The sequence below is a fragment of the Streptomyces sp. NPDC025651 genome, assembly GCF_055558735.1.
In genome coordinates this window covers 463,953-509,246 of sequence record NZ_JBVHLZ010000003.1, presented here as the reverse complement: position 1 = coordinate 509,246, position 45,294 = coordinate 463,953, and the positions used below count along the sequence as shown (strand labels likewise).

The window sequence follows — 45,294 nt, the reverse complement described above, 5'->3', positions numbered from 1 at the left end:
CTGACCTGATCGTTCATGGCACTGATGGGAAGGTCTCTGTGCGGTTGAACAGGGGGTCGTACTTTGATGGTGGTACGGAGTGGAGTGCGGGGTGGTCCAACTACCTTGGCCAGCCGGGGAAGGGGCGTTTGTACTTCGCGGACATCAACGCCGACAACAAGGCCGACCTGATCGTCCATGGCTTCGACGGGAAGATCGCGGCGCGAATCAACACCGGCACGTACTTCGCCATCGCTCCGGGCGACGACTGGATCTGACCGTGTGTCTCTGATCAGGCCATGAGGGATACCGAGGCGGTCGCGGAACCGGCCTATTCCGTTCAGGGCGGTACGGAACCGTCCCCGACGGCCTCGCCGAGACGTTCGCCGCGTCACGTCGTGCTATGGACGACATGCCGATGGATTTCCGTGGGCGGTACGCACGGCGCAGCGCGAGGGCGTGACCGGTGCCCTGCTCCGGTCGCGGCCTCGCGCGTGTTGAGGGTGGTGATGGCCGGTCAGCAACCGCCGGAGGGCGCGGGAGTGCCCACGCCGGTCCGGAGGGGGGCGGGGGCACCGCAGCAGCCGCCGTCCGCCGCCTCGGTCTGGGGCTCGTCGAAGAGGCCGGTGCCGCCGCACACTCCGGTCTCGGGCAGGGTCAACTCGACGCGTTCGGCGGCGTCCTGGTCGCCGGCGAGGGCGGCGGTGATGGAGCGGACCTGCTCGTAGCCGGTCATGGCCAGGAAGGTGGGAGCGCGGCCGTAGGACTTCATGCCGACCAGGTAGACGTCCTCTTCCGGGTGGGAAAGCTCGTTGACGCCGTGGGGGTGGACGGTGCCGCAGGAGTGGACGTTGGGGTCGATCAGCGGAGCCAGTGCGACGGGGGCCTGGAGGCGCTCGTCGACGCCCAGGCGGAGTTCGTCGACGAAGGACAGGTCGGGGCGGAAGCCGGTCAGGCCGATGACCTCGTCGACCGGGTCCAGTCGGCGCCCGTCCTCGCCGACCAGGACGATCCGGTCACCGCTGCGTTCGACGGCGGCGGTGCGGAAGCCGGTGACCGCGTCCGCGTATCCGTCGTCGACGGCGGCCTTGGCGGCAAGTCCCAGGGCGCCGCGGGCGGGGAGCTGGTCGGCGCTGCCGCCGCCGAAGGTGGAGCCGGAGATGCCGCGCCGCAGGATCCACACCGCGTGCGTACCGGGGACCTCCTTGGCCAGGCCGGCGAGGGAGGCGAGCGCGGTGAAGGCGGAGGCGCCGGAGCCGACGACTGCGGTGCGCTTGCCTGCGTGACGGGCGCGTACGACGGGGTCCTTGAGGTCGGGGAGGCGGTAGGAGACGCGGTCGGCGGCCGAGCGTTCGCCGAGGGCGGGCAGGCCGTCGCCGCCGAGCGGGCCGGGGGTGGACCAGGTGCCGGAGGCGTCGATGACGGCGCGGGCCAGGAGGCGTTCCTCGCTGCCGTCGGTGCTCGTGACGTACACGGTGAAGGGCTGCTGCTCGCGGTCGGCGTCGACCACGCGGTCGCGGCCGACGCGGGAGACGCCGGTGACGCGGGCGCCGTAGCGGATCTTGTCGCCGAGGACGTCGGCGAGCGGCTGCAGGTACCGCTCGGCCCAGTCGCCGCCGGTGGGGTGGGTGGCGCCGTCGGGCCTGACCCAGCCGGTGGGGGCCAGGAGCTTCTCGGCGGCCGGGTCGACGACCTCGGCCCAGGTGGAGAACAGCCGGACGTGCGACCAGTCGCGTACTGCGCTGCCTGCGGCGTCGCCGGCCTCCAGGACCAGCGGTTCGATGCCGCGCTCGACCAGGTGGGCGGCGGCGGCCAGACCGATCGGGCCCGCGCCGATGACCACGGTCGGCAGGGTGGCGGCGGGGGTGTTCTCGTTCATCGGGTGCTCCCTCGGCAGGTGCCGTCGATCTTCTGATTCGACGTTTGTCGATATGGGGGATGCTCCAGAGCTTGCCCCGCCGCTTCGACGGATGTCAATATTGACGCATGTCGAATTCTCGTGTGGTGGAGCTGCCGGTGCTGAACCAGCCGGATGACGCGGTGGAGCCGTGCTGCCCGCCGCTGAACCAGCGCCCGCTGACGGCCGAGGAGGCCGAGCGGACCGCGAAGATGTTCAAGGCCCTCGGCGATCCGATCCGTCTGCGCTTGTTCTCCGCGGTCGCCTCGCACGAGGGCGGCGAGGCGTGCGTGTGCGACATCTCCGACGTCGGTGTCTCCCAGCCGACGGTCTCCCACCACCTGAAGAAGCTGAAGGACGCCGGTCTGCTCAGCTCCGAACGGCGCGGGACTTGGGTCTACTACCGTGTCGAGCCCGGCGTGCTGGCCGCGATGGGTCAACTGCTGGTAGGCGCAGGGGCTGTGGCCTGACCACACTCGGACGCCTGCGGCACCGCCGAGGGGCGCCGTACCACTGGGCGGGCACCCAAGTGGTGGAGGCCGAGGCGAGCGGTTGCCATCCTGAGGGGGCGGGGGAAGAGGAAGCAGAAGACCGGTTGGGCTGATCCGTAAGGCCGCCCAGTGTGCACTACGCGGGGGTACGTCGGACAAGACGGCCTCGGCCCTGCCCAGTTGGACAAGCGGTGTGGGTGGCGCGACCGTCCGCGCCGGCGGCAGGAAGTCCATGCGCCGGCGGTGGCGCGGCGGCTTCGGCGCCTATCCGAGCAGGTCGGCAACCTCGCGGGCGGCGTCCCGGGCGGTACGGCCGACGCCGACGAGGGTGGCTCAGGCGGGGCCGGTCCAATCGCCTACCCGGGCAGATGCGGCCGAGGCTCGTCCAGAGCCCGGGTTCCTTCGGTGGGGATGTGGCCGCGCGTACCGCGCAGGTGCGCCGGATCGGCGTCCGGGACCACGAAGTCCAGGCCGCGTCGGCGCAGGTGGTGGTCGGCGGCGAGTCCTGCCTGGCCGCCGCCGACCACCACCACGTCAGTGCGCCGCGTCATGGGGCCGTCGTGACCGCGTCGGCGGCGAACTTCCGTCGCCAGGCGAGCGCGACGTAGACCAGGCCGATCAGCACCGGCACTTCGATGAGCGGGCCGACGACACCGGACAGGGCCTGGCCGGAGGTGACGCCGAAGGTGGCGACGGCGACCGCGATGGCCAGCTCGAAGTTGTTGCCCGCCGCGGTGAAGGCGAGGGTCGCGGTGCGGTCGTAGGCCAGGCCCAGTCCCTTGCCGAGCAAGAACGTGCCGAAGAACATGAGGGCGAAGTACACCAGCAGCGGCAGCGCGATCCGGGCCACGTCCAGCGGCTGCGAGGTGATGGTCTTTCCCTGCAGGGCGAAGAGGATGACGATCGTGAACAGCAGCCCGTACAGCGCCCACGGCCCGATCTTCGGCAGGAACTTCGCCTCGTAGTCGGCACGGCCCAGTTTCTGCTCGCCGACGCGGCGGGTGAGGAACCCGGCCAGCAGTGGGATGCCGAGGAAGATGATGACGTTGAGCGCGATGTGCCACACGGACACGTCCAGGCCCCGGCCGTCGCCGAGGTTCATCCATCGGGGCAGCAGGTCGAGGTAGAACCAGCCGAGCAGGCCGAACGCGACGACCTGGAAGACGGAGTTGAGGGCGACAAGGACGGCGGCGGCCTCGCGGTCGCCGCAGGCCAGGTCGTTCCAGATGATGACCATGGCGATGCAGCGGGCAAGGCCGACGATGATCAATCCGGTGTGGTACTCGGGCAGGTCCGGTAGGAAGATCCACGCCAGGGCGAACATCACCGCAGGTCCCACGACCCAGTTGACGACCAGCGAGGAGACCATCAGCTTCTTGTCGCCGGTGACGCGGTCGAGCCGGTCGTAGCGGACCTTGGCCAGCACCGGGTACATCATGACGAGCAGGCCGAGCGCGATCGGCAGGGAGATCCCGCCGATCTCGATCTTGGCGAGGGCGTCGTTCATGCCCGGGATCAGACGGCCCAGGCCCAGACCGACGGCCATGGCGAGCAGGATCCACACCGCGAGGTAGCGGTCGAGGGTGGAGAGCTTCTTGACGATCGCTTCGTCCCCGGCCGCCTCGGCGCTCGGGGCGCTCTGGGCGCGGGCGGTGGTGGGCTCGGTGGAGGTCACGGGCAGGCCCTCTTGTTCTCGGCGGCGGTGCGGGCCGAGGTGGCGAGCTCGGCGAACTGCTCGGACAGGCCGGCCAGGACCTCGGGCTTGAGCTTGTAGTAGGTGAAGCGGCCGCACGGCTCGGTCTCCACCAGCCCGGCCTCGCGCAACACCTTCATGTGGTTGGACAGGTTGGTCTGCTTGGCTCCGGTCTCCTGGACCAGATGCGTCGTGCACAGCGTCTCGCGCGCCAGCAGGGTCACGATCTTCAGGCGGAGCGGATCGCCCAGCACCCGGATCACATCAGGATCGACTGAAGTCAGCATGCGCTGATAATGTCACATCACCGCTCGCTGATACCAGCGGGGGCTGAAGTCATTGGCGGTCGGGTCCGCCATGCGACGAGAGGGAACGATCACCATGGCCGACAAGCCGTCCGTCCTGTTCGTCTGCGTCCACAACGCCGGCCGCTCCCAGATGGCCGCCGCCTGGCTGACCCGCCTGGCCGGAGACCGTGTCGAGGTCCGCTCGGCCGGCTCCGACCCGGGCGAGCGGGTCAACCCGGCGGCCGTCGAGGCCATGGCCGAGGTCGGCATCGACATCTCCCAGGAGGCGCCGAAGATCCTCACCGTCGACGCGGTGAAGGAGTCGGACGTGTGCATCACCATGGGCTGCGGCGACACCTGCCCGGTCTTCCCCGGCAAGCGCTACCTCGACTGGAAGCTGGAGGACCCGGCCGGACAGGGCGTGGAGGCCGTGCGCCCGATCCGCGACGAGATCAAGACCCTGGTCGAGGGCCTGATCGCCGAGATCGCCCCGGCCGGGCCGGAGGCGACGGTGTGAGCGAGGTGCGCGACGTCGTCGCCATTGGCGTCGGCCCCGCCGGATGCGCCGCCGCCGTCCCCATGGCCCATGCCCGGCTCGGGCCGCTGCCGTGCGGCAGCGGCATGGTCGTCGGCGGATCGCTCACGACCACGACCGAGATGGAGAACTTCCCCTTCTTCTTCAAGGGTCGCGGCATCGTCGTGGTCGGCGGCGACAACGCCTGAGCATGTGAAGGGCCGCGCCCTTGAGGGTGCGGCCCTTCGGTGTACGGGGGCGGTGCGGATCAGCCGCAGCAGGAAGAGCCCTCGCCCTGCGCCGGTCCGGCCGTCTCGGTGACCGGCAGGAGATCGGCGGTGGCGGGCTTGGTCGCGCTGACGATGGCGGTGTGCATGCCGTCGGCGACCTGGTGGGTCGAGGTGAGGGTGACGTCGGAGAACCCGGCTGCCTCCAGGCCCTGCCGGTACTCGCTGAACGAGAGGGCGCCCGCGATGCAGCCGACGTAGTTCCCGCGCTCGGCCCGCTGGTCGGCGCTGAGGTGGTCCTCGGCGACGACGTCCGAGATGCCGATCCGCCCGCCCGGGGCCAGGACCCGGAACATCTCGGCGAAGACGGCGGGCTTGTCGACGGACAGGTTGATCACGCAGTTGGAGATCACCACGTCGATGGTGTGCGCGGGCAGCGGGATCGCCTCGATGGTGCCCTTGAGGAACTCGACGTTCCTCGCCCCGGCCTTCCTCGCGTTGGCCAGGGCGAGCGCGAGCATCTCCTCGGTCATGTCCAGCCCGTACGCCTTGCCGCTCGCCCCGACCCGGCGCGCGGACAGCAGGACGTCGATGCCGCCGCCCGAGCCGAGGTCCAAGACGCGCTCGCCCTCGCGCAGGTCTGCGACGGCGGTGGGGTTGCCGCACCCCAGCGAGGCGGCAACCGCGTCGGCGGGCAGCGCCTCGCGCTCATCGGACCCGTACGGACCGGACCCGAAGTTCTCGTCGATCTCGACTGCCCCGGAGTCGCAACACGCAGTGCCGCCCTGGGTGACCTTGAGGGCGGCGGCGGCATAGCCGGCGCGGACCGTCTCCCGCAGATCGGACTGGTCGCTCATGGGGAACCCCTCCTGCTGTATCGATGTCCGTGAAAGCAAGGCTGCCCCTTGAATCGATGAACGTCAACATAGAGAAACGTCGAATCAGGCGCCGCCCGGACTGAAGGGCCGGGCTCGGACAGCGCCTCGCGTGGAGCGGCTGCCGGGTGTGCGCGGTCAGTTGGTTGACGACGCGCACCAGGTGCTCGACGCCGGTGCGCAGCCGTCCCCGAGGTTCGGACCTCGGATCGCCGGAGCCGATCGCCGCGCAGATCGAGCGCTTCAAGCCACAGAGCTCGTGAAGTCACAGGGGCTGGAGTGCCAGGCCCATCACGCGGACTGGCCCGGCCTCCCGTGCTGGGGAGCGCTGGAGTCGGCGGTCCTGGTGGCCAAGGGGACGAAGCTCGACGGCGCCCCCGAAACCGTGCTCCACGACGAGACGGACGGAATCGAGCGGCGGAGGTTCACGATGTTCCAGACCCGCCTGGCGGGCCAGAGGGCGCCGCCCCGTACTGCAAGCGCGGCTGGGCCCGTCGCTGCCGGGGCATGCAGGTCGGTTCGGGCAAGAAGTTCGACTACATCCTGAGCAGGGGCGCGGTGCGTTCCCGTGCGTGCATGCTGCATACGGTGAACAGCGACCACCGCGTGGTGGTCAGCGACATGACCGCAGGCCCTGCCTCGCGCAGCCCCTGCCGCCTGGTCTGACCAGATCTCCCGGGCGCCCGGCGGCGTTCACGGCCGCCGGGCGCCGACGTGATGCGGGGGGCGGTGTCAACCGGGCCACGTGCCGGTCAGGTTGCGGGTGGCGGTGGCGCCCGCGCGGTCGACGGTGGCCTTGACCGCGGCGAAGATCGCGCCCTGCAACGTGGCGGCGAGCAGCACCTCGGGCCAGCCGCGCTCCTCGTCGGTGGCGTCCGGGGCGTCTTCGTCGTGACCGAGCACCTTCCACGCCTTCTGGAACATCGCCGCGGCGATCATGCCGCTGACGGCTCCCAGCGCGAAGCCGACCGGCTTGTAGGCGAGGGTCGATGCCTTCATGCGCGCCCTCCCCTTCCGCGGCGGGAGACCAGCCACAGCACGAGTGCTCCGGTGGTCGCCGCGACCAGGACGGCGGTGCGGTTGTCCCGGGCGGTCCGCGCGCCCCGGGCGGCCTGGTGCCGTACGGGCTCGGGCAACGTGTCCTGCACCTGGTGCGCCACGTCGACGGCCTTGGCCCTGACGAGGTCCGCCTTGGCCGCGGCCTGGTCCTTCGCCTCCGCGGCCTTGGCCTCCGTCTGCTGCTTGACCTGGGCGGCCTTGTCCTTCACCCGGGCCTTCACGTCGGCTTTGGCCGCGAGCGCCTCGACGGTCTCCCCGAGCTCGGCGCGGGTCTGTTCCACCTGCTCGCGCAGTTCCTCGGGGCCGGCGGCGGTGGGTTCGTCATGCGGCGGCTGGGTCATCGCCTGGCACTCTCCTTGATCGTGGCCACATCGGCCTTGACGCTGTCGATGGCCTGTTCAGGGGCGGGTGGGGCGGCCCGGCCGACCTGCTTCTTGCCGGTCGCGGCCAGCACCGCCGCGATCACGCCGAGCACGGCGGTGACGATCAGCGCCGCGGTCCACACCGGAAGCGGCACGGCAAGCGCCGCGATGGCGGTCGCCACCAGCGCCTGCAGCATCAGGAATCCGACGACACCGGCGCCGCCGAACAGGCCGCCGCCCTTGCCGTAGCGTTTGCCCTTCTCCCTCATCTCCGCCTGCGCCAAACGCAGTTCACCGCGCACCAGCTCGGTCAGCTGCTGCGAGGCGCGCTGCACCAGTTCGCTCACCGGCTCCTGACCGGGGCTCCGATCCTGCGCGGTGTCCCGACCCTGTGCGGTGTCCGGACTCTGTGCGGTGACATGCGACTGCGTGCCTGACACGGCGATCACCTCCCGTCCCGCTCGTCGTATCGGCCAGGAGCACATCGCGGGTGTCCCGGCCCTCACGGACGCGCGGGTACCCCGGACAGGGCGGCTCGGAACCAAGGCGGTGTGCGGTGGTTCATCCTCGTACGGAAGCCTCGCGCCGGGCCTGCGGCAGCTCGGCGACCGCGGCGGGGTCGCCGTGGAACATCGAGGCCAACTGCCGGTCCTGCATACGCGCGCCGCGCGCCTCGAGCCGCCGTCGGCCTCCGGGCAGGACCCCGAGAACCCTGTACCGGACGGTGTTGCTCGCCAGGGAGAGGAGCAGCGCCCAGGGGATGCGGCGGCGCAGCCCCAGGTCACGCATGCTGTCCTTCCCCATGAAGGCGGTGAGGAGGCTCGCCTGACGGGCCCTCTCGTAGCGCTGGTGGAGCCGTTCCACGACGGGGCTGCGGTGGCCGAAGCGGCGTTCGGCCTGGGCGTCCAGGGTCTGTCGCGCCAGGTCCCGGCCGGCCTGGGTCTGCCCGGCGGCGGCCAGCAGGATGTGGTGGTTCCAGCGATGCCGGACGCTCTCGTCGTCGGTCAGCCACTCCGGCGAGACGCCCATCAGCAGGCCGACGTAGCGCCACAGGTGCATGAGGTCGTCGCGCTGCGCGCGGGTGAGCCGCACGCCGAGTCCGAGGCAGCCGACGATCACGGTGCTGTCGAAGAGCCCGAGCGTGCCCGCCTGGTCGGCCTGGTTGATCGGGTAGCCCCAACGCCCGGTGTCCCAGCGGGGTTCGAAGCGCGCGTTCACCAGGGCGTGCATGGCGCGCACGTGGACCGTCAGACGCCAGCCCTCGGCGCCGGGGCGCAGGCCGCCGACCCGGGTGACGGCATGGGACCACTTGGTCGTCTCGCCCAGGCGTCGCAGCGTCGTGTCACCGGTCAGCCCTCCGGTGAGGACGAGCAGGTCGGACGGGCCGCCGAAGCGGTAACCGCCGATGAGGGACAGGAGAGTGAGCACGTCACCGGAGTTGCGCCCGAGACAACGGTAGGCCGCGGCGCCCCGCTCGACACGGTCCCAGTCCACCCAGTCGGGCACGGTCGTCGCGTGGTCGAGGAAGGCCCGCAGCGCGGGCGGCAGATCCCGGGGCACGTCGGGGGCCGCGGACAGCGCATCGCGGATCTGCGCGTGTGTGACGCGCTCCGGGTCCCCGGCGGGCAGGCGCATCGCCTCGGCGAGGGCGGCGCCCAACTCGTCGCGTTCGAGGAGCGCGTTCCCCAGGCGCTCCATCAGCGACTCGTCCACGTCCTTGTCGATGTCGGCGAAGAGGAAGATCGCGCGGGCGATCCTGCGACCGCGGTCCTCGGCCTCCCGGAAGCGGCTCGGGAAGCGGCCTGTGTCACGGACCTCGCTGATCTGTGTCATGCGACCCGTTCTAACGCGAATATTTACTCGCATACAATTCGCGTTATGCGGAAGGAGCCGCGGCAGGAGCGGTCCCGCCGGATGGTGGAGCGGATCGTCGCCGCAGGGCGGACGGTGCTGGCGCGCGACGGTTACGCGCGCTTCGTGACCACGCGGGTCGCGGACGAGGCGGGTGTCAGCCCGGGCTCCCTCTACCAGTACTTTCGCGACAAGGACGAGTTGCTGACGGTCCTCATGGAGCGGTTCTGGGCGGAGACCGGCGACCGGGTGACGGCGTCGTTGGCCGACCGTTTCACCGACCCGCCGGAGCGGTTGATCCCCAACGCGGTGGAAGCGCTGCTGTCCGCGTTGGAGCACGATTCGCGACTGCTTCGCGTTGTGACCGAGGAGGTCCCGCCGCGCTACAGCGAGGTCCATCTGCACGCGCTGCGCCGCCGCGTCCAGGACCTGGGCTCGGCCTACCTCGCGGGGCGGGCGCCGGGGGAGCGGGGCGGGACCACGCGCTCATGGGTGATCGTGTCCGCGATGGAGGCGCTCAGCGTCCGCTGGGTCCTGGAACGCCCCGCGATCCGGCGTGAGGAACTGGTCGAGGAACTCACGAGGTTGGTGGCCAACTACATGGCAGGGACGAAGCCGGTCTGACGGTCGCGCCCGGCTGCCCTGCTGCTGCCGTGCGGCGATTCGGCCATGGCGCACGGGCGCTCGTTGACCGTTCGACGGGTGCGTGTGACCGTCGACCCGCCAGGAACGGCAGGGGAGTTCACACAGCAAGGGGAGGGACAGGGATGACGGTACGTTCGCTCAGACTCTCGTCGGTGGCACTGCTCGCCGCGGGGGTGATGACCGTGGCCGGCGCCGTGGGGACGGCGCAGGCGACGGAACCCGCCGCCGCTCGCACGACGGGGACCGCGGTGACGGTCCAGAGCGACCCGACGCCGGAGGAGCAGGAGCAGCTCCGTGAGATCGCGGGGTCGATCTGGACCCCGGAGCTGGCGGCGGGCTGGAACATGAACGCCGATGTGGCGAACGTCCTGTCGGAGGTGACCGGCGGGATCCTGAAGTGCTCCGAGGCCTTCGCGCTGGTGCCCAGGCCGCCCGCGTTCATGCCCGGTCTGAGCTATCTGCGCCAGTACTGGAAGCAGATCAGGGACTACTTCCTGGTGGTCAAGGAGAACCGAACGTACCGGGTTTGTGTGGTGTCCGCCGCCGCCCACTACCGCTCGATCATCGAGATGGCCTCGGCGGGCATCTGAGAGACGCAGCCCTTCGGGGCCGCGTCAGCGGTGCGTGGCCTTGGCGTAGAGGGCGGCCGCCTCGGTGCCGAGGATCACGCTGTACGACACGTCGGGGGTGTCTCCGCCCCCGTGGTAGCCGCCGAGGACACCGATCAGGTGGCCGTCGGCGGTGACCCACGGGCTCCCGCTGGTGCCGTTGGTGAAACCGGGGCAGCCGATGCTCTGCTGGCCCGCGCGGAAGCGCTTCGTGGGGCTGGTGCAGGTGCGCGGGGCGTCCTCGTCGGCGGGATAGCCGGTGACGGTGACGCGGTGGTCGGTGCCCGCCGCGGTGTCCAGGGTGTTGGCCCCGGTCACGTCCTCGACCTGTCGGCCGTCCAGCGGTTGGAGGACGGCGAAGGCGAGGTCGTGGTCCTCGTCCTCGTCGTGGGTCCAGTGGTCGTCGGCGTAGACGCGGTCGATCTTCCACAGGCCGTAGGGGGCCTTGCCGTCGTGGTAGCCGGGGGCGAACGTGACGCCCTTGCCGTCGCTGAGGCAGTGGCCCGCGGTGACGATGAGATCGCGGCCCTTGCTGTGCACCACGGAAGCGGTGCAGAAGTGGCCGCCGTCCAGGTCGCCGTCGAAGAGGGCACCGACCCGCGCCGCGTCGGCGGGCGGAGCGGGGTGCGCGGCCGGGGCGACGGCGTGGGGCAGCGCGTCGGTGTTCGCGAGCGCGAGGCACGAGAACAAGGCGCCCACGGCGAGCATGGCCCGCAGGCGCCCGCGCCTCGCCCGTACGCCCTTCGCCATCCGCCGCTCACCCCTCTGACCTCGCACTTCACTCACCTCACACCTCGCTCGTCTGCCGGGAAGCATGCCCCAGGAATCTGAGGATTCTCTGTGACGCCACGCACAAACGATCTCGATGTGCGATGAATACCTGCAGGCCGGCGCGTGAACGGCCGGAGGCGGGCGCGGCGGCCTCCGGCGTGTGCCGCCACAACTCCCGTTCCGTGCGGTTCGGTTGATGCGCCCGCGGCGACCACGCGCTCACCGCGGACGATCTCCGTACCGCCGCGTCGGCCACCGCCGGAGAAAGGGTCGCTGGGCACTCAACGCCCGCTCGCTGGAGTCGAGTTGAGGTCAGAGCGGGCAGGGCCCGGGTCAAGCTGTGGCAAAATCTCGTCGAGTTGGTCCAGTCCTTTACGAGCGCGGGAGCGCGGCAGAGGCACCCGGCACCCCGAATTGGTACGGCTCGGGGGCCGCCCCGCCCGCGTTGACATGCCCACGGGGGGTGGTTCCCTGAGAGGTCTGTACCGCAGGAAGCGCGTCCGACCCCTGGCCCATCGGACCGTTCCCGCATCCGCCACCGCCCTCGTACGCGGCCGGCGGCGGACACACGGACGCGAGCCGAAGGAGAGCCTCGGACGCCTCACCTCCCCCAAGGAGAGCCGTGTCCCCACTCAGATCCTCAGCCAGACCCCGCGGGGCCCTGGCCTCGCCCAGACGCCTCCTCGCACTCCTGGCCGTGCTCGCCCTGGCGCTGGCCGGACTCACCGCACGCGCGGCCCCCGCCCACGCGGCCGCCAAGCTCACCGCCACCTTCGTCAGCGAGGGAAGCGGTTCGTCCTGGACCGGCAAGTTCGTCGTGAAGAACAGCGGCGACACCGCCGTCGACACCTGGTCCCTGGAGTTCGACCTGCCCGACGGCGTCACCATCAGCGGCCACACCCACGGCACCGCCGAGATCAAGGGCAAGCACGTGGTCGTGACGCCCGCGTACTACAACGCCCGCGTCCCCGCGGGCCGTGACACCGAGCCGTACAGCTACAGCTTCCGCGGCAGCGGTCAGCTCAAGCCCCCGACCGGCTGTCTCATCAGCGGCGACAAGTGCGACGGCACCGCGGCCGTGCCCCCGAAGGCCCCCACCGGGGTGAGCGTCGCCGACACCACCGCCCGCACGGTCAGCCTGAAGTGGACGGCGGCCGCACAGGGCGACTTCCCCGTCGCCTCGTACGAAGTCCTTCGCGGCACCACCGTCGTGGCGGCGAGCGCCACCACCCAGGCCACGGTGCGCGGCCTGGAACCGGCGACCGCCTACCAGTTCAGCGTCCGCGCCAAGGACTCGCGCGGCAACACCGGCGAGGCCAGCGCCCCCGTCACCGCGACCACCGTGGACCCGGCGACCGACACCGTGCCGCCCACCGCGCCCCGCAACCTCCGCTCCAGTGACGTCACTTCGAGCACCGTGAAGCTCGCCTGGGACGCGGCCACCGACAACCAGCGCGTCGCCGCGTACGACGTCTACCGCGGCACGACCCTCGTGGAGAGCCTGCCCGCCGACACCCTCACCAGCACCCTGACCGGACTCACGCCCGACACGGAGTACTCCTTCACCGTCAAGGCGCGGGACGCGGCCGACAACGCGTCGCCCGCGAGCGACATCCTGTCCGTCACCACCAAGGAGGCCGTCGGCCAGGGCGGTTACGCCAAGGTCGGCTACTTCGTGCAGTGGGGCATCTACGGTCGGCAGTACTTCGTACGGGACCTCGACACGTCCGGCGCCGCGGCCAAGCTCGACGTCATCAACTACGCCTTCGCCAACATCGATCCCAAGAACCTCACCTGCCTCAACGGTGTCACCAAGGGCACCACGCCGAACCCCCAGGACCCCAACCAGGGCGACGGGGCCGGGGACGCCGAGGCCGACTACGGCCGGGCCTTCCCCGCCGGGCAGTCCGTGGACGGCGTCGCCGACGACGGCTGGGGCAAGCTGCGCGGCAACTTCAACCAGCTGAAGAAGCTCAAGGCCAAGCACCCGAACCTCAAGGTGCTCGTCTCGCTCGGCGGCTGGACCTACTCCAAGTACTTCTCCGACGTCGCCAGGACGGACGAGGCGCGGAAGAAGTTCGTCAAGTCCTGCGTCGACATGTACATCAAGGGCAACCTGCCCGCGTACAACGGCGCGGGCGGTGACGGCGTCGCCGCCGGCATCTTCGACGGCTTCGACCTGGACTGGGAGTGGCCGGGCTCGCCGGACGGCCATCCCGGCAACCACTGGAGCACGGACGACAAGGCCAACAACACCGCCCTGATCGCCGAGTTCCGCAGACAGCTCGACGCGCTCGGCGGCAGCCACCGGCTGCTCACCGCGTTCACCCCGGCCGACCCGAAGAAGATCAACGACGGCTGGGACCTCAAGGAGATCTTCAAGTACCTGGACTTCGCCAACGTCCAGGGCTACGACTTCCACGGCGCGGGCAGCGACAACTCCTGGGAACCGAACCGCACAGGGCACCAGGCCAACCTGTACAAGGACGCGCAGAGTCCGTACGCCAACGACTTCAGCGTCGACGACGCCGTGAAGGCGTACACCGATCAGGGCGTCAAGCCGCGCAAGCTGACCATCGGCTTCCCGTTCTACGGGCGCGGCTGGCAGCAGGTCGCCGACGGCGGCGCGCACGGCGAGTGGCAGAGCGCCAACGGCGCCGCGCCGGGCCAGTTCCAGGAGGAGGCGGGCACCCGCGGCTACGACAACCTCGTCGCCGCCTTCCCGAACCTGACCGTGTACCACGACGAGCAGTCCGTCTCCACGTACGGCTACACCGGGGCGAACGGCCAGTGGTGGTCCTTCGACGACCCCTGGTCCATCGAGAAGAAGACCCAGTACATCAAGTCCAAGGGTCTGCTCGGCGCCATGATCTGGGAGATGTCGGGAGACACCTCGAACAACATCCTGTTCAACACCCTGGACCGCGGCCTGAAGTGACCACCGCGGCCCCTCGGCCGGGCCGCCTCGGGACCCCCCTCCGAGGCGGCCCGACACGGATCGCCCGGGGGCTGTTGCCCTGCTCGGGGACGCAGGGGCACCGCAGCCTTCGTGAGACCAGGTGGTCGAGTGCGGCGTCGATGTGTTTCAGTCCCGGCCCTGCCACGTGGTCACGCAGGCTTCGTTTCCCTCCCGGTCGGCAAGAACCCAGAACGCGGGGGCGTGGGCCGCGGATACGAGCCGCCCCCCGGCGGCCAGCGCGCCCTCGATCCTTCGGGGTGCCTCGTCGTGCGGAACACTGATGTCGAGGTGGATGCGATTGCGCTGCGGACGCGCGCGGTCCATGCGCTGGAACCAGATCGCCGGGCCCTGCCAGAGCGGATCGACGAGGGGATCCTCCGCTCCCTCGGAGCCCGCCTCATCGGTGTAGCCCAACACCGCCTTCCAGAACGGCCGAATCCCGGCGATGTCCAGGGCATCGATGGCGATCTCCACGAGCTGGACAGACCGTGGCGCCCCCGTTCCCCTTCCGGGCTCCGGGAGAAACCCGGACTCGCCGACGGCGGCGGAGATCCGACGCGCGAGCTCGACATCCCGGGTGGTGACCGCCGCATGGTCCGACGACTGCAGAGTGAAGACGGCCCGATCGGGGCGGACGTCGATCCGGAGATGGCGATCCGCGTCGTCGCCGCACACCGCGACGGCGTCCGCCGCCAGGCTGATCGCTTGAGCCGACGTCCCGACCGGCACCGACGTTTGCAACGAACCCAGCAAGTAGCGCCACCCGTGCTCCTGGACCGACTCCGACGCTTCCTGCCGACTCAGTATCCGCTCCATGACCGCATCTTCGCAGCCTCGCTGCGAGTCCCGCCCGCCGGAACGTCCGGTGCACGCCCTGGGCGCCGCCTTGCTCCACCCGTAGCCCGTATCCCTTGACGCGGCGGCACGGCACCGGGCCTGCCCCCGACTGGCCGCCACGGGCCCGGAGGGCGGCCTGCGCGTCGAGGTGGGACTGCCCGAGCGCCGCTCGTCCGGGCCTCCCGCGCCACAGCGGTGACGCGGCATTTCGGCGGCACCTTCCGCGGAGTGTTCGGAGTGTTCGGGGTGTTCGGGGTGTTCGGGGTGTTCGGGGCGCGAAGGGTGTCAGGGGGACGACGCGGGCTCCTGCACCACGTCGAGTGCGGCCCGGCTGAAGGCTTGGACGCGAGCCGTGGCGCCGTCAGCGAGTCGTACCAGACCCCACTCCACCGGCGCGGCATCCTCGATGAGCACGTACGCGACATCGGGGCGGGCGAAGTGGCGTCGGGCGTGAGCGCCGACGGTGGCGACGCCTTCGCCCGCGCCGACGAGCGTGAGCGTCTCGGTGAAGGTCGCGGCTGAGAAGCCGCGCGCGACGGGCTGCCCGGCGGGGATCCGGCGGTGCTCGCGATCATCGGGCAGCGAGTCGCTGAGGGAGTCGGGCAGCGAGTCGGGCAGCGTCTCGGGGGTCCGGAGAACGGTGACGCGGTCCAGGTCCGCCATGGAGACGGCGGCGCGGCGGGCGAAGGGGTGCTCCGCCGGTACGGCGAGCATGCGGGCTTCCCGCACCAGGACCGGCCCGAAGGCGATGTCCTTCTCGTGGTTCGGACGACAGGTCAGCGCGATGTCCACCTCCCCGCCGCGCAGCCAGGGCAGGACTTCCGGCGGCCGTGCTTCACGGAGCTGGACGTCGCAGTCGGGGTGCCGGGAGCGGAATGCCTGCGCCACCCCGACCAGCAGCTGGCTCGCGGCGGGCCCGCTGAAGGCGACTCGCAGCAGTCCGGTCAGGCCCCGTCCCGTGTCGACGGCCCGCGCGAACGCGTCGGCGATCTGGGTCCAGGCAGGGCGCGTGTCCTCGTACAACTGTCGTCCCACCGGGGAGAGTTCCACCCGGCGGCTGGTGCGATGGAACAGTGGGGCGCCGACGCGGCGCTCCAGCTTGGCGATCGTCTGGCTGACCCGGGCCGTGGACACGTGCAGCCGCTCGGCACTGCGGCCGAAGTGCAACTCCTCTGCGAGCGTCAGGAACGCCTCCAGCTCATGTCGCTCGACCATCCCGCACCCCTCCATCGTTAACCGGGGCTTCACGGTCGTTGCGCAGGTGCGCATTGATGCCCCCTGTGGCCTGCAGCAGGATCAAAGGCGTTGGAACACCATCTGACCTGCATCGGAGAACATCATGTACGTCACCGGCGAGAGCGCCCTGACCGCCCCCTCCACCGACACCGCCGCGGTCGTCGCGGAACTCAGGGACCGTACGGAGATCACCGACGCGCTCTACCGCTTCGGCCTCGGCCAGGACCTCAAGGACAAGGAGCTCTTCGCCTCGGCCTTCGCCGCCGACGCCGAACTCGACTTCCGCCCGGCCGCCGCCAAGTGGGGAGCCAGGCCGCCGCTGATGTCCGGACGCGACACCATCGTCACCACGATCCTGGCCATGTTCACCGGCCGGGTCGACACCACCCACCAGGTCACCAACGTGCGCATCACCATCGACGGCGACACCGCCCGCCTCACCGCCCTGGTGGAGGCCCAGCACCTGCTCACCGCCGACCCCACGAAGCGTGCGCTGCTGAAGAACCCCTACGACGTCGAGCTGGTCCGGGACCACGACCGCTGGGTCATCCGCCGACTCGTCATCGCCAACACCTGGTTCGAGGGCGAACCCACCGCTGTCTTCGGCTGACCCTGGACCAGGGCGGGCTTGTGTGCGCGGCCCGGTCAGTGAGCTGCCCCGGGTGTGCGCCCCCGTGACCTGGTGAGCAGACCCCAGAACGAGACGAGGGCCCAGGTCCCCTCCGAGCAGGAAACCCCAGTCGCCCTCCACGACCGCGTCGACGGCCATCAAGAGGGAGCCCAGGGCACTGAGCCAGAGATACGACCACGCGTCGGTGCGCAGGGACGAGAGGTGGGGCGAGAAGCGTTTCGAGACAGTCCGTCCTGCTCGTCGGGGATGCGGCAACCTACGAGAGTGCGTGGCGTGACCTCGGAATCAACGGTGCGCCGCCACCGTCGGGCCGGTGGCCGCGACAGTGGCAGGCCGAGCTGTCCGGGTAGCCCGGGCTTTCCCGTGTGCTGAGGTGAATTCCGTTACGGGGCACACCAGTTGGCGGACTCGCCGAGCTTCGCGTTCGTGATGGCCGATCCGCGTGGGACCGAGCCGTCGGATCAATGTGCGGGGCCGGAGGATCGCGTCCCAGCGCGCGCCCGGATCTCAGACCGTGCTCAGCGGATGCCCCGCCGTGGTCGAGCGCGGGGGCCAGGCGGCGGGGGAGAGGATGCCGAGGACGTAGGCGCGTGCGACGAGGGCGGGGCGGGTGGCGGCGCCCAGGAGCTCGCGCAGGCGGCCCAGGTGGTAGTCGATCGTCTGGCGGGACAGCTTCAGCGAGGTGGCGATGTCGCTGTTGCTGCTGCCCTCTGCCAAGAGGGTGAGGATGCGGATCTGCGCGGCGGTCAGCAACGGATGGGCCTCGTGGGCGAGGCTCTGGTGCGTGACGACGGCCCAGACGTGCGGGGCCCGCTCCGCGGAATGGCCCACCGTGGTCAGGTGGAGCCGTGCGCGGCGTTGCAGCCCCCGCGTGCCGTCGAGCGTCACGGAGGTCTCCACCCGTCTGGTGCGCCGGGCTATGAGCCCCCGCCATCTGCGGTGCAGCCGGTCCAGGCCGGGGGCGGGCGCGAGCAGCGTGTGCGCCCGGCGGCCGACCAGGTCGGGCAGGGCGAGGCCGAACAGCTCGGCGGCCGCCGCGCTCGCCTCGATCACGCGACCGCCGGCCGACAGGAGCGCGCAGGGCAGGCCGGTGTGGTCGCGCAGCGCCCGCAGGTGCTCCTCGGCCTCCTGGCGCTGGACCATGGCGCGGAGGTGGTCCGTGACGTCGACGTAGATTCCGGCGACGCAGGTCTGCCCGTTCTCCTGGACGGGGAAGCGGTGGCCGACGGCGTGGCCCGCGCTGCCGTCCGGGCGGCGGTAGTCAAGGGCGTGGCGCACCGGCCTGCCCCGGGTCAGGATCTCCTGGTCGAGCGTGCGGAAGTGGACGGCCTCCGCCGGCGCGTCGAAGTCCTCGATGCGCCGGCCGGTGAGCGCCTGGGCCGTGGTGCCGTAGAGGTGCGCGTAGGCGTGGTTGGCCCACAGGTACCGTCCGTGCCGGTCCCGGATGAACGCGGCCGCCGGGGCGAGGTCGACGAGGTCGGCGAAGGCGGCGTACCGGCGCGGGGCTTCGGGATGGGTGTCGACCTCCACCGCCAGACCGCGGGTGCGGTGGTGTGCGCGGGCGGCGTCCCGCGGACAGCTCACGTCGAAGGTGCGGCCGTCGAACCGGGCCAGCCAGCGTCCGTCCCGAGGCGGGTGTCCGGAGCCCGCGACGTCCTGCCGGATCCGGTCCAGGAAGCGCTGTGCCGTGCCGGTGTCGGCGAAGGCGCCGCCACCCCTCTCCCGTACCTGCCAGGGCTGGTCGACCTCCCACCAGAACACGGGAAGGTCCTCGAGCAGGGCCTTGAGGCTGGAATCGTCCACAGCTGTATCTCCGTCCGTATACGTGTGGTTGACGCACAGTCACCTCGCGATGCGTATCCCGTCCGTCGCTCGCGCATGCTCGGTTCTCGGCCGAAGTGGCACCACAGGCCACGGGGGGTTCGTGGAGTCGTGGGCGTTCGCGAGCCGTGGGTGTTCGTGGGTCGTGGGCGTTCGTGGGCGGGCCGCCGGTGCGCGTGGCACATGCCGCCCTGGCGACTCAGGCATTTGCCTGAACGCCGGGCCGCCGCAGTGGCCTCGCAGGCAACCGGCGCCTGTTCCCCTTGGAAGTGCGGGTGAACATGCCCCGCCCCCCTTTCCCCGGTGCCCCTCCGCGGTCGGCGCGTGGCACCGATCCGTACGGCGATACGCACCAACTGGACGAAACGGAGACGAACTTCAGTGAGCAAGGTGCTGTTAGTGCATGCCAAGGGTGGTCCGCCGCTCGGTCACGTCCTGTCCAGGGCGGCCGCGAAGACGCAGGTGCACCTCCTGGCGCTCAGCGCTCTTCCTCCGGCCGTGGCAGGTGACGCCGGCAGACTGTGCGCCTCGGTGGTGACGCCCACCGACGCGCAGCGCGCCGACCTGGTGTCGCTGATCGTCGCGCGGGCGAAGGCCGTCGGCGCGGACGCGGTGCTCACCTTCTCCGAGTACGCGGTCGTCGCCGTCGCCGAGGCGTGCGAGGCGCTCGGTCTGCCGGGGGCGGGCCGCGCCGCCGCACTCGCCCGTGACAAGCGCCTGATGCGGCGCACCTGGCGGCAACGCGGCCTGCCTCAGCCCGAGTTCAGGCCCGTCGCCACGGAGGCGGACCTCCACGAGGCGGCCGCCCACCTGCCCTTCCCGCTCCTCCTCAAAGCGGCCTGGAGCGCGGGTTCCACCGCGCACCAGATCATCCGCTCCCCGCACGAGGTGTCCGCCGCATGGCGCAGGTCGCGCGACGTGATGGCCGAATCGGCCCAGTTGGGCTACGCGGAACTGCATGTGGCCGAGGCCGACGCGGACTTCGTGGTCGAGCAGATCGTCACTGGCACCGCCTCGGAATGGTTCGACGACCCGGGCTGGGGCGACTACGTCAGCGTCGAGGGCGTCGTGGCGCAGGGCGTGTTCCACCCGGTCTGCGTCAGCGGCCGGATGCCCACCGTCGAACCGTTCACCGAGCGGGCGGGCATCACCCCCGCCCAGCTGTCCCCGGACGCGCAGAACCGGATCGTGGCTCTCGCCCGGGATTCCGTCGACGCGCTCGGCCTGCGCGACTGCGGCACCCACACCGAGATCAAGCTCGGTGCGGACGGCCGGATGTGGCTGATCGAGACGGCCGCCCGGTTCGGCGGCGCGATGACGGTGCCGCAGATCGAGGAGGTCTTCGACCTCGACCTGATCGGCATGCTCGTCGACCATCTCCTGGGCCGCCCGGTCCACTGGCCCGAGCGCGCCCTCACCCCGGCGCAGGCACGCGGGGCGGCGGGCTCCCTCGTCGTCCTCGCGGTCGACGGTGCGGGCCGGGCCTGGCGGGACCGCAGGGCCTGGGACTTCTCCGCGGTCACCGCCCGCGTGCCGCTGAGCCGTGGCAGTCGCCTAGCGGTCGTCGCGGAGAGCTCACTGGCCGACGGCGACACCGTGCCGGTCTACGACCCGGCCGCCGGAGCCAACACCATGGCGGCCCTGTGCCTGCTCTCCGCCACCGACCCGCGCACCGTGCTCCGCGACTTCGAGACCCTGGTGGACGCCCTGCCCCGGGTCCTGCCCGCAGCTCAGCCCGAGGAGGTTTCCCGATGACCGCCCAACTGCTCTCCGGCGCCCCCGAACCGGCCACGGACCGCACCGTCGTCGGTGAGAACCTCTCCCTGCCGCTCTTCCGCACCCTCTCGGGCGTCCTCGCGGGCCACCAGTACCTCAAGGTCGTCGTCGACCGCTCCGAGGACACCTGGCACCTGCTCGACACCGCCGCCCACCCCTTCCACGTCAACTACGTCGCCACCCGCGTCCTGGGCATGGAACTCGCCGCCCTGGACGCCGAGTTGGACGCGTTCAACGCCTCCGTCTACACGGACCCCGACCGCCGCTTCCTGCTCGGCGTCCTGTCCCTGCACGCCGAACAGGACGCCGAGGGCCGCGAACGCCCCTTCCTGGTCCTTGAGACCACCGAGGCCGATACCATGCACGGTGACCTCCTCGCCTGGTTCTACGAGTACGTGCGGGTCCGCGTCGACAGCCGCCTGCCCGTGCTCCTCAAGCCCGCCAACCACGGGCAGGAGGAGGAACTCGCGGCGATCAGCGAGCAGCGCGTGCCGCGCATCCTGAGCCATGAACTCTTCGGCAACAGGACCAGGACCCCGCTGAACTCCGGCGAGGCCACCGGGCGGCTGCGGTACTTCCGTACGCACGAGGAGTACGCGGCGGCCGAGGCCGGGCTCGGCTGGGCCGACATCGTCGCCATGCCGTGCCTGCCGGACGACGTGCCCCGGGTGGCGGGATTCCTCAACACCGCCCCGATCACGCCGCTTTCGCACACCAACGTCCTCGCCTCCGGGTGGGGGATACCCAACGCGATCGTGCGCGACCTGGCGCAGATCGTCGAGCGCGACGCCCTGGACGGGGCGTGGATCCGCTACCGGGTGCGCGAGGACGAGATCTCCCTGGAACGCCTCGACCACGAGCCGGTCCTCGATGCCCCGTCCTGGCACCAGCAGCGCATCCGCCTCGAACCGCCCCTCCTTGAGGACACCCCCGTCCTTGCCCTGCACCGGCTGCGTGGCACCGACCGGGACCGGTACGGCACCAAGGCGGCCAACCTCGGCGAGCTGCACCACGTGCTCGACAGCCGCACGGCCGACCTGACCGCCTTCTACCGGCAGCCGCGCCCACCGCGCGACAACCTCTGCGGGCACCTAGCCGCACGGCTCGGCCTGGAAGAGCCCGCCGCGGACGAACTGCGCGCCGCCGCGGCCCGGTTCGTGGCCTCGACGGTCGGAGCCCCGGCGGGCGTCGCGCTCCCCTTCGCGCTGCAGCAGAACTTCCTCGCCTCCTGTGCCCCTCTCCAACAGGGCATCGGCAAGCTCAAAATGGCACTGGAACTCGACGCCACGGACGTCCTGGACGCGCTCTGCCTGCAGCTCCAGCACCTCATCCGGCACACGCCCGTCCCCGAGTCCGTCACGCGGCAGATCATCCAGGCCTTCCCCGCCGCCGCGGCCTGGGGCGGCCGCCTCGTGGTGCGCTCCTCCTCCAACGCCGAGGACCTGCCCGGGTTCTCCGCGGCGGGCGTCTACGACTCCGTCACCACCGTCCACGGCACCGACGAACTCCTTGACGCCGTACGCCAGGTGTGGGCCTCCCTCCTCTCGCCCCGCAGCGTGCGCCTGCGCCACCAGGTCGGCATCTCCCTGGACGACACGTACATGGGCGTGATCATCCAGGAGTACGTGCCCGCCGCCCTCGGCGGCGTCCTCGTCACCTGCAACCCGACGCGTGGCGAGGACTTCCGCAACGTCTACCTCAACTGCTCGCCGGGCTCGCCGGAGCAGGTGGTCGACGGCTCGGTGCTGCCACAGCAGTACCTGTACAACACGGTGGAAGGCGGCGGACGCACCGTCGCCCTGGGCTCCTTCGGCGAGCCGCTGTCCGCCGCGACCCGGGCCAGGCTCGCCGACCTGTCCCTGACCGGGCGGCTCCTGCAGTCCCACTTCAGCGGGGCGCCGTGCGGCGGGGCCGACGTGGACAAGCCGCTGGACATCGAGTGGCTCATGACCGAGCAGGGTGACTTCCGCCTGGTCCAGATCCGCCCGTACGCGCTGTGAGCCCGCGCATCCGCCGGTCCGCCACCGGGGCGGGCGGCGGCCTGACGGACACCGCACGCCGGATCATCCGGCTCAACTACGGCTTCCAGCTGCTGTTCAACCTGCTGTGGTGGATGCCGGTGTTCTACGCCTACCAGAAGACGGCCGGGCTGACGGACGCCGAGATCTTCGGCATCCAGAGCATCTATTACGTGGCGTTCTGCCTGTTCGAGATCCCGACCGGGCTGATCGCCGACCGGATCGGCACCCGCAACTGCCTGCGGGCCGGCGCGGTGGTCATGACGGCGGCCAACCTCGCTCCGGTGCTCAGCGCCTCGTACACCGGTTTCCTCGTGCACTTCCTCGCCATCGCGGCGGGCCGCTCGCTCACCTCGGGCGCGGCGAGCGCCTATCTGTACGACGGGCTGCGGGCCGAGAAGTGCGACGAGCACTACCTGAAGGCGGAGGGCACCGCACGCGCCCTCGGCCTCGCGGCGAAGGTCGTGTGCTGGCCGCTGGTCGGGCCGCTGATGGCGCTCGCCCACCCGGCGCCCTACCTGCTCAGCGCCGTCAGCGCGGCGGGCTCGCTGGCCTGCGCCGTCGCGCTGCCCCGGCTCGCCGGAGTGGCGGGCGGCAGCGGGAAGGCGGCGCCCGACCAGTCGGACGGAGGGCGCAGGGGTGGCGCGTTCCTGCGGGACGCGGGCGCGGCCCTGCGCTGTGCGGCCTCCTCGCGGTGGCTGGCCCTGGTCATGGTCCAGGGCGTGGCCGTCTTCACGCTCTCCCGCATCTGCCAGGTGAACCTCTTCCAGCCGATCCTGCTCGACCACGGCATCGCGGAGGCCTCGCACGGCGGAGTGCTGGCCGCGATGACGGTGGCGGAGGCGGTGGGCTCGGCCCGCCCGCAGTGGCTGAGCCGCCGCCTCACACCGGTGGCCTGGGTCTCTCTGCTCAGCCTCGTGCTCGCGGGCAGCCTGGCGGGCATGGCCTTCGGCGGACCGTGGTCCGTGGTGGCGCTGCTCTGCCTGTTCGCCGCCGCGACCGGCTTCGCCTACCCCGTCCAGCGCAAGCTGGTCAACGACGCCGTGCCCGCACATGCCCCGCGCGCGACGCTCCTCTCGGTCGAGAGCATCGTGGACCGTGCGGTGTGCGCGCTCGCCGCGGTCGCCGTGGGCGCGTACGTCTCCGCCGGCCACCTGGACGCCCTGCTGCTGCACAGTGCGCTGGCGACGGCGATCCTGCTGGGCGGCTTCCAACTGGTCCTGCGCAGCGGGGTGGTGACGCGCAGCCGGGAGGCAGCGCAATCGCAGATGTTTCCGGAGGTGGCGGTGCAGGGTGCGGGTGACGCGGGGGACGGGGGCGACGGGGAGGACGAGGTGACCCGCGCCGCCACCGAGGCGAAATCCGGCAGGGGGCGGCGGGGATGAGGGGGAAGACAGGGATGACGGGGGTGACGGGCAAGGCAGGGAGGACAAGGAGGACGTAGCCGTCAGCGCGGCCGGTGGCCGAGGAGTTCGATCAGTCCGACCGGGAGATACACGGGTCGGTGCGGCCGGTCGACCTGGTACGCCAGGTAGCCGAGCGAGGCCGCGACGTCGACCTCCTTGGCCGTCTCCGCCTGGTAGACGAGGCGGCAACCGCCCGAGAGGTCCTTCGCCCGCTGCCACAGCACCGGCGCCGGCTTGCGCTCAGCTTCCGTACGAGGCGTCAGGATCCGGTCGCCGAAGTCCTTCCAGGCGAAGGGCGCCGAGCCCTGCCACGTGGCGTCGACCTCGCTCCTCAATCGGGCGGCACGCTCGGCGTCGGTCTTGCCCCAGGAAGGCGGCACGTTGGTGATCAGGCCGACTTCGATGTGCCGTTCGCGCAGGGCCCGCAGATAGGCGGCCGCGCCGGGGTGGTAGCCGGTGCTGCCGTCGTCCGCCGTGTGCACCAGGGTCTCGCCCAGGTCGAAGTACACGACGGGGCAGGCGCGTTCGACGCCCACCTGCCCGGCGACGGCGCGTGCCGCGCTGCCCGACGTGTGCGCGGGCGCGGCGGTGCTCGCCGTGGCGCAGAGCACGGTCGAGGCCAGGGCCGCGCCGAGCGCGAGGCCCACGTGGAGCGGTCCCCTTGAGGCGGGTCTGTACATGGCGTTGTCGCCCCTCTTCTGGTGCGTCCGTTCCGGTGCTTGTCTGTCGGTGTGTGTCTTTCTGTGCGTGCCTGTCGGTGCGTCACGAGGCGCGCGAATGTTCCGTTCATGGCACCGTCATTCGTCGATCCCTCGCGCTCTACCCCTGAACACCACGCGCCACGCGGATTGCGGACCATCACGGGACGACGGCCTGAGGTGCGGCGGTCGTCGCACCACCCCTGTTCCGATCCAGCCCTGAACCGGACCGTTCACCGCGTCGGCGACGCGCTCGAACGGGAACGTTTCCCGCATGTGGACGCGGAGCCTGCCCTGTTCGACGAGTTTGAAGAGTTCGACGAGTTCGACGAGGGCTCGCAGGGCGACCTGCTCGGGGTCGACCGCGATGCGACTGAAGCACATGCCGGCCGTGTCCCACCGAGGATGACCGGCGGCTATCGGCCCACGTCGACCCGGAAGGAGAGCCGGTTGCCCTTCGTCTGGAGTGCGGCGCTCTGAAGGGTCGGGTCCTTGTACGACGACGCCTCCTCGACCAGGATCGGGCAGCCGTACTCGTCGTCGAGGCAGCCGCCGAGTTCGGCCCCGAGGGTGTCGACCCGGGCTACTCCCGCCTGCTGCTTCAACCACTCTTCGACCAGTGAGACCTGGTTGGTGCAGTGATGGACGCACGGGTCAGGCCATGTGTACGTCACTTGCGCCCGGTTCTGGTCGACGCGGGTCGTGGTCGGCCGGGAGAAGCCCTTGGGGGCGGTCAGGGCGTCGGCCACTTTCCGGTTGGCCTCGTACGCCTTGTTGTCCCGCATCTCAGGGATGGACGCGGCAATCGCGGCCAGTACGAACACCAGTACCGCCGTGGTCAGCTTGGCCCGCCGTGAGAAACGTCGGCGCGGTGCGGGGCGCGGTCCGGCGGTGGGCCCCGCCTCGGCCTGCCCCACGGCGGGTCTCCACGCCGGCATCGTAGGAGGCGCGAAGGCAACGGGACGTGCCTGCGCGGGAGTTGGGGCTGTGGAGCAGTCGAGCTGGGCCTGCAGCTGATCCATGGTCAGGCGTGCGGCAGGGTCCTTGTGCAGGAGCCCGTCGAGTACGGGGCCGAGCACCCCCGCCCGCAAGGCCGGGATCGGCGGCTCCGTCACGACGGCGACCAGGACCGCGCTCGGGGCCGCCCCGGCGAACGGGGCGTGGCCCTCCACGGCGGCGTACAGCGTCGCACCCAGGGACCAGAGATCGGACTCGGCCGTCGCGGGCAGGCCCTGGACCTGCTCGGGTGCCATGAACGCGGGCGTGCCCATGATCATGCCGGTGGCGGTGAGGGTGGCGTCGCCCTCAACGGCGGCGATCCCGAAGTCGGTCAGGACGACCCGGTCCTCTTCGAGGAGGATGTTGGCGGGCTTGATGTCCCGGTGAGTGATCCCCATCCGGTGCGCGGCGGCGAGCGCGGCCGCCACCTGCCGCCCGACGTCGGCGGCCCGTTCGGGCGCGAGAGGGCCTTGTGCCTCGACGAGGTCGGCCAGGGACCCGCCGTCCACCAACTCCATGACGATCCAGGGCCGTCCGTCCGGGCCGGATATCCGGTCGTGAACCGTGATGATCCCCGGATGCTTCAGCCGTGCGGCGGCGCGGGCCTCGCGGTCGAGCCGGGCGATCCAGTTCTGCCGCTCGAGCTCGCCCAGATGCTCGGGCAGCCGCAACTCCTTGACAGCGACGTCCCGCCCCAACTGCTCATCGTGAGCGTGCCAGACGGCACCCATGCCGCCTCGGCCGATCAGTCGGCTCAACCGGTAGCGCCCTGACAGGAGTTGCCCGTGATCGTCGTCCACGCATGGAATATAGCCGGGCCGCCCGCGCCGGACCCTGGCGTTCGGACCCGCGGCAACGCTCACGCCGATGCCCCGGCGGTCCGCGATCGTATGGGCGAGGTGTGGCGGCAGCCCGCCGAGAACGGCATCGGGGTCACGGGATCTCCCAACTACCCTGCGCCGCACCGGAGTCCGGGGCGGTAAGCCCGCGTGGCGGCTGGCGGAGAACCCTATGGCGGCGGATGTCCGGTCGTGTTCCTATATGGCGTCATCGTCCATCTGATCACTCCAGCCTCACACGGAAAGTGAATGCATGTTACGAACCCTGCGCGCCCTTGGCCTCGCCGTTCTCCTGGCGGTCACGTCCATTGCCATGGCCCCGTCCGCCAGTGCGGACCCCCTCACCCCCGTCGGTGGCGGCAGCGGGCTCATCTTCCGGCTGAGCCCGACTCCGGAGGCACCCCAGAGCTACTACATCTGTACGCTCACCGCCGTCGGCCGTGACAACACCGGCAACCTCGTCGGCCTGACCAACGCCCACTGCTTCATCGACGACAAGGGCAACAAGCTGGTCGGCGAGAAGGTGTATCTGGACAGCTCTCCCGCCGGAACAGCCGCGGCCCCGGCCCCGATCCCCGACAGCCGTCCCGATCTCAAGACGGGCGCCATCGGCGCCGTGACGTACGTCGGCACACCGAACAACCTTCTCAACACCGGTCCCAAGGGCCTGGATTACGCGGTGATCGACCTGGACGAGACCAGGGTCGCTCCCACCAACACCGTCGGCTCGGTGACCATTACCTCGATCGGCGCCCCGCCCGCCAACGGCACCCGCATGTGCAAGCAGGGCCACCGCACGGGCCTCACCTGCGGCATCAAGCTGGGCACCAACGGCATCTGGTTCAACCACCTCATCTGGACCAACGGCGGCGACTCCGGCGCTCCCGTCGTCGACGGTCAGACACTGGTGGGCAACGCCTGGGGCGCACAGCACAGTTCGCCGATCCTGAGCATCATCGACGAGATGAACGCCAACGGCGGCGTCGGCGCAGGGTTCCACCTCGCCTCCTGAACTCCTCCCACCGAAAGCCCGGCCACCCGGACGAAAGCCCCCAGGCGGCCGGGCCGCGTCCCTCAGCAGTTGTGCTTCATCGCCGGAAGGCGCCTGAAAGGAAAAAGTCCAGGTCAGGCGCCTTCTTGTGGGCCCTTAGAAGAAGTCCAGCTTCTTCGGTGAGTACGACACCAGAAGATTCTTCGTCTGCTGGTGGTGCAGGGCGCACGCCTCCACTGACCAGCAGGGACTGGTGAAATCGCGCTGCCAGACGCAGGGTTGGTCCGCTACTGGTCCGGATCTTGCGACGGGCTGCGGGGCTTCGGCATGGCACGGGCACGACGGTGCGTCGCAGCGCCGTCGGCGGCCAGACTTGCGGACAATCCCGCAGCCCCGGAGCGTCGAGCTGAGCTACGGCGCGCCCAGGCCGCACAGCCCGGCGAGGAAGCTGGGGGGACAGGTTGCTGGCGAACTGCTCGTCGGTGTCACGGCGGAACCTCGTCAGGCGCAGGGGCAGGCCGAATACCGGGTCCAGGAGTGCGACGACGATGTGCTGCGGCCCCGGACCGCGGTGGCGGACGTGTGAGGGTCGTACGACCAGACGCGTCATGTCGATAGCGGCCCCGCGGTAGCCGTCGGCGAGGTAGGTGTTGGCGAATCGGTGCAGGACGGCTGCTCTGCGCAGCAGGCCGCTCCCCAGCCAAGCTCCGCGTTGCTGAACATGGACGAAGTGGTCGGTGTCGTCTTCCCATTGAGCTAGGTGGTCGCGCTCGGCAGTGGTCAACGCCCTCGGCGCGGTACGCCAGCAGAGCTGCATGGCGTTCGGGTCGATCCATTTGGTGAGCATCGTCTGCTCCGTGCTGCGCCACAGGCGGGCGGGTGGACCGCTCAGACGCAGCCGTGTGGGCTGGTTCAGTACACGCAGTTCGATCGCTGTGCGCAGGCGCTTGATGATGCGCAAGCCGGGTAGCCCGTGCAGTTCGCCGCCGGGCGCAAGTGCTGGGAGGAGCTCGAAGAGAATCTCGGCTGCTCGTTCCTCGCCCTCCACATAGAGGGAGAGCCTATCCGGTACGGGGTGAACTGCCGTGATGCCGAGGGGGGAAGCGGGTGTAACAGTTGCGGTTCTCCAGCAGGCTGAGGAACACCGCTGTCGAGCGCGACGCTGATCAACTCACCCGTGCGTCACAGCATGAGCCGACTGATTTCCTATCGCCACTGCTTCGCCGCATCCGAGCGACGGCTGGGCCAGGCCCGTCCAACAACACCGATGTCTGGTGCAACGGGGCCAACGTGTTCCGGATGGAGACAACACACGGGCCGCACTGCAGCGGCCTGATCGCGCTGTTGTGCCAGGGGCCCACAGGTCTCGGCTGGACCGTGGAGCATCAGCGGTGCGCGTGTAACGCCGGTGACCAGCTCAGCGGCTGCATCATAGATATCCGGCTGCCGGGCGGCCAGGTCCTGCACTACTCAAACCTCCGCCGGGACTCCGCCGACGGCGCAGCACGTCAGGCTCGCAGGCTCGCGGAACTCAATGCCTGGGCCTTTGCTGACTGACCTCGACGCGGTCCGAAATCGCCCCGCTCTCGCGGCCATCGAGTGAATCCGGCGGGCCGCAAGAGCGTTCAGCGACTCAGTGGTCAGCCGGACTTCCGCTTCCTCCGCAACCGTGCCAGATTCCGCTCCTCGGACGTACGCCGGAGACGCGCGACGGTGTTGTGACGGCCGTGGCACCCAGGCACACATGCCACGGACGCCCCGGGAGAAAGGCCAGTGACTCGGAGGATCTCCCGACCAGGGCTCCCCGTGAAAGTCAGTGCCTGATTGTACTCAGCAACGTCGCAGGCCGTCCGAACAGCGAGGAGCTGCAGGTCGAGCCGACCGGAACAGGCGCCGGGCGCGTCGGACCAACTTCAGCACGACCGCGCTCGGGATGTGGGCATGGATCATGGCCTGGAGGAGGTCTCCGCTGCCCCACAGCGAATTGATCAAGTCCTCCTGCACCGAGGGGTGGTACATGAGGTCCAGCTCCGCAGTCCAGGTGCCGGGCAGCCGGGCGGCGAGGTCGTCGCCGAAGTCGCCGATATAGGGGCGCGGACTGGTGGCGATGGTTGCCCCGTGTTCGTGGGCGCGGTGCACCAGGGCACTGGCCGTGTGGCGGGCGGTCGTCCCGTTGGCCAGCGGTGCGGCGAAGGCGCCGCCGTCCATCTGCTGGAAACCGGCCTCCTCCAGGGCTCGGGTGGCCCGCGGGATCTCCTCGCCGTACGGGATGGCGACGAGCCCGTGGATGCGACTGGTGCTGAGGATGATTTGAGCGGGGAGTTCGGGTGACATGTGGTCCTGGTCGTCAGCGCGGGTTCCGCGCCGCGGAGGTGGTGAGCGGAGCGTGCTGGGCGGGCAGTGGTGAGGTCGGGGCGACCAGTCGCTTCGCGGCGTAAAGGGAGGTTGCGGCGTCGGTAAGTGCCGCCGGGTCCACATCCGCGTGGGTGGTGGGCAGTCGCGCGGCGCTCTCATCGAGTCGCCGGGCGAGATCGTCCGGGGGCGTCTGCGTGATGCCGGACGCCATCAGACCGCCGACTCCGGCTCGGAGCTGTGTCTAGGGACCGCAGCTTCGTGAGCACTGGGTCCTGCGGTGATGGCGGTTTCCGCACGAGATGAGCACTGTGCGAGGGTGTGGATCATGAGCAGAACGCCTGAGCGGGGAGCCATCGGGGGTCGCTCTGCGTAGCGATGGTTCTGTGCTCACCGCCGGTCGGGCGTGAGGGTGTCGGCAGCAGGATCGTGTGGCGGGCGGCTTGGGGCACGAGGGGGTCCTTCCACGGATTGAACGGGGGCGGTGGAAGGACAATGACCCGGAGGATCCCCGGTTTCGCTAACCGGGGATCCGCCGCTATAGGTGGCAACGCGTGCGTCAGCCAGTGAGTCGGGTATGGCCCGAAGAAGCCCCTTGGGGGTCGTTCCGGGTGCGCAGCGGGCCAGGCATCCCAGATCTCCTGGCGGAGCCTGCCCCGTTGCGGAACATCGAGGTCTTGACTGCGAGCCCAGGCTCGAACTTCCGCGACGGCCGACACCGGCAGATGCGTGGTTGTCAGGTCGTAGATCCGTGCGGCCGGCACCGGCACTCGAGGCGGCAACGGCAGCGTCTCGGGCCGAGTAGGGGTGAAACCCCAGCGCTGAGTCCGAACTCCTCGTGACCGCCTACTCGGAGGGTGGCCGGTGGTCGTCGTGCTGGTGTGAGCGGGTGGGGCGCATTCCCCAGGGCCACCGGCCGGTGCTGACGGAGGCGGCCAGGAGGAGAGCGCCGACGGCGTAGGCCCACGAATGCCCGGCGGCGAGGGCGAGGACGAAGAAGCCCGCGCCGCCGGCGGCCAGGGTGGCCTTGACGAGTGCGAGGCGGGTGCCGGGGCCGGGGGTGATGGTTCCTCCTGGTGTTCCTGCCGGGCGGGGAGTGCCGTCGGGGTGGGCGGATCGTCCTGTGGTTGGTGCGGCACTCCCCGGGCGGGGCTGGGGTCAGCGGCGGCCGATGATCTTGGCGAAGGCGGCGAGGGAGGTGGTGCCGGCCTTCTTGGCGGCGGAGCCGACAGGCCCCCAGCTGCCGATGCTCTGGCCGTAGTTGGCGGTCAGTGCGGTACCGGCGGCGGCGTTCTTCGGGTCGGACATGTCGGTGCCGCTGGCCATCTCCACGACCAGTGGGACCTGGGTGGAGAGGTTGACTGAGCCCTGCAGGACCTTCCCGGCGAGCTTTCCACTGGACTCGGTCGCCCGGAGGATCTTCGCGCCCTTGGTGCCCACGTAGTTGAAGACGGCGGTGGCCTCGGAGGCGGCGCTGCCGCCGGTCTCGGCAAGGAAGGTCAGCCCGGCGCGCCTGACCACGACGCTTGCCTTGGTGGTGGCTTTCGCGCCGGCCCCGAAGACCTTGGTCACGGCCTTTCCGGCTTTGAGGCTCTTGGCGACGGCGCCGATGGCGGGCAGGGCGGCAAGGGCGTCCGCGCCGAGCCCGACCAGGGTCATCGCGTCCCAGTCGCCCTTGATCGAGGCGTCCACGGTATGGGCGCCGAGCGCGCCGATGGCGGTGACGGCGGCAACGGGGCCGGCGATCGGGGTCAGGACCGGGATGAGGGCCAGGACACCGGCGACGGCGGAAACGATCCCGAGGATGTCCCCGAAGGCGGCCCAGAAGCTGCCGGCTTCCGCTTCGGCGGCCTTGCGGGCGGCTTCTGCCTTGAGGTACTCGAACTCCTGGCCGCGGGTGACAATCAGCCGGGTGAACTCGCGGTCGGTCAGCAGACACTGGAGCTGGAGCTCCGCCTGCAGGGCCAGCGCCATGTCGACCAGGTCGTACAGGCGGCCGTCCTTGATCCACTCCCGGGGGTAGCTGTTGTCCGTCAGCCGGAAGTACACGCCCTCACCAGACATTCCGCCCATGGCGAGGGAGGGGATCTGGCCGAGGCAGCGGGCAACAGCGGGGTGCTGGAAGGCGATCACCCCTGCAACAGGGGGAAATTTTTCCCAGGGACCAGGGGAAGTTTCTTCCCTCAAAGGCCGGGGCCACGCGTCCACCATACGGTCAAACCATTGGTCGTCGCGTTCCGGATGCTTTTCCTCCTCCGCCCTGTAGAAGTCAAAGAGGGCCTCCCTGGCCCCTGCGCCCCCCTGGAACTTCCTCGTCTCCTTGGACAGGAACGTCTGGAAGTCCTGCAGTTGCGGCCTGATCTCGGGGTCGGAGGCACAGTAGTCGAAGGTCTCGCCGTCCAGGCGGCTGAGGGCGTTGAGGACCTGGTCGCGCTGGAAGACGTACATGCGCAGGATCTGGTCGATCCGGTAGTGGTCTTCGGCCGTGAGGGCGTCCGGGTCCCACTTCCATACCTTCATGGCTGTCTTGGTGTTGGTGGTGTACATGTTCAGTTCGCTCTGAACATTGAAAACGATCTTGTCTTGGTTCGGGTTGTAGCCCAGCGTCGGCCAGTTGGCCCTGAGCTTGTACTCGATCTGCACGGTTGCCTCCTGGTCAGGCCGCGGTGTCGGCGGTGTCGAACGTGATGGTGCGGCAGACCTCGGCGAGGATCTCCACGCACGCCTCCCAGTCGGCGAGGTTCTCCGTGGCGATGGCGAAGTCGGCCATCGCCAGCCGGCCGGGGATCGGTACGAACACGTGCAGCTGACGCACCACGGTCGGATCGCCGCCGTCACCGAGCAGGTTGACCGGCTTTTCCACCTTGCGTTCCTCGGTCAGCAGCACCGCCGGCCCCACGGCCAGGCGCACGACACCGACCTCGGCGTCCGGGTAGATGGCACCCATGGTGCGCGCCAGCCGGTGCACGGTCTGATCGTTCGACAGCTCGCTGGGCCGCGCGGTGACCGTCAGGATCGCCGACGCCAGCTTCGCCTCCGGCTTCTCCTTCGTCGGCCCGTAAAGCAGGGTCCCCGCGTACACCGCCCCGGCCGCCGACAGCAGTTCATACATCGACTGCTGCGCGAGGACCGCATGGGCGATCTCCGCCTCCTTCGGCTTGGGATCGACCATGTTCAGGCGCTCGATCAGCCGGTTGGTGTTGACCTCGGCGGAGACGGAGAAGTCGATGTCGGTAAACGCTTCCGGGACTTCGAATCCCATCGGCAGATCGATCGTGCTCTGGACCATGTCGGGCAGCACCCCTTCACGTAGGGACAAGGGGCCGGCCCCAGTGGTCGTCGACCCACCCAGCGATGATCACCCGGTGAGACGCCTCGGATACAGGGGGTCACGCACTGTTGGCGCATTTGCGACCCCTGCTGCGCGCGTCAGCCCTTGCGCCGCCCCTCCCGACAGCGACCGGATGGCGAGCTGCTGCGGCCGGATCCCGCGCCACCAACAGAGCCCTCGGGCGACCGCTGACGGTCTACAACCGACAGCTACTGCGCGTTACCGCTGCCCATGATCACGCGGAAATGCTCGAACGGTGCTCATGATCACGCGGAAGTGCTCGCGAATCCGCGGAACCTGGACTGTGTGTAGGGACCGCAGCTTCGTGAGCACTGGGTCCTGCCGTGATGGCGATTTCCGTGCTCGATGAGCACTGCTAGTGAGGGCGGATCATGAGCAGAGCGGCCCGACAGGCTGCCTTCGGCGGTGGCTCTGCGTGACGCCTGACGTCTTCGGGCCGCCGGTATGGCGACGAGGAAGCGTCGGTGGTGCGTTGTGGATGTGGTCTCCGGTGATGTTGGTGGGGCAAGGTGCACCAAGGGTCGATGCAGATCCCCGGTTTCGCTAACCGGGGATCTGCAGCTATATATGCGAAGCCGCGATCAGGGGCGGCCCAGCGATCGGACGTTCCAGCCGGCCTCAACGCCATGTCTCTGCGCTGAGGGTGCCGCGGCCATCGATGACCTTCGGGCTCGCTACGCGGACGGCGAGGCGGTGCGGGTCGATGTAGGAGTACTGCGGCCACGCGGTCAGGTGCAGCAGCAGGTCGGCGTCCTGGACGGCCGCGATCGGGTCGTCGGCGTAGTCGAGTTCGGGGTGGGTCTTGCGGGCGCTGTCGAGGGCCTGCGGGGCAAGGAAATCCGCACCCAGCGACAGAGAATCGGCGAGCTTATGGGCCAGGATCCGCGACTTTGACCAGATGGTCCCCGGTGAGTCAGTCCAAGCGCTGACCACGGAGAACCCCCTCAAACACCGAGTGAAGCAACTCATCCGCGAGCACCGCGCACTGCAGGAACGTCTCGAAGGCGCCCGCTCCAACCTCGGCTTCGCGGACAAGCGCATCGCCGCCCTGAGGGTAGTCGGACCTGCCGTGATGATCACACGGCCACTCGTCCGGGGGTAGCTACCGGCCACGCTCCCGCGTGGATCGCCGGGGGCCGACATGAGAGGAACCAGTACATGAGCAACATGGTTGCGGTGACGACAGCGGATGATCTCGACTCGCTCCTACAAGCGAATCAGTTCGTCGTTTTGGTCTTCGGAGCAGACTGGGACGCCCCGAGCAAGGCGTTCGCGCCCACCGTCAAGGAGGCTGCCAAGTCGCACCCGAACGTCACCTTCGCCAACGTCGACATCGACCAGGCCGAGGAGTTGGCGAAGAAGTTCAAGGTGACTTCCATGCCCTTGGCGGCATATTTCGACAGCGGCAAGGAAGTTAATAGGACATTCGAGTTCATGCCTAAGGCGTCTTTTCTGCACCATGTCAACAATCTGCTGGGCGATGCCTGAGCAAGCGCACAAGCACGGGGGCCAACAGAGTCCCTGACGCTTGGATGAGACCTTTCGCCGACCTCGGGCTGGCTTTCTCCATGAGTTTGAGCAGCACTTCGACATCGCTGTGGACGGCAGTGGCGTCGTTGCGGAATCGAACGCTGCAGCTTCAGGACGGGTCGGTCAGTGAGCCGCTACCTTGATCACCGACTGGCCCCGAGCAACCTTGAAGGAGCACTGTGACCACGCCCATACCCAGCGGCAACGACGAACTCAGCTCTGAGCGCGTACCAACCAGGCGCCCCAGCGACAGCGACGACGACGGCTTCGACTACGAACTCCCTACCACCGACCACTGGGTGCTCAACGGGGCGGACGACAAGACTGATAGCACCTCTGCTGAGAACGAGGCGGACAGTTCCACCTGACAGCACCACGCACGACATGACCTCGTCCTCCGGGCTGGCCCTATGTCAGCCCGGAGGGCCGGCAAGGCTCACATGGCCGATCGCATTCTTCGAATCGAACAGCCATCATCAGGACTGCCTCCCAAAGTCGTGAACATCTGCTGTCCGTTCTCGTGAACAGAGCCACGGGCCAACTCCAGTCGGCTCTCGTGGACGACCTGGCCGCCCGTCGTCGCAGAGGCGTAGTCGCCTGAGTAGTGCGCCTTTCCGTGTGCCGAGCGGACCCTGCGCCACGGGGCCGACTCGTCGAAGTTCTTCAAGCGCAGCAGGTTGAAGGGGACAGCGGCAGCGTAGTGTTCTGGTGGCTTGTTGCTCTGAGGCCCGCTTCATTGCCTCACCGCTCGGCAGCTCAGCCGGTGGCCCAGTGCGGCCGCGGGGTCTATCTGGTCATTTCGAGCGTTTGGCGTGACGACCGCGTCGAGCTGTGGTGTGGCTGCTGCCCTGGTCCGGGAGTCGGCTGGCGGTTTTGGGTCTGCGGCGGGCCTTGAAGACCTCGATGACTACCGGGGCAACGGAGATCAGCACGATGCCGATGAGGATGGCTTCGACGTGCTGTTTGATGAAGGTGATCTGGCCGAGCCAGTAGCCCGCGACGGTGACGCCGGCGCCCCAGGCCGTGCCGCCGATGACGTTGTAGGTCAGGAAGGTGCGGTACTGCATCGATCCGGCGCCCGCGACCATGGGTGCGAACGTCCGGATGATCGGCACGAAGCGGGCGAGCACGATGGCCTTCGGCCCGTGCTTGTCCATGAACTCGTGTGCGCTGTCGAGGTTCTCGCGTTTGAAGAGCCGGGAGTCGGGCCGGTTGAAGAGCTTGGGTCCGGCGAACTTGCCGATGAGGTAGCCCATTTGGTCGCCGAGGATCGCGGCGGCCACGATCAGGGCGCAGACGAGCCACAGCGGCTGGGTGATGTGGGCGCCGTCCGCCACGAGCAGTCCCGCGGTGAACAGGAGTGAGTCGCCGGGCAGGAAGGCGAACAGGCCGGATTCGGCGAAGACGATGACCAGGATGCCGATCAGGCCGAACTGTGCGATCAGGTGGTCCGAGGACAGCCACTCGGGCCCCAGGGCAAGCGTGTTCAAGGTTCCGGATTCTCCTCGGCCTGAGGGCGGATCAGTCGGCTGTTCCCGCTACGAGATCAACTATACGGTACCTATGTACCAATACTCTGGGTGTGGCCCAGCCGCCTCCCGTCGATCGAAGAGCCTGACGCCCCCTGGTGCGTACGGGGAGCTTCTGGGCCGGTTGGATAGGGTCTCACGCAATAAAGTGGCGCCGCGGGCGGGGGCGGGGTGCGCCAGCCTGCGGGCGGCGCGAGCCCATCCGGCTGCCACTTCTGTACTGACGTACTAGAGTGATGTGCGGTGGCGGGAGTGTCTCTCCCGCGCCCGGTGAGGCCAGCCGCCCGGAGGGCGGAGCGCCACGCTGAGTACCGCGCGATCTGACCGGTAGCCGTCACACACCCCCCTTGCGTTCCAGCAGGGCAAACAAGGAGCTGTCGCCATGAGGCAGAAAAAGGACTCGCCGGGCGGGGAGCAGGCGCTGGCCGGGAAGGTGGCGCTGGTCGCGGGGGCGACCCGCGGCGGGGGCCGTGCGATGGCCGTCGAGCTGGGCCGGGCCGGCGCCACCGTCTATGTCACCGGCCGCACCGCCCGTGACGCGGTCAGCGAGACGGGCCGCCCGGCCGAAACCATCGAGAAGACTGCCGAGTTGGTCACCGCGGCCGGAGGGCAGGGCATTGCCGCCGTGGTCGACCATCTCCAGGACCATCAGGTGCGGGAGCTCGTGGCCCGGATCGACCGCGCTCACGGACGCCTCGACATCCTCGTCAACGTGATCTGGGGCGGTGACCATCTCGTCGAGTACGGCAAGAAGGTCAGGATGTGGGAGTACGACCTGGACAAGGGACGGCGCATGCTCCGCCTCGGGGTCGAGTCGCACTTCGTCACCAGCCACTACGCCCTGCCGCTGATGATCCGCAAGCCCGGCGGCCTGGTCGTGGAGATCACCGACGGGACCGAAGAGCTCAACCACACCCACTACCGTCAGCCGTTCTTCTTCGACCTGGCCAAGTACGCGCCGTTCCGGATGGTCAAAGCGCTGGCCGAGGAGGGCAAGGAGTACGGCTGTACGGCACTCGCCCTGGCGCCGGGCTTCATGCGCACCGAGGCGGTCCTGGACAAGTTCGGTGTCACCGAGGGCAATTGGCGTGACGCCTGCGCCACGGCCCCCGACTTCGCGATGTCCGAGACGCCTGCCTTCGTCGCGCGGGCCCTGGCCGCGCTGGCCGCCGACCCCGAGGTGGCCCGCTTCAACGGCCGCTCGGTGTCCGCCGGCGCGCTGTCCAGGGAGTACGGCTTCACCGACGTGGACGGGTCGGCTCCCGACCCCGCCCGGTACTTCGACGAGGTCATGCGGACCGGGCAGTACCCCGACCCCGCCGACTACCGCTGACCCGGCCCCGCCGCCCGCGGCCTTGCACGGTGAAGGAGATCTGCATGACCCCGCACGAGGTCGCGGAGTACGCGCTCGCGCTGCCGGAAGCAACGGAGCACGAGCCGGGTCGTGACATGTGCCTGTACAAGGTAGGCGGCAAGATCTTCGCCGTCCTGACGGCGGCGACCCGTTCCCGCCCCGACCAGGTGACCTTGAAGTGCGACCCCGGCCTCGCGCCGCATCTGCGCGCACAGTACGCGGCCGTGGGCCCGGGCCAGTACGGGCACCGGCAGCACTGGAACACCGTGGTGCTCGACGGCACGGTGCCCGACGAGGAGCTGGCCGACATGATCGACCACTCCTGGGAGCGCGTGGCGGCGGGCCTGCCCCGCGCTGCCCGTCAGCGGCTGCGCCGCCTGCAGGAGGGCCGGTCCGGCGGTTAGGAGCCGGTCTTCTGCGGCGGTGCGGGCAGGGCCGGGTTGGGGGTGAGGACGCGGCGGAGGATGTCCTCGACCTCTGCGCGGCTGGGGGGTTGGGAGCCGGCCAGGCCGGCCAGGGTGAGTCCGTTCATCGCAGCCATGGCGGCCCGGGCGGTGGCCAGGTCGGTGTAGTGGAGCAGGGCGTCGACGCTGGCGTCGGTGTACTGGTCGGCCAGCGGGCGCAGGGCCGGGCGGCGCAGGGCGGCCACGTACAGCTCGTACTGCACGGTCTCCGAGGCGCGATTGGGGCCGAAGCAGTTCATGAGTGCGTCGGTCAGCAGGACGGTGAGCTGGTTGGTGGTGAGGTCCGGGCGCTGGGCGACCCACTCCTTGAGCATGGCGGTGTAGCGGTCCACGGCCTGCTGCAGGGCGGCCTGTATGAGGTCGTCCTTGGTGGCGAAGTGGTACGTGGTCGCGCCCAGCGGCACTCCGGCCTCTTCGGCCACCGCCCGGTGGGTCAGTCCCTCGATGCCGCGCGCGGCGATGACGCGTTCGGTGCCCGCTGTGATCTCCGCGATCCGGCGTTCGGGATCGCGGCGGCGTCGGCCAGAGGGCTGGGTGGTCATGCGGGCGGGCTCCGTGGGGTCGGGGGATCTCGGTACGTACCGTATCGGGCGCGGAATGGGGCGTGCCGCGGGCCGGTCACTGCGCCAGTTTCCGCTCCAGGGGGGTGCGGTACTGGGGCGTGACGCGGGTGGTGCCCAGGAAGGCGGTCAGGCGGGCGGTCTCGGTCTCGAGGGCGGTGCGGGCCTCCAGGCCGGGGTCGGTGAGCAGTTCCCAGGCGATGCGGCCGTCCCGGCGCTGGGCCCAGCCGCCGACGATGCGCCCGTTCCACCACAGGGTGGGGCCGATGTTGCCGTTGCGGTCGAAGAGGGCGGGCTTGTGCGCGGGATCGAGGTAGAAGTCGCGGTGGCGCCAGCCCATGGGGGTGGCGTCCAGGCCGGGCAGGAGCGCGGCCCAGGGCTCGGATTCGGCGGGCGGCTCCGCATCGCCGGGCAGGAGGTAGCCGGTTCCCTCATCGAGTTCGACCGGCTCGGCTTGGGCGCCGGCGAGGGCTCGGCGGGTGTCGGTCAGGGTCCAGCCGGTCCACCACTTGAGGTCCTCGGCCGTGGCCGGGCCGAAGGCGGCCAGATAGCGGCGGGCGAGTTCGGTCTGGGCACGCCCGGCGGGCAGTTCGGGCAGCGGGTCGGCCGGGGCCCAGCGGAACTGGCCCGAGGTCCACGAGCCGCGTGGCCGGGCCCGGCGGATACGGCCCTCGGCGGCCAGGACACCGAGGACCGGCGCGGAGGCGCGCTGCCGCGACTCGTACGGCTTGCCCGGTGAGGTGACGATCTGCTCGCGCAGTTCCGGGACGTCCAGGGCGAGTTCGGCGGCCGCGGCCTGGCCCCGCTTGATCAGGGCGGCGAGGGTGTCCTGCTCGATGGCGGTGTAGCGGTCGGTGTCCCAGCCGAGTGTCTCGCGCAGGTGGCGCATGGCGTGGGCGCGGTTCTTGACGGCGGCGCCCCGGGCGGTGGCCGCGTGCGCGGTGGGGGCGAGGGGCGCCGGGAGGACGAACATGGTGCGGCGCATGCACCGGATCCGGGCCAGGCTCCGCTCCTCGTACAACGCCCGCTCCATGGCGGCCGTGTCCGGTTCGGCCAGGCGGGCCGCGGCGGACAGGAACACGGTGGCCGGGTCGGTGGCGTGCAGCCCGACCAGCGCGTCAGCGACGCCTTCGGGGGTCTTCGCCCGCGCGGGGCCGGCCAGCAGGTGCCGGCGCCCCAGTCGGGCGCGGCGCTCGGCGGCCGGGATGCGGCGCAGCAGGGGGAGGGTGCTCATGACGTGGCTCCGGGCAGGGGTGCGGGCAGGACGGGGGCGGGTATCAGGAGGCGGCGCAGGATGGCCTCGACCTCGCCGCGGGCCGGGGGCTCGGCCCCGGCCAGGCCGCACACGGTGAGGCCCGTGGCCACGGCCACGACGACCCCGGCGGTCGGCCGGCCGATGAACGCGCTCAGCGCGTCGACGGCGGCTTCGGTGTAGCGGCCGGCCAGCGGGCGCAGGGCGGGGCGGCGCAGAGCGGTGAGATACAGCTCCAGCTCCACGATCTGCCGCGCGCGTTGGACGAAGACAGAGCTCGTGATGACCTCCGCCAGCAGCGCGGCGAGCCGGTCCGGGGCGCCGTCCGGACCTCGTCCGGCCCAGACCTCCAGGCCCTCGACGTAGCGGTCGACCGCACGCTGCAGCATCTCCTCGATGAGGTCGTCCCGGGCGGGGAAGCGGCCCGTCACCGCCCTCACGGTCACGCCGGCTTCCACGGCGACCGCCCGGTGGGACAGCCCTTCCATGCCGTGTGCGGCGACGACCCGCTCGGCGGCGGCGACGATCCCCTCGATACGGCGCCCCACATCACTCGGGCACATCGGCGAACCAGGCGGGTTGTCAGCCACGACGGTGGCCCCAATCGTTGACGAGGCAACTTAAAGGTACAGAAGTACTGTAACTGACCGCGGCCCTGCCCCGCCGTCGACTCCCCTCGGGAAGCACCTTGCCGTCCGGGCTGTCCGGTCATAATTTGCGCAGTTCAAGGCAATACTCGCGCTCAATTCCACAAGGTGGAATTGCCTGTTCCCGCACCCTGCGGGCTCGATCGATCGAAAGGGGTCACCGAGGCGACGCTTACCTTATGTCCGTATTGCCCGCCCGTTCGAGATGCTGTACTGTACTGATGTACAAGATGTAGAGCGGAGAGCCGGACCCCGAGCGCAGGCGCGCAGGCCGGCACCCTCCGCCCCCGCCGCAGAGCATCCGCCGCGGCCCGCTCTTCGTCCCCTCTCTCACCCTGGAGTGATCCTCATGACCGGTGCGTCCTCGCGCCCTGCTGCCGTCGGCGCTGTGTCCTCGTACGCCTTCTGGGGGCACGACGGCAAGGCGCTCGCCGACTTCTACGCCGCCGCCCTGGGCTGGAAGGTCGCCCAGGAGTTCCCCGATGAGAACGGCGTCCCGACCGCCTTCCTCGTCACCGACGGCTCGACGGTCTTCGTCTTCTACACGGCCAAGGACTTCAAGGCTCCCGACTGGCCCAAGGACGAGCTCCCCTTCCACCTCGACCTGTCCTTCGACGACCTCCCGGCCGCCGAGCAGCGCCTGCTCGAACTGGGCGCCACCAAGCCCGGCCACCAGCCCGGCGGCGAGCACTGGACGGTCCTGCTCGACCCGTCGGGCCAGCCGTTCTGCATCAGCGCGGGCTGGTCCGAAGGCTCCTGAGCACCCGCGCGCCCAAACGCCCACCGCAAACCAACACCTCAACGCACGCGACAAGGAGTACGGCCATGAACGCCGACACATTCGTCCACCAGTGGGTGGACGCGTACAACGACCAGGACTTCGACCGCTTCGGGGCACTGTTCACCGACGACGTCGCCTATGAACTCAAGGCCTTCGGGCTCGCCTTCACGGGCCGGGACGCCTGGGTGGACCACGTCCGTGAGTACGCGGCCGCCGTGCCCGACCGCAAGCTGACCGCCAAGCGCATCATCGCCGACGGGGACGCCATCGCCGTCGAGTACGACTTCGCGGGCACCAGCGCCGGCATCATGCCGAACCTGCCCCCGAAGGGCGAGCCGGTCACCGCCACCTTCTGCAGCGTCCTGCAGCTGCGCGGGGACCGGGCCGCCTCACAGGTCGACTACGTCGGCGGACAGTAACCCCCACCGATCCCGCACCCCCGCACGATCCACCGCGATCCCCAAGGAGTACGACCATGGGCTACGCCCCCTGCTTCAGCGTCAAGGACACGGCTGCCAGCATCGCCTTCTACCAGAAGCTCGGCTTCGAGGTGGACTCCAGCACCGCCAAGCCTGGCGACGACATCCACATGCTGTTCTACGGCGGCGAGTTCTGCGCGATGCTCTACAGCAACGCCGACCTCAAGAACTGGCTGCCGGTCCTGGCAGACACCCCCATCGGCTTCGCCGGCATGCACTACCTGGGCGTGGACGACCTCAAGGCCGCCTACGACCACATCGCCCAGCACGCCGAGATCGTCAAGCCGCTCACCGAGGACCACACCGGGGTGCGCCTCTTCTACTTCCGTGACATCGACGGCTACGTCATCGGCGTCAACGAGAAGTCCACCGTCAACGCCGGATAGCGCCCCAGCCCACGCCACGCGCACACGGCACCATCGCGGAACGAAGCCCTACTCATGAACATCTCCCCGACTCCCGTCCCCTCTGGGAGAGTTCCCGCCCAGCTGGCCGATCGCGGCCGCTGGATCGCGCTCGCGGTCGTCATGACCGCAACCCTCATGGACCTGGTCGACGTGACCATCGTGAACGTCGCCATCCCCAGTATCCAGCGGGACCTGGGCGCCTCCTTCGCGGCCATCCAGTGGATCACCGAGGGGTATGTCCTCGCCTTCGCCGTCGGTCTGATCACCGGCGGGCGCCTGGGGGACATCCACGGCCGCCGCCGGATGTTCCTGCTGGGCGTGGCGGGCTTCACCGTCGCCTCGGCACTGTGCGGCGCCGCACCGAGCCCCGACGTCCTCATCGCCGCACGGGTGCTGCAGGGGGCGATGGCCGCTCTGATGGTTCCTCAGGTCCTGGCCATCGTGCACGTCACCTTCGCGCCCCACGAGCGCGGCAAGGTCTTCGGCCTGTACGGCGCAATCGTCGGCCTGGGCGCCGTCGCCGGGCCCATCCTGGGCGGTGTACTGACCGAGTGGAATCTGTTCGGTCTGGAGTGGCGGGCCATCTTCCTGATCAATCTGCCCGTCGGTCTGGCCGCGCTGGTCCTGGGGCGGCGCCACATCGCCGAGTCCACCGCGCCGCACGCGCCACGGCTGGATGTGTCCGGCACGCTTCTGCTGACCTCGGCACTGCTTCTGCTGCTCTACCCGCTCACCCAGGGGCGCGAACTGGGCTGGCCCGCCTGGGGATTCGCCGTCATGGCCGCTTCGCTACCGGTCCTCGCGCTCTTCGTGGCACACCAGCGCTCCCGCTCCCGCCGTGGCCTGACGCCGCTGGTGGAGCTCTCCCTCTTCCACAACAAGAGCTTCTCCGCGGGCACGGCCGTCGAGCTCCTCAACGGCATCGCCACCGGCATCTTCTTCCTGGCATGGATGCTCTACCTCCAGTACGGCCTGGGGTACAGTCCGCTGCGCGCCGCGCTGACCGGCATCCCCTTCTCCATCGGCGCCGCGGCGGCCTCGGCCGTGGCCGTGCAGTTCCTGGTGCCGCGCTTTGGCCGCAAGGTCCTGCAGGCGGGCGCCGCGCTGATGGCCCTCGGTATCCTGGCCTACCTGTGGGAGGCCGAACGCTACGGCGCCGCGCTGACGCCGTGGCAGACACTCCCGCCCCTGCTGATGATGGGCCTGAGCATGGGCCTGATCATGGCACCCCTGGTCGATCTGGTGCTGGCCGAGGTCCCGCACCGTCATGCCGGTTCCGGCTCCGGGGTCTTCAACACCGTCCAGCAGCTCAGCCAGGCCCTCGGCATCGCCCTGGCTTCCGTGCTGTTCTTCGGCCCGCTCGGCTCCCAGCCCACGGCCCGCGCCTACCTCGATGCCTTCCCCACCACCCTGGCCTGGCTCGCGGGCATCAACGGTCTGCTCGTGGTCCTGATGTTCGCGCTGCCCAAGCGGGCCAAGCACCACGAGCCGGACGAGGAATACACCGACGACAACGAACCCGTCCTCGTCCACTGAGACCGACACCGCCCTGCAACAGCGCACCACCAGGAAGCGATCACCATGACCAGCACCACGCGCGGCACCGGGCACATCGTCGTCACGGGCGCCCGCGAGAACAACCTCAAGAACATCACCGTCCGCGTGCCCGAGGGCAAGCTCTCGGTAGTGACCGGCGTCTCGGGCTCGGGGAAGTCGTCGATCGTCTTCGACACGATTGCCGTGGAGTCGCAGCGCCAGCTCAACGAGATTTACCCCTCCTTCATCCGCAACCGGCTGCCCCGCCACGAGCGGCCCAGGTTCGACCGGATCGAGAACCTCACCCCCGCGGTCGTCGTGGACCAAAAGCCCGTCGGCGGCGGATCGCGCTCCACGGTGGGCACCATGACCGAGGCCAACGCGGTGCTGCGGGTGCTGTTCTCGCGGTACGGCAAGCCCAGCGCGGGGCCCTCCAGCGCGTACTCCTTCAACGACCCCCAGGGCATGTGCCCGGCCTGCGAAGGGCTCGGCCAGACGACCCAGGTGGACATCGAGAAGCTGGTCGACTTCAGCAAATCCCTGAACCAGGGCGCCATCCGGCACCCCTCGTTCGCCGTGGGCAAGTCCTACTGGCAGATGTACGCCGAAATCGGCCTCTTCGACCCCGACAAGCCCATCGGCAAATACTCCAAGAAGGACAGGGAGCTGCTCCTGTACGGCAGCGGCTTCAAGTCCACCCGCACCACCCACAGCGGCAACGTCCTCGTCAGCGACTACGAGGGACTCGTGGACCGCTTCACCCGGCGCTTCATCAAACCGGGCCTCAACTCCCTCAAGGACCGCCAGCGCGAGGCGGCCGAGCAAGTCGTCGCCGACCAGATCTGCCCCGACTGCGGCGGCGCCCGCCTCAACGCGGCGGCACGGGCCACGAAGATCGGCAGGCACACGCTCGCGGACTACTGCGCCATGGAGGTCAGCGACCTCATCGCCGTCCTGGAGCGCGTCAAGGGACCGGCGACCACCGCGGTCGTGCCGGCCGCACTGGCCGTGCTCCACCGCATCGAAGCGATCGGCCTGGGCTATCTGTCCCTGGACCGCGCCACCCCCACACTCTCCGGCGGCGAAGGCCAGCGCCTGAAAACGGTGCGCCAGCTCGGCAGCAGCCTCAGCGGCATGACCTACATCTTCGACGAACCGAGCGTCGGCCTGCACCCGTTGGACGTCGCCCGCCTGAACAACCTGCTGTTCGCGCTGCGCGACAAGGGCAACACCGTCCTGATCGTCGAGCACGACCGCGACGTCATCGCGATCGCCGACCACATCATCGACGTCGGGCCGGGCGCAGGGACACACGGCGGCGAGATCGTCTTCGAAGGAACCGTCAAGCAGCTCAAGAACAGTGGCACCCTCACCGGGCGCTGCTTCAAACGCGTCCCCGACGTCAAAGGCGACCACCGCGCCGCCACCGGCCACCTGGCTGTCCGCAACGCCCGCCTGCACAACCTCAAGAACATCACCGTCGACTTCCCCCTCGGCGTACTCACCGCCGTCACCGGAGTGGCCGGCTCGGGCAAGAGCACGCTCATCTCGGGGGTGTTCGCCGCCGAGCATCCCGAGGCG

46 protein-coding genes and 2 pseudogenes (1 of these 48 cut by a window edge) are annotated in these 45,294 nt (G+C 70.0%); 23 read left to right on the top strand and 25 right to left on the bottom strand.

All coding sequences use genetic code 11. The features are described from left to right. Positions 1–257 (top strand): annotated as a pseudogene (locus ACZ4D5_RS14585) (S1 family peptidase); the annotation flags it as partial. Positions 258–496: 239 nt separating this feature from the next. Here ACZ4D5_RS14585 and ACZ4D5_RS14580 read toward each other — a convergent pair. Beyond that, the gene (locus tag ACZ4D5_RS14580; protein ID WP_467772696.1) at positions 497–1,858 is read right to left on the bottom strand and encodes an NAD(P)-binding domain-containing protein; all 1,362 of its coding nucleotides are present in this window, start codon (positions 1,856–1,858) and stop codon (positions 497–499) included. A 107-nt stretch (positions 1,859–1,965) separates the two neighbouring features. On the opposite strand from ACZ4D5_RS14580, the gene ACZ4D5_RS14575 reads away from it, so the two are divergent. After that, the gene (locus ACZ4D5_RS14575) at positions 1,966–2,346 is read left to right on the top strand and encodes an ArsR/SmtB family transcription factor (RefSeq protein ID WP_467772695.1); all 381 of its coding nucleotides are present in this window, start codon (positions 1,966–1,968) and stop codon (positions 2,344–2,346) included. Positions 2,347–2,631: 285 nt separating this feature from the next. On the opposite strand, the pseudogene ACZ4D5_RS14570 reads toward ACZ4D5_RS14575, so the two are convergent. The 3 genes and pseudogenes from ACZ4D5_RS14570 to ACZ4D5_RS14560 all read right to left on the bottom strand — a co-directional run. Then, positions 2,632–2,810 (bottom strand): annotated as a pseudogene (locus ACZ4D5_RS14570) (pyridine nucleotide-disulfide oxidoreductase); the annotation flags it as partial. Positions 2,811–2,914: 104 nt separating this feature from the next. Then, entirely contained in the window at positions 2,915–4,042 is a 1,128-nt protein-coding gene (gene arsB / locus ACZ4D5_RS14565; protein WP_467772694.1) for an ACR3 family arsenite efflux transporter, read from the bottom strand. Further along, positions 4,039–4,347, bottom strand: coding sequence for an ArsR/SmtB family transcription factor (locus ACZ4D5_RS14560; RefSeq protein ID WP_467772693.1), 309 nt, complete (start codon positions 4,345–4,347; stop codon positions 4,039–4,041). The genes arsB and ACZ4D5_RS14560 overlap by 4 nt, the downstream gene beginning before the upstream one ends. Positions 4,348–4,441: 94 nt before the next feature. Between ACZ4D5_RS14560 and ACZ4D5_RS14555 the strand changes: the two genes are divergently transcribed. Together ACZ4D5_RS14555 and ACZ4D5_RS14550 are read left to right on the top strand one after the other, a co-directional pair. Beyond that, the gene (locus tag ACZ4D5_RS14555) at positions 4,442–4,864 is read left to right on the top strand and encodes an arsenate reductase ArsC (RefSeq protein ID WP_467772692.1); all 423 of its coding nucleotides are present in this window, start codon (positions 4,442–4,444) and stop codon (positions 4,862–4,864) included. Continuing rightward, complete coding sequence (locus tag ACZ4D5_RS14550) at positions 4,861–5,070, top strand: hypothetical protein (RefSeq protein WP_467772691.1); 210 nt, start codon at positions 4,861–4,863, stop codon at positions 5,068–5,070. Before ACZ4D5_RS14555 ends, ACZ4D5_RS14550 begins: the two co-directional genes overlap by 4 nt. Positions 5,071–5,129: 59 nt before the next feature. Here ACZ4D5_RS14550 and arsM read toward each other — a convergent pair whose 3' ends face one another. Then, the gene (gene arsM, locus ACZ4D5_RS14545) at positions 5,130–5,945 is read right to left on the bottom strand and encodes an arsenite methyltransferase (RefSeq protein ID WP_467772690.1); all 816 of its coding nucleotides are present in this window, start codon (positions 5,943–5,945) and stop codon (positions 5,130–5,132) included. A 525-nt stretch (positions 5,946–6,470) separates the two neighbouring features. Between arsM and ACZ4D5_RS14540 the strand changes: the two genes are divergently transcribed. After that, on the top strand, positions 6,471–6,629 hold the full coding sequence (locus ACZ4D5_RS14540; protein WP_467772689.1) for a hypothetical protein: 159 nt from the start codon (positions 6,471–6,473) through the stop codon (positions 6,627–6,629). Positions 6,630–6,695: 66 nt separating this feature from the next. Here the strand turns inward: ACZ4D5_RS14540 and ACZ4D5_RS14535 are convergent, their stop codons facing one another. From ACZ4D5_RS14535 to ACZ4D5_RS14520, 4 genes are all read right to left on the bottom strand, one after another. Continuing rightward, the gene (locus tag ACZ4D5_RS14535; RefSeq protein ID WP_467772688.1) at positions 6,696–6,962 is read right to left on the bottom strand and encodes a DUF4235 domain-containing protein; all 267 of its coding nucleotides are present in this window, start codon (positions 6,960–6,962) and stop codon (positions 6,696–6,698) included. Beyond that, entirely contained in the window at positions 6,959–7,363 is a 405-nt protein-coding gene (locus ACZ4D5_RS14530) for a DUF3618 domain-containing protein (protein ID WP_467772687.1), read from the bottom strand. Before ACZ4D5_RS14530 ends, ACZ4D5_RS14535 begins: the two co-directional genes overlap by 4 nt. Then, on the bottom strand, positions 7,360–7,731 hold the full coding sequence (locus ACZ4D5_RS14525; protein ID WP_467772686.1) for a phage holin family protein: 372 nt from the start codon (positions 7,729–7,731) through the stop codon (positions 7,360–7,362). The genes ACZ4D5_RS14530 and ACZ4D5_RS14525 overlap by 4 nt, the downstream gene beginning before the upstream one ends. A 214-nt stretch (positions 7,732–7,945) precedes the next feature. After that, positions 7,946–9,217 (bottom strand): oxygenase MpaB family protein, encoded by a 1,272-nt coding sequence (locus ACZ4D5_RS14520; protein WP_467772685.1) that lies wholly within the window; start codon positions 9,215–9,217, stop codon positions 7,946–7,948. A gap of 45 nt (positions 9,218–9,262) precedes the next feature. Here ACZ4D5_RS14520 and ACZ4D5_RS14515 point away from each other — a divergent pair, with 45 nt between their 5' ends. Together ACZ4D5_RS14515 and ACZ4D5_RS14510 are read left to right on the top strand one after the other, a co-directional pair. Continuing rightward, positions 9,263–9,859 (top strand): TetR/AcrR family transcriptional regulator, encoded by a 597-nt coding sequence (locus tag ACZ4D5_RS14515; RefSeq protein ID WP_467772684.1) that lies wholly within the window; start codon positions 9,263–9,265, stop codon positions 9,857–9,859. Positions 9,860–10,002: 143 nt separating this feature from the next. Next, positions 10,003–10,470: a hypothetical protein gene (locus ACZ4D5_RS14510; protein WP_467772683.1), complete on the top strand. Its 468-nt coding sequence runs from the start codon at positions 10,003–10,005 to the stop codon at positions 10,468–10,470. Between the two features lie 24 nt (positions 10,471–10,494). On the opposite strand, the gene ACZ4D5_RS14505 is transcribed toward ACZ4D5_RS14510, so the two are convergent. Then, on the bottom strand, positions 10,495–11,265 hold the full coding sequence (locus ACZ4D5_RS14505) for a trypsin-like serine peptidase (protein WP_467772682.1): 771 nt from the start codon (positions 11,263–11,265) through the stop codon (positions 10,495–10,497). Positions 11,266–11,881: 616 nt separating this feature from the next. Between ACZ4D5_RS14505 and ACZ4D5_RS14500 the strand changes: the two genes are divergently transcribed. Further along, entirely contained in the window at positions 11,882–14,197 is a 2,316-nt protein-coding gene (locus tag ACZ4D5_RS14500; protein WP_467772681.1) for a glycosyl hydrolase family 18 protein, read from the top strand. Between the two features lie 147 nt (positions 14,198–14,344). Here the strand turns inward: ACZ4D5_RS14500 and ACZ4D5_RS14495 are convergent, their stop codons facing one another. Together ACZ4D5_RS14495 and ACZ4D5_RS14490 are read right to left on the bottom strand one after the other, a co-directional pair. Further along, the gene (locus tag ACZ4D5_RS14495; RefSeq protein ID WP_467772680.1) at positions 14,345–15,034 is read right to left on the bottom strand and encodes a VOC family protein; all 690 of its coding nucleotides are present in this window, start codon (positions 15,032–15,034) and stop codon (positions 14,345–14,347) included. Between the two features lie 306 nt (positions 15,035–15,340). Then, positions 15,341–16,270, bottom strand: a complete 930-nt coding sequence (locus ACZ4D5_RS14490) for a LysR family transcriptional regulator (RefSeq protein WP_467772679.1) — start codon at positions 16,268–16,270, stop codon at positions 15,341–15,343. Between the two features lie 124 nt (positions 16,271–16,394). Here ACZ4D5_RS14490 and ACZ4D5_RS14485 point away from each other — a divergent pair, with 124 nt between their 5' ends. Beyond that, positions 16,395–16,901, top strand: a complete 507-nt coding sequence (locus ACZ4D5_RS14485) for a nuclear transport factor 2 family protein (RefSeq protein ID WP_467772678.1) — start codon at positions 16,395–16,397, stop codon at positions 16,899–16,901. Positions 16,902–17,429: 528 nt separating this feature from the next. Here ACZ4D5_RS14485 and ACZ4D5_RS14480 read toward each other — a convergent pair. After that, the gene (locus ACZ4D5_RS14480) at positions 17,430–18,725 is read right to left on the bottom strand and encodes a PAS domain S-box protein (RefSeq protein WP_467772677.1); all 1,296 of its coding nucleotides are present in this window, start codon (positions 18,723–18,725) and stop codon (positions 17,430–17,432) included. Positions 18,726–19,142: 417 nt separating this feature from the next. Here ACZ4D5_RS14480 and ACZ4D5_RS14475 point away from each other — a divergent pair, with 417 nt between their 5' ends. The 3 genes from ACZ4D5_RS14475 to ACZ4D5_RS14465 are packed head-to-tail and all read left to right on the top strand — an operon-like array spanning position 19,143 to position 23,922. Next, on the top strand, positions 19,143–20,498 hold the full coding sequence (locus tag ACZ4D5_RS14475) for an ATP-grasp domain-containing protein (protein WP_467772676.1): 1,356 nt from the start codon (positions 19,143–19,145) through the stop codon (positions 20,496–20,498). Then, positions 20,495–22,519, top strand: coding sequence for a PEP/pyruvate-binding domain-containing protein (locus ACZ4D5_RS14470; RefSeq protein ID WP_467772675.1), 2,025 nt, complete (start codon positions 20,495–20,497; stop codon positions 22,517–22,519). Before ACZ4D5_RS14475 ends, ACZ4D5_RS14470 begins: the two co-directional genes overlap by 4 nt. Next, positions 22,516–23,922 (top strand): MFS transporter, encoded by a 1,407-nt coding sequence (locus tag ACZ4D5_RS14465; protein WP_467772674.1) that lies wholly within the window; start codon positions 22,516–22,518, stop codon positions 23,920–23,922. Before ACZ4D5_RS14470 ends, ACZ4D5_RS14465 begins: the two co-directional genes overlap by 4 nt. A 62-nt stretch (positions 23,923–23,984) precedes the next feature. Here ACZ4D5_RS14465 and ACZ4D5_RS14460 read toward each other — a convergent pair whose 3' ends face one another. Continuing rightward, a complete protein-coding gene (locus ACZ4D5_RS14460; protein WP_467772673.1) occupies positions 23,985–24,623 on the bottom strand; it encodes an HAD family hydrolase in 639 nt (212 codons plus the stop codon). 108 nt (positions 24,624–24,731) lie between these two features. On the opposite strand from ACZ4D5_RS14460, the gene ACZ4D5_RS14455 reads away from it, so the two are divergent. Continuing rightward, positions 24,732–25,121 carry a hypothetical protein gene (locus ACZ4D5_RS14455; RefSeq protein WP_467773041.1) on the top strand — a complete coding sequence of 130 codons (390 nt, stop codon included), beginning with the start codon at positions 24,732–24,734 and terminating at the stop codon, positions 25,119–25,121. Here the strand turns inward: ACZ4D5_RS14455 and ACZ4D5_RS14450 are convergent. Then, entirely contained in the window at positions 25,058–26,440 is a 1,383-nt protein-coding gene (locus ACZ4D5_RS14450; protein ID WP_467772672.1) for a serine/threonine-protein kinase, read from the bottom strand. The genes ACZ4D5_RS14455 and ACZ4D5_RS14450 overlap by 64 nt on opposite strands. A 292-nt stretch (positions 26,441–26,732) precedes the next feature. Here ACZ4D5_RS14450 and ACZ4D5_RS14445 point away from each other — a divergent pair, with 292 nt between their 5' ends. After that, positions 26,733–27,491: a trypsin-like peptidase domain-containing protein gene (locus ACZ4D5_RS14445; protein WP_467772671.1), complete on the top strand. Its 759-nt coding sequence runs from the start codon at positions 26,733–26,735 to the stop codon at positions 27,489–27,491. Positions 27,492–27,567: 76 nt separating this feature from the next. Here the strand turns inward: ACZ4D5_RS14445 and ACZ4D5_RS14440 are convergent, their stop codons facing one another. The 6 genes from ACZ4D5_RS14440 to ACZ4D5_RS14415 all read right to left on the bottom strand — a co-directional run bounded on the left by ACZ4D5_RS14440 (position 27,568) and on the right by ACZ4D5_RS14415 (position 34,107). Next, positions 27,568–28,518 (bottom strand): hypothetical protein, encoded by a 951-nt coding sequence (locus tag ACZ4D5_RS14440; protein ID WP_467772670.1) that lies wholly within the window; start codon positions 28,516–28,518, stop codon positions 27,568–27,570. 782 nt (positions 28,519–29,300) lie between these two features. Next, positions 29,301–29,804, bottom strand: a complete 504-nt coding sequence (locus tag ACZ4D5_RS14435; RefSeq protein WP_467772669.1) for a hypothetical protein — start codon at positions 29,802–29,804, stop codon at positions 29,301–29,303. Positions 29,805–30,148: 344 nt separating this feature from the next. Next, positions 30,149–30,541 carry an Lsr2 family DNA-binding protein gene (locus ACZ4D5_RS14430; protein WP_467773029.1) on the bottom strand — a complete coding sequence of 131 codons (393 nt, stop codon included), beginning with the start codon at positions 30,539–30,541 and terminating at the stop codon, positions 30,149–30,151. Positions 30,542–30,980: 439 nt separating this feature from the next. Further along, entirely contained in the window at positions 30,981–32,465 is a 1,485-nt protein-coding gene (locus ACZ4D5_RS14425; protein ID WP_467772668.1) for a hypothetical protein, read from the bottom strand. A 13-nt stretch (positions 32,466–32,478) separates the two neighbouring features. Then, on the bottom strand, positions 32,479–33,111 hold the full coding sequence (locus ACZ4D5_RS14420) for a hypothetical protein (protein WP_467772667.1): 633 nt from the start codon (positions 33,109–33,111) through the stop codon (positions 32,479–32,481). A gap of 681 nt (positions 33,112–33,792) precedes the next feature. Then, complete coding sequence (locus ACZ4D5_RS14415; protein ID WP_467772666.1) at positions 33,793–34,107, bottom strand: UDP binding domain-containing protein; 315 nt, start codon at positions 34,105–34,107, stop codon at positions 33,793–33,795. Positions 34,108–34,332: 225 nt separating this feature from the next. Between ACZ4D5_RS14415 and ACZ4D5_RS14410 the strand changes: the two genes are divergently transcribed. Beyond that, complete coding sequence (locus ACZ4D5_RS14410; RefSeq protein ID WP_467772665.1) at positions 34,333–34,662, top strand: thioredoxin family protein; 330 nt, start codon at positions 34,333–34,335, stop codon at positions 34,660–34,662. Positions 34,663–34,883: 221 nt separating this feature from the next. Then, the gene (locus tag ACZ4D5_RS14405; RefSeq protein ID WP_467772664.1) at positions 34,884–35,072 is read left to right on the top strand and encodes a hypothetical protein; all 189 of its coding nucleotides are present in this window, start codon (positions 34,884–34,886) and stop codon (positions 35,070–35,072) included. A 426-nt stretch (positions 35,073–35,498) separates the two neighbouring features. On the opposite strand, the gene ACZ4D5_RS14400 is transcribed toward ACZ4D5_RS14405, so the two are convergent. Beyond that, positions 35,499–36,194 carry a DedA family protein gene (locus ACZ4D5_RS14400; protein ID WP_467772663.1) on the bottom strand — a complete coding sequence of 232 codons (696 nt, stop codon included), beginning with the start codon at positions 36,192–36,194 and terminating at the stop codon, positions 35,499–35,501. A 421-nt stretch (positions 36,195–36,615) separates the two neighbouring features. Between ACZ4D5_RS14400 and ACZ4D5_RS14395 the strand changes: the two genes are divergently transcribed. After that, complete coding sequence (locus tag ACZ4D5_RS14395; protein WP_467772662.1) at positions 36,616–37,566, top strand: SDR family oxidoreductase; 951 nt, start codon at positions 36,616–36,618, stop codon at positions 37,564–37,566. A gap of 44 nt (positions 37,567–37,610) precedes the next feature. Next, positions 37,611–37,991, top strand: a complete 381-nt coding sequence (locus ACZ4D5_RS14390; protein WP_467772661.1) for an MmcQ/YjbR family DNA-binding protein — start codon at positions 37,611–37,613, stop codon at positions 37,989–37,991. On the opposite strand, the gene ACZ4D5_RS14385 is transcribed toward ACZ4D5_RS14390, so the two are convergent. The 3 genes from ACZ4D5_RS14385 to ACZ4D5_RS14375 all read right to left on the bottom strand — a co-directional run bounded on the left by ACZ4D5_RS14385 (position 37,988) and on the right by ACZ4D5_RS14375 (position 40,426). Next, positions 37,988–38,593 (bottom strand): TetR/AcrR family transcriptional regulator, encoded by a 606-nt coding sequence (locus ACZ4D5_RS14385; RefSeq protein ID WP_467772660.1) that lies wholly within the window; start codon positions 38,591–38,593, stop codon positions 37,988–37,990. The genes ACZ4D5_RS14390 and ACZ4D5_RS14385 overlap by 4 nt on opposite strands. A 76-nt stretch (positions 38,594–38,669) precedes the next feature. Further along, on the bottom strand, positions 38,670–39,845 hold the full coding sequence (locus ACZ4D5_RS14380) for a winged helix DNA-binding domain-containing protein (RefSeq protein WP_467772659.1): 1,176 nt from the start codon (positions 39,843–39,845) through the stop codon (positions 38,670–38,672). After that, entirely contained in the window at positions 39,842–40,426 is a 585-nt protein-coding gene (locus ACZ4D5_RS14375) for a TetR/AcrR family transcriptional regulator (RefSeq protein ID WP_467772658.1), read from the bottom strand. The genes ACZ4D5_RS14380 and ACZ4D5_RS14375 overlap by 4 nt, the downstream gene beginning before the upstream one ends. Positions 40,427–40,859: 433 nt before the next feature. Here ACZ4D5_RS14375 and ACZ4D5_RS14370 point away from each other — a divergent pair, with 433 nt between their 5' ends. From ACZ4D5_RS14370 to ACZ4D5_RS14350, 5 genes are all read left to right on the top strand, one after another. Beyond that, positions 40,860–41,270, top strand: a complete 411-nt coding sequence (locus ACZ4D5_RS14370; RefSeq protein ID WP_467772657.1) for a VOC family protein — start codon at positions 40,860–40,862, stop codon at positions 41,268–41,270. Between the two features lie 65 nt (positions 41,271–41,335). Beyond that, the gene (locus ACZ4D5_RS14365) at positions 41,336–41,710 is read left to right on the top strand and encodes an ester cyclase (RefSeq protein ID WP_467772656.1); all 375 of its coding nucleotides are present in this window, start codon (positions 41,336–41,338) and stop codon (positions 41,708–41,710) included. A 56-nt stretch (positions 41,711–41,766) separates the two neighbouring features. Continuing rightward, positions 41,767–42,156, top strand: a complete 390-nt coding sequence (locus tag ACZ4D5_RS14360) for a VOC family protein (RefSeq protein WP_467772655.1) — start codon at positions 41,767–41,769, stop codon at positions 42,154–42,156. Between the two features lie 54 nt (positions 42,157–42,210). Further along, positions 42,211–43,713 (top strand): MFS transporter, encoded by a 1,503-nt coding sequence (locus ACZ4D5_RS14355; protein ID WP_467772654.1) that lies wholly within the window; start codon positions 42,211–42,213, stop codon positions 43,711–43,713. Between the two features lie 45 nt (positions 43,714–43,758). After that, a protein-coding gene (locus ACZ4D5_RS14350; RefSeq protein ID WP_467772653.1) for an ATP-binding cassette domain-containing protein crosses the window boundary here: on the top strand, positions 43,759–45,294 show its 5' portion. The gene runs 765 nt beyond the window's last position; 1,536 of the gene's 2,301 nt are visible here — the first part of the coding sequence; the start codon lies at positions 43,759–43,761; its stop codon lies beyond the right edge, outside the window.

Excerpts from the sequence above, each read along its gene's own strand:
- ACZ4D5_RS14540 (WP_467772689.1), top strand. The coding sequence starts at position 6,471 with ATGCAGGTCGGTTCGGGCAAGAAGTTCGACTACATCCTGAGCAGGGGC.
- ACZ4D5_RS14535 (WP_467772688.1), bottom strand. The coding sequence starts at position 6,962 with ATGAAGGCATCGACCCTCGCCTACAAGCCGGTCGGCTTCGCGCTGGGA.
- ACZ4D5_RS14575 (WP_467772695.1), top strand. The coding sequence starts at position 1,966 with ATGTCGAATTCTCGTGTGGTGGAGCTGCCGGTGCTGAACCAGCCGGAT.
- ACZ4D5_RS14380 (WP_467772659.1), bottom strand. The coding sequence starts at position 39,845 with ATGAGCACCCTCCCCCTGCTGCGCCGCATCCCGGCCGCCGAGCGCCGC.
- ACZ4D5_RS14395 (WP_467772662.1), top strand. The coding sequence starts at position 36,616 with ATGAGGCAGAAAAAGGACTCGCCGGGCGGGGAGCAGGCGCTGGCCGGG.
- ACZ4D5_RS14460 (WP_467772673.1), bottom strand. The coding sequence starts at position 24,623 with ATGTACAGACCCGCCTCAAGGGGACCGCTCCACGTGGGCCTCGCGCTC.
- ACZ4D5_RS14410 (WP_467772665.1), top strand. The coding sequence starts at position 34,333 with ATGAGCAACATGGTTGCGGTGACGACAGCGGATGATCTCGACTCGCTC.
- ACZ4D5_RS14365 (WP_467772656.1), top strand. The coding sequence starts at position 41,336 with ATGAACGCCGACACATTCGTCCACCAGTGGGTGGACGCGTACAACGAC.
- ACZ4D5_RS14390 (WP_467772661.1), top strand. The coding sequence starts at position 37,611 with ATGACCCCGCACGAGGTCGCGGAGTACGCGCTCGCGCTGCCGGAAGCA.
- ACZ4D5_RS14495 (WP_467772680.1), bottom strand. The coding sequence starts at position 15,034 with ATGGAGCGGATACTGAGTCGGCAGGAAGCGTCGGAGTCGGTCCAGGAG.
- ACZ4D5_RS14530 (WP_467772687.1), bottom strand. The coding sequence starts at position 7,363 with ATGACCCAGCCGCCGCATGACGAACCCACCGCCGCCGGCCCCGAGGAA.
- ACZ4D5_RS14490 (WP_467772679.1), bottom strand. The coding sequence starts at position 16,270 with ATGGTCGAGCGACATGAGCTGGAGGCGTTCCTGACGCTCGCAGAGGAG.
- ACZ4D5_RS14370 (WP_467772657.1), top strand. The coding sequence starts at position 40,860 with ATGACCGGTGCGTCCTCGCGCCCTGCTGCCGTCGGCGCTGTGTCCTCG.
- ACZ4D5_RS14420 (WP_467772667.1), bottom strand. The coding sequence starts at position 33,111 with ATGGTCCAGAGCACGATCGATCTGCCGATGGGATTCGAAGTCCCGGAA.
- ACZ4D5_RS14385 (WP_467772660.1), bottom strand. The coding sequence starts at position 38,593 with ATGACCACCCAGCCCTCTGGCCGACGCCGCCGCGATCCCGAACGCCGG.
- ACZ4D5_RS14580 (WP_467772696.1), bottom strand. The coding sequence starts at position 1,858 with ATGAACGAGAACACCCCCGCCGCCACCCTGCCGACCGTGGTCATCGGC.
- ACZ4D5_RS14445 (WP_467772671.1), top strand. The coding sequence starts at position 26,733 with ATGTTACGAACCCTGCGCGCCCTTGGCCTCGCCGTTCTCCTGGCGGTC.
- ACZ4D5_RS14485 (WP_467772678.1), top strand. The coding sequence starts at position 16,395 with ATGTACGTCACCGGCGAGAGCGCCCTGACCGCCCCCTCCACCGACACC.
- ACZ4D5_RS14455 (WP_467773041.1), top strand. The coding sequence starts at position 24,732 with ATGGCACCGTCATTCGTCGATCCCTCGCGCTCTACCCCTGAACACCAC.
- ACZ4D5_RS14360 (WP_467772655.1), top strand. The coding sequence starts at position 41,767 with ATGGGCTACGCCCCCTGCTTCAGCGTCAAGGACACGGCTGCCAGCATC.
- ACZ4D5_RS14375 (WP_467772658.1), bottom strand. The coding sequence starts at position 40,426 with ATGTGCCCGAGTGATGTGGGGCGCCGTATCGAGGGGATCGTCGCCGCC.
- ACZ4D5_RS14355 (WP_467772654.1), top strand. The coding sequence starts at position 42,211 with ATGAACATCTCCCCGACTCCCGTCCCCTCTGGGAGAGTTCCCGCCCAG.
- ACZ4D5_RS14470 (WP_467772675.1), top strand. The coding sequence starts at position 20,495 with ATGACCGCCCAACTGCTCTCCGGCGCCCCCGAACCGGCCACGGACCGC.
- ACZ4D5_RS14435 (WP_467772669.1), bottom strand. The coding sequence starts at position 29,804 with ATGTCACCCGAACTCCCCGCTCAAATCATCCTCAGCACCAGTCGCATC.
- arsM (WP_467772690.1), bottom strand. The coding sequence starts at position 5,945 with ATGAGCGACCAGTCCGATCTGCGGGAGACGGTCCGCGCCGGCTATGCC.
- ACZ4D5_RS14520 (WP_467772685.1), bottom strand. The coding sequence starts at position 9,217 with ATGACACAGATCAGCGAGGTCCGTGACACAGGCCGCTTCCCGAGCCGC.
- ACZ4D5_RS14515 (WP_467772684.1), top strand. The coding sequence starts at position 9,263 with ATGCGGAAGGAGCCGCGGCAGGAGCGGTCCCGCCGGATGGTGGAGCGG.
- ACZ4D5_RS14560 (WP_467772693.1), bottom strand. The coding sequence starts at position 4,347 with ATGCTGACTTCAGTCGATCCTGATGTGATCCGGGTGCTGGGCGATCCG.
- ACZ4D5_RS14510 (WP_467772683.1), top strand. The coding sequence starts at position 10,003 with ATGACGGTACGTTCGCTCAGACTCTCGTCGGTGGCACTGCTCGCCGCG.
- ACZ4D5_RS14555 (WP_467772692.1), top strand. The coding sequence starts at position 4,442 with ATGGCCGACAAGCCGTCCGTCCTGTTCGTCTGCGTCCACAACGCCGGC.